The organism is Streptomyces phaeoluteigriseus (assembly GCF_001896135.2).
Classification (GTDB): domain Bacteria; phylum Actinomycetota; class Actinomycetes; order Streptomycetales; family Streptomycetaceae; genus Streptomyces; species Streptomyces phaeoluteigriseus.
The window spans coordinates 1,045,584-1,101,001 of record NZ_MPOH02000011.1 but is presented as its reverse complement, the minus strand read 5'-3'; the positions used below and the strand labels follow the sequence as shown (position 1 = coordinate 1,101,001).

Here is a 55,418-nt window from a genome sequence, read left to right as displayed (position 1 = left end):
GCCGACCGCCTCTGGATCCCGGTCCACCGCTCCTGGCGTCTGAACGAGCGTCACTACGGCGCCCTCCAGGGCAAGGACAAGGCCCAGACGCTCGCCGAGTTCGGCGAGGAGCAGTTCATGCTCTGGCGCCGCTCGTACGACACCCCGCCGCCGCCGCTCGCCCGCGACGCGGAGTACTCGCAGTTCGACGACGCGCGTTACGCGACCCTGCCGCCCGAGCTGCGCCCCCGGACGGAGTGCCTCAAGGACGTCGTCGTCCGCATGCTGCCGTACTGGTTCGACGCCATCGTCCCCGACCTCCTCACCGGCCGCACGGTCCTGGTCGCCGCCCACGGCAACTCGCTCCGCGCCCTGGTCAAGCACCTCGACGGCATCTCCGACGCCGACATCGCGGGCCTGAACATCCCGACGGGCATCCCCCTCTCCTACGAACTGGACACCGACTTCAAGCCGCTCACCCCGGGCGGCACCTACCTCGACCCGGCCGCGGCAGCGGCGGCGATCGAGGCGGTCAAGAACCAGGGCAAGAAGAAGTAACCATCGTGATCATGCCCCCGGCCTGCGCAGACCGCGCGGGGCGGGGGCATTCGCGTCTCGTCGCTCATACCGACAGCGGTACCGGGTGGACCTCGTCCGCCTTGTGGCCCGCGCGTTCGTGGATGCGCTGGACCGCGTCCGCGGAGGGGGCCTCGGAGAGGCAGTAGACGGTGCCGGACTCCGGGTCCGCCCAGGCGCGTTCGAAGTGCACGCCTTCTTCCGACTCGATCGCGAGGTCGGCCTGGTGGGCCTGGTGGAGCTGGTCGGCGGTGATGCCCTTCATGCCGTGGTGGACGTCCATGAACATGGTCATGACCGCATCCCCTTTCTCATGCAGGCACGCCATGCGGGAGCCTGCCTGCGGTTGCGGTTGCGGTTGCGGTTGCGGTTGCGGTTGCGGTTGCGGTTGCGGTTGCTGTCTCCATGCTGCGCCCCTGTGCAGGGGTCCGCGCGGCAGGAGGACGCGCCATGAGAAGAGGGGCCCGACGCGTCTCCGCGTCGGGCCCCTCTCGGCGTAGCGTCTCAGCCGCACTGGCAGGGGTTGCCCGACTGGCAGCCGCAGCCGCAGCCCGAGCCGCAGCCGCACGCCGCGACCATGGGCAGGCTTCTGATCTCGGCGGGCTGCTCGGTCGGGCGTTCCTGGGTGGGGTCGGGCTTGCTGGGGGCTTCGGCCATGGGTTCCTCCTGGAGGCCTGGAGGCAGGAGCGCCTGTGCCCATTTCATGCCCGTTCGGGCGGGCGCATCAACGGCGCACGGAGGCTCCGACGCGCCCCCGGCCCGCCCCGGCGGGGACGGACCACGCCGGACCACGCCCCCGCCCGCCACCGGCGCCGGACTACGCCCCCTCAGCCCCCGTGACCGGCGGGATCTCCGACGGCAGGTCCTGCTGGAGGTTGTCCGCGTGTTCGCCCGTCACCAGGAACACGACGCGCTTGGCGACCGCCACCGCGTGGTCGGCGAAACGCTCGTAGTAGCGGCCGAGCAGGGTCACGTCCACGGCCGTCTCGATGCCGTGCTTCCAGCGGTCGTCGATCAGGTGCTGGAAGAGCGTGCGGTGCAGCAGGTCCATCTCGTCGTCGTCGGTCTCCAGCTGGAGCGCGAGGTCGACGTCCTTGGTGATGATCACCTCGGCCGCCTTGGCCATCAGGCGCTGCGCGAGCTGCCCCATCTCCAGGATGGTGGCGTGCAGGTCGTGCGGCACCGCCCGCTCGGGGAAGCGCAGCCGGGCCAGCTTCGCCACGTGCTGGGCGAGGTCGCCGGAGCGCTCCAGGTCGGCCGACATGCGCAGCGACGTGACGACGATGCGCAGGTCGGTCGCCACCGGCTGCTGGCGCGCGAGCAGCGCTATGGCCCGCGCCTCGAGGTCGTGCTGCAGTTCGTCGACCTTCTTGTCGGCCTCGATCACGCTTTCGGCCAGCTTCAGGTCGGCATCGAGCATGGCGGTCGTGGCGCGCCCGATCGCCGACCCCACCAGCCGGGCCATCTCCACCAGACCGTCGCCGATGGAGTCCAGTTCCTCGTGGTACGCGTCCCGCATCAGGGTTCCCTCTCCTACGTGGTTCTTCCGGGGTTCCGGGGGCCGGGCCCGGCCATGGAACCGGCGCTGCGAACCCCACGGTGCCACGGTCCGCCCCGTACGCGTCGGATTCCGTCCCCTCAAATGAACCACCCCTGGCTCCAAGGTGAACTCTGGGCGACGAGTGTTCGAGGTCCCACCTCGATGGCTGTGGCCAGGACGTATCGCATGCCTAACCTGGAGGCATGGACGTGAACGCGGCGGTCGCCGCAGCGGCAGCGATCGCCGGGGTGCTCACCGGCGTCATCGCCATGCTGGCGTTCCGTTGGAGCGAACGCGACCAGAACCGACCCACCAGGACCTCCTTGCACACCGATCCCGTGCTTCCGCCGGGCGTGGACACCGTTCTGTCCGTGCTCCGCTCCTCGGCCGTCGTCCTCGACGAGACCGACGCCGTAGTCAAGGCCAGCTCCGCCGCGTACGCCCTCGGGCTGGTCCGTGGCGGCAAGCTCGCCGTCGAACCGATGCTCCTGATGGCGCGGGACACCAGACGCGACGGAGAGATACGCCAGGTCGAGCTGGACCTGCCCCGGCGCGGCACCGGCCGGGGCGAAGCCCTGGCGGTGTCGGCCCGGGTGGCCCCGCTGGGCTCCCGGCTCGTCCTCCTGCTCGTCGAGGACCTCACCGAGGCCCGACGCATCGAGGCCGTCCGCCGCGACTTCGTCGCGAACGTCAGCCACGAGCTGAAGACCCCGGTCGGGGCCCTCTCCCTGCTGTCCGAAGCTGTCATGGACGCTTCCGAAGACCCCGAGGCGGTGGAGCGCTTCGCCGGCCGGATGCAGATCGAGGCGACCCGCCTGACCAACCTGGTCCAGGAACTCATCGACCTCTCCCGGGTGCAGAACGACGATCCGCTGGAGGACGCCGAACCGGTCCGCGTCGACGAACTCGTCGCCGAGGCCGTCGACCGCTGCCGGCACCAGGCCGGCGCCAAACAGATCACCATGGCCGCGAACGTGGGGGCACCCGAAGGGCTCGAGCAGACCGGAGGCGGGGGACGGCCGGACGGCACCGCCGACCTGCGGATCTGGGGCAATCGCGGTCAGCTGGCCGCGGCCCTCGGCAACCTGGTGGAGAACGCCGTCAACTACTCACCCGCCCGCACCCGCGTCGGCATCGCCGCCCGCAGGGTGACCGTGCACGGCGGGGAACTGATCGAGATCGCCGTGACCGACCAGGGCATCGGCATCTCGGACAAGGACAAGGAGCGTATCTTCGAGCGCTTCTACCGAGTCGACCCCGCCCGCTCCCGTGCCACCGGCGGCACGGGTCTCGGGCTGGCGATCGTCAAACACGTGGCCGCCTCGCACGGCGGGGAGGTCACGGTGTGGAGCGCAGAGGGACAGGGCTCCACGTTCACGCTGCGACTGCCGGAGGCGGGCGCCGCCCGTGACCGCGCCCAGCAGCACCCCGACCTCGACGACGACGTGGAGGGCGGTCCGCCGCCGGCACCCCCCATGCCTCACCCCCCGACTCAGCCGCGTACCAGACGCTTTCCGCCCCGGAGGTCCTTCCGTGACCCGAGTGCTCGTCGTCGAGGACGAGGAGTCCTTCTCCGACGCCCTGTCATACATGCTCCGCAAGGAGGGCTTCGAGGTCGCTGTCGCGACCACAGGTCCCGATGGACTCGACGAGTTCGAGCGCAACGGCGCCGACCTCGTGCTTCTCGACCTCATGCTGCCGGGCCTGCCCGGCACGGAGGTCTGCCGCCAGCTGCGCGGCCGCTCCAACGTCCCCGTGATCATGGTGACGGCCAAGGACAGCGAGATCGACAAGGTGGTCGGCCTCGAAATAGGAGCCGACGACTACGTCACCAAGCCGTTCTCCTCCCGCGAACTGGTGGCCCGCATCCGCGCGGTGCTCCGCCGCCGCGGCGAGCCCGAGGAGGTCGCCCCGGCGGCCCTGGAGGCCGGTCCGGTCCGCATGGACGTCGACCGTCACGTCGTCACCGTCTCCGGCTCCAAGGTCGACCTCCCCCTCAAGGAGTTCGACCTCCTGGAGATGCTGCTGCGCAACGCGGGCCGCGTCCTGACCCGCATGCAGCTCATCGACCGCGTCTGGGGCGCGACTACGTCGGCGACACCAAGACCCTCGACGTCCACGTCAAGCGCCTGCGCGCGAAGATCGAGCCCGACCCCGGTGCCCCCCGGTACCTGGTCACGGTGCGCGGTCTCGGCTACAAGTTCGAGCCGTAAGCCGACCCGGCGGGCCGGTGGGCGGGGCCCGGCGCGGCACTCCGCAGCCCGCGCGGCGGTGCGAGAGGTGCGTCGGGGACGGTGCTCGAGCCGGACGCCGGTGCTCCTCCGTCACCTGGTCACGGTGAGTGGTCCCGGTGACGAGTACGAGCCGTAAACCCTACGCCGCGAAGGGGCGGTGACGTACGAGGAAGGGGCGGCACCCCGCGCGGGGTGCGCCCCTTCCTCGTACGTGCGCACGTGCCTGCGTGGGAGGCAGTGGCGTACGGCGCTCAGTGGCCGGCCGTCTCCGACTGCGAGGCGCTCGCGGAGGCCGTGTCGCTCGGGGAAGCCTCCTCGGCACCCTCGCCCTCGGCACCCTCGCCCTCGCCATCCGGCGTCCCGGAGGCCGATTCGCCCGCGGACGGAGACTCGGAGCCGGACTCGGCCGGGGCGCTCGGGACGGCGCTGGGGCCCCACTCGGTGAAGTAGTGCTCGGCGGGCACGACGAAGGCGCGCAGGCTGACCTCGCCGGTCTCGCTGAAGGTGAAGGTGACCTTCTGCGCGTTGCCGTCCTGCACCGCCTCACCGCTGCTGGGGAGGGTGGCGGTGGCGTTGTTCTCACCGCCGATCACGACCGAGCCGCCGGGCGGGACGGTCAGCTTGCCGCCGCCCTTCGCGGGCTTGATCTCGGCGGTGCCGTCGACGCCGTCCACGGTGATGGAGTCCAGCGTCTGCGGCTCGCTGCCGTTGTTGAAGACGGTCGCGGCGATCGCGGCGGGGCCCGTGGACTCCGGGTCGGGCTGGGTGATGACGACGACGTTCTGGAGCTTGATGTCGCCGACGCTCGTAGCGGCGTTGTCGGGCTTGATCTCCAGCGACTGGGCATCGTTGCCGGCTCCGCACGCGGCGAGCGTGGCGATCGAAAACACGAGGGCGGACGCGGCGAGGGCGCCGCGTCGAAGGCTGCTGCTCACGGCGGCGGCAACTCCTTGGGAACGCAGGGGCAGCTCTCCTTGGATAAAGCCGCCCTAAGGGTCTGTCAGCGGCCTCAGGTTACCGAGCCGTTCCCGCGCCGCCGCACCCGACCCGCCTCTCGGGCGTTCCGGGCTCTCATCGGTCGCCGTGAGAGGTGACGCGGGACGTGTCTCGTCACACCGGTCACAACTGTCTCCGCAGTCCCTCGACGGCGTCCCGGCAGCCACAAGTGACCCGTGAGTCACATTGGCCCATGAGACACATTGGCTTCCGCCGGTCGCCGGGACACCGATCGCCGACACGTGGTCGTGCATTCACATAAGCGCCGCTCACCGGGCCCCGGGGATTTTCCGTGAAGGAATGCGCGGTCGCCGCGGGAATTGATCACCGCCTGTTCGGCCGGCCGTGTGATCAATTCCCGAAACGGCCAGGATCCGACTCCGGGCACCGAACGGAGTAGCGGAAGTCGCACACCTGGAAGCGGACATTTGGGGATGTTCGGGCACTTGGAGGGGCCTCCGAGCGTACGTGACGTGCGTGTTTCACCCCCCATGGAGAGCCGCTCCGACCTGCGAATACCTGGTTCCGTCGCCCGGTCGCAGCACGTTCCTGTTGCTGTTGTCAAGCCCCGAGATATGCCCTGACCTGCGAAAACGCCATTCAGAACCCGCAGTTTCCGTGTTACTCTGGATAGCCACGGAAGGGGTACCTGTCACATGACGTTCAAGGTTGGCGACACCGTGGTCTATCCCCATCACGGGGCCGCGCTGATCGAGGCTATCGAAACTCGCCAGATCAAAGGCGTGGACAAGACCTACTTGGTGCTGAAGGTCGCCCAGGGTGACCTGACGGTGCGTGTGCCAGCGGACAATGCGGAGTTCGTGGGCGTGCGTGATGTGGTCGGTCAGGACGGGCTGGACCGGGTCTTCGAGGTACTGCGCGCGCCGTATGCCGAGGAGCCCACGAACTGGTCGCGTCGTTACAAGGCAAATCTGGAGAAGCTCGCCTCCGGCGATGTCATCAAGGTCGCGGAAGTCGTGCGTGACCTGTGGCGTCGTGAGCGTGAGCGCGGACTCTCCGCCGGTGAGAAGCGCATGCTCGCCAAGGCCCGCCAGATTCTGGTGAGCGAACTCGCGCTCGCGGAGAACACGAACGAGGACAAGGCCGAGGCGCTCCTCGACGAGGTCCTCGCGTCCTGACGCCGAGACCCGCCGGCCTCAGCTCGCTCAGCGCAGTGAAAATGCCGCGGTGCCCGATGACGTATCCCCGTCGCCGGGCGCTGCGGCATGTTCATGCCCGGACGCCGACGCGTGTGCCCGCGCGCACCTGTACCGCGTATACCTATACGCAGGCCGGTGCGTGTTCACCTCGGGAGCAGCACCGAAGCGGAAACGGTCCCCGAAGCCCTCGCGTGCCGGGTCGTTGCTGCCTCCACCGGGTTCACGGAAGGGTCCGGTCAAGGCGTCGAGCCAGGCACGCTGTCTCCGTACCCACGTAGGCCGAGCACACAAACCTGACAGGAACCGATGTCTGACGATTCGCTTCCCGCCCCGCCCCCCGTCCGCGCGGCCGCGGTGATCCCGGCCGCCGGCCGGGGCGTACGCCTCGGTCCGGGCGCCCCCAAGGCGCTCCGCACGCTGGGCGGGACCCCCATGCTGATCCACGCGGTGCGCGCCCTCGCCGCCTCCCGCGCCGTCTCCCTCGTGGTCGTGGTGGCCCCGCCGGACGGCGCCGCCGAGGTCAAGTCGCTGCTCGACGCGCACGCGCTGCCCGACCGCACCGACTTCGTCGTCGTCCCCGGCGGTGAGACCCGCCAGGAGTCGGTGAAGCTCGGCCTGGACGCGCTGCCCCCCGGCCACGACATCGTCCTCGTGCACGACGCCGCCCGGCCGCTCGTGCCCGTCGACACCGTCGACGCCGTCATCGAGGCGGTCCGCGAGGGCGCCCCGGCGGTCGTACCGGCGCTGCCGCTCGCCGACACCGTCAAGGAGGTCGAACCGGCCGCGGTCCCCGGCGGGCCCGAACCGGTCGTGGCCACGCCCGAACGGGCGCGGCTGCGGGCCGTGCAGACGCCGCAGGGCTTCGACCGGGCCACGCTCGTGCGCGCGCACGAGACGGTCACCGACGAGGTCACCGACGACGCCGGCATGGTCGAGCGGCTCGGCCTGACCGTCGTGGTCGTCCCCGGTCACGAGGAGGCCTTCAAGGTCACCCGCCCGCTGGACCTGGTCCTCGCGGAGGCGGTCCTCGCCCGCAGGAGGCTCAACGATGGCTTCTGAGGCCACCGCGGTGCCCCCCGTGCTGCCCCAGGTCGGCATCGGCACCGACATCCACGCCTTCGAGGAGGGCCGCGAGCTGTGGTGCGCGGGCCTGAGGTGGGAGGGGGAGGGGCCGGGCCTGGCCGGTCACTCCGACGCGGACGTCGTCGCGCACGCCGCGTGCAACGCGCTGTTCTCCGCCGCCGGGCTCGGTGACCTCGGGCAGCACTTCGGCACCGGCCGCCCCGAGTGGTCCGGTGCCTCGGGCGTGACCCTGCTGACGGAGGCGGCCCGGATCGTCCGCGCGGCCGGCTTCGTCGTCGGCAACATCGCCGTCCAGGTCGTCGGCCCCCGCCCCAAGATCGGCAAGCGCCGCGACGAGGCGCAGAAGATCCTCTCCGAGGCGGCGGGAGCCCCGGTGTCGGTGTCGGGCGCCACGACGGACGGGCTGGGATTCCCCGGCCGGGACGAGGGCCTGATGGCCGTGGCGACGGCGCTGGTGGTGCGACAGGGCTGAGGGCGTGACCGCGGGGGAGCGAATTCCGGTCGCGGGGGCGTGAACCGCGGGTCCCCACCGGCACCCGGACCCCGTGCGGCCAAACCGGTGGAAGGTGCCGGGCACTCGCCCACGCCCACTACCCTGGAGTGGTGACTATTCGCCTGTACGACACCAGCGCCCGGCAGATTCGTGACTTCGCCCCGCTCACGCCGGGTTGTGTCTCGATCTACCTGTGTGGTGCCACCGTGCAGGCGGCCCCGCACATCGGGCACATCCGGTCCGGCCTGAACTTCGACATCATGCGCCGCTGGTTCGCCCACCGCGGCTACGACGTCACGTTCATCCGCAACGTCACCGACATCGACGACAAGATCATCGCCAAGTCGCGTGACCAGGGCCGCCCCTGGTGGTCCATCGGGTACGAGAACGAGCGCGCCTTCGAGGACGGCTACCGCGCCCTCGGCTGCCTCCCGCCGACGTACGAGCCGAGGGCCACCGGGCACGTCCCGGAGATGATCGAGATGATGCGCGGGCTCATCGAGCGCGGCCACGCCTACGAGGCCGACGGCAGCGTCTACTTCGACGTGCGTTCCTTCCCCGGCTATCTGGCGCTGTCCAACCAGGACATCGACGACCTGCGCCAGCCGACCGAGGAGGGCATCACCGGCAAGCGCGACCCGCGTGACTTCGCGATGTGGAAGGCCACCAAGCCGGGCGAGCCCGACTGGGAGACGCCGTGGGGCCGCGGCCGTCCCGGCTGGCACCTGGAGTGCTCGGCGATGGCCCACAAGTACCTGGGCCCCGCCTTCGACATCCACGGCGGCGGCCTGGACCTGATCTTCCCCCACCACGAGAACGAGATCGCCCAGGCGAAGGCCTACGGCGACGAGTTCGCGCGGTACTGGGTGCACAACGCCTGGGTCACGATGAGCGGCGAGAAGATGTCCAAGTCGCTCGGGAACAGCGTGCTGGTCTCCGAGATGGTCAAGCAGTGGCGCCCGATCGTGCTGCGCTACTACCTGGGCACCCCGCACTACCGCTCGATGATCGAGTACAGCGAGGAGGCCCTGCGCGAGGCCGAGTCGGCGTTCGCGCGGATCGAGGGCTTCGTGCAGCGCGTCGTCGAGAAGGCCGGCGGAGCCGTCGAGCCCGCCGCCGAGGTGCCGCCCGCCTTCGCCGAGGCGATGGACGACGACCTGGGCGTCCCCCAGGCGCTGGCCATCGTGCACACCACCGTCCGGCAGGGCAACTCCGCCCTCGCCGCCGACGACAAGGAAGCCGCGGTGGCCCGCCTCGCCGAGGTGCGCGCCATGCTCGGCGTCCTCGGCCTGGACCCCCTCGACCCGCACTGGGCCGGGGAGAACGACCGGGGCGAGGATCTGCACGGCGTCGTCGACACCCTCGTCCGCATGGTCCTCGACCAGCGGGAGGCGGCCCGCGGTCGCAAGGACTGGGCCACCGCGGACGCCATCCGCGACCAGCTCAACCAGTCGGGGCTGACCATCGAGGACGGCCCCCAGGGGCCGCGCTGGACGCTCGGCCCACGCTGAGCGCCCTCCTGATCGATTCTTGATGCATTCTTGATCGATTGTGCGCCCGGGTGTCCGGGCGGCACACTGCATTACGTACGCACACACGCTTCACGACAGACGGGTAGGTCATGGCAGCCAACAACCGCCGCATGTCCGGCAAGAAGGGCGCGCAGGTCGGCAGTGGCGGCCAGCGGCGCCGGGGCCTGGAGGGCAAGGGTCCGACCCCGCCCGCCGAGATGCGCAAGGGGCACAAGAAGAACCGCCTCGCCACCTCGAAGGCCAAGCAGACCGCGCGCCGTCCGGCGCCGCGCGGCCGGGCCGGCAGGTCGCCGTCCGAGCTGGTCGTCGGCCGTAACCCGGTCGTCGAGGCGCTGCGCGGCGGCGTGCCCGCCTCCACCCTGTACGTCCAGCAGTTCATCGACAACGACGAGCGGGTGCGCGAGGCGCTCCAGCTCGCGGCCGAGCGCGGCGGCATCAACCTCATGGAGGCCCCGCGCCCCGAGCTGGACCGCATGACCAACGGCCTCAACCACCAGGGCCTGGTCCTCCAGGTCCCGCCGTACGAGTACGCGCACCCCGAGGACCTGGCGAACGCCGCCTACGACGCCGGTGAGGACCCGCTGATCGTCGCCCTCGACGGCGTGACCGACCCGCGCAACCTCGGTGCCGTCGTCCGCTCGGTCTCCGCCTTCGGCGGCCACGGCGTCGTCGTCCCCGAGCGTCGCGCGGCCGGCATGACCGCCGGTGCCTGGAAGACGTCCGCCGGTGCGGCCGCCCGTACTCCGGTGGCCCGCGCCACGAACCTCACCCGCGCCCTGGAGGCGTACAAGAAGGCCGGTATGACGATCGTCGGTCTGGCCGCCGACGGCGAGGCCGAGGTCGGTGACCTGGCGGCCCTGAGCGGTCCGGTCGTCATCGTCGTGGGCAGCGAGGGCAAGGGCCTGTCCCGTCTGGTCGGCGAGACCTGTGACCACCGGGTACGGATCTCCATGCCGGGCGGCGCGGAGTCGCTCAACGCCGGTGTGGCGGCGGGGATCGTCCTGTACGAGGCGGCCCGCCACCGGGCCTGAGGCCGCGCGGAGCTGACGGACAGGCGGGTCGAACGCCCGTCCGTCAGCTCACCCGTACGGGGGATATCCGGCGCGTCGGACAACCTTGACGCTGTCCGGACAGATCCGGCGGGTCAAGGCAGTGTCCAAAACACACATCACTCGGTTAGATGAGTGTGGACACCAGAACACCCCGCACACCCACGGGGGACCTCTCGTCGGGCTTCGACGACGCTCCCGCGCTGAGCATGGTGAAGGTGCCGAGCGACCCGGCGCAGATCATCGTCAATCACGCGAGTTTCCGCGTGCAGTTGGGGGCGTCGGCACGGCGCAGTCAATCCCCGCGGGTCGCCCGGCACGCGAGCGCAGCCGAGGACACCGCGCGCATCCCCGTCGCCGGGACCGATGCCGCCCGTCGTCGGCCGGTCGTGTGGAGCGGCCGGTCCGCGCCGGACGACACCGGGGCCCACCGGCTGCTCCAGGCCGTACGGGCAGGCAGCGTCGGCCACGGCGAACCGCCCGCCGTCGACGCCGGAGCCACCCAGGTCATCCCCCGTGTCGGGATCGACGACGGCTACGGCGGCGACCTCACCGTGCAGACCCTGGAAACCCCGCTCGTCGGCGCCCAGCGCACTCACGGCGACGGCGCGCAGCGGATCCTGCCGCAGATGCGCACCGTCGGCAGCGCCTACGACGAGCCCGGTTACGACCAGCCCGGCTACGGCGAGCCCGGTCACGGCCGACCGGACTACGACGACGGCAGGCTCGAGGAGTTCGCGGAGGCCGCCGCCACGGCGGACGCCGGCTCGCGCGGCAGACGGCACGCCGGTGACCCGGCCCGGCACGCCTACTACCCCGGCCGCCGGATGAACCTCGGCGTCGTGCTGCTCCCGCTGCGGATCCTCCTCGGTTTCATCTCCATCTACGCCGGCATGGGCAAGCTGTGCGACCCCGTCTACTTCGACGGCGGCAAGCGCGGCTCCATGGTGAAGTGGCTCAACACCCTGCACCCGTGGGAAGTCGCCGAGCCGCTGCACCAGTTCGCCCTGCACCACCCCGTCGGCTCCGGCCTCGTCATCGCCTTCCTCCAGGTCGTCGTGGGCGTCCTCACGGTCCTGGGCTGCTGGCAGCGGATCGCCGCCGGCTTCGGCGCCATGCTCTCCGCCGCGCTCATCCTCACCGTCAGCTGGAAGACCGTCCCCGTCTACGAGACGCCCGACATCATCTACCTCGCCGCCTGGTCGCCGCTGATCATCGCCGGCGCCCCCGTCTACTCCGTCGACGGCCGCCTCGCGGCCGGTGCCTGGCGGCGGCTCGGCCCCCGGTCCGACCTGTGGGAGCTGCGCCGTTACGTGCTGCGCCGCGGCACCCTCGTCACCGCGATCGTCGTCGGGCTCACCCTGCTCACCGGCTCGCTCCTCGGCGGTGCCGTCCGCGACTCCGACCGCGTCGTCGTGCCGGGTCCGGGTGAGGCGCCGCGCAACGAACTGCCCGGCTCCCCGCTCCCCGAGGAGTCCGACGGGCGCCGGCCGAGCAGGACGCCGTCCGCGTCCACCTCGCCGACCCGGGGCAGCACGTCCGAGGCCCCGACCCGGGACGAGGAGTCGGCTCCGGGCGCCACCCGGGACACCGAGACCGCCACGAGCGGCCCCAGCCAGACCCAGGGCACCGGCGGCGAGGCCCCGCCGGAGCAGTCCAGCCCGGTCGAGGAGGCCCCCAGCACCAGCTCGGGACCCACCTCCGGCGGCACCGGCGGCTCCGGCGGCTCCGGCTCCACCGGCGGCTCGGACGGCGGCTCCCCGTCGGCCGACCGCCCGGGCCTGGTCGGCGGCCTGCTGGGCTGAACCACTCCGCCCGTACGACGACGGGGCCCCGCTCGCTTGTGGAAGCGAGCGGGGCCCGTCGTCGTGGAGGTCTGTGTGGTGTCGTCCTGGAGGCCTGTCGGTGCGTCAGCGGCCCAGTGCCGCCAGCTCCTTGGCCGCCTCCGTGAGGTCCTTCGCGGTGTCGATCGCGCGCCAGTACGCGCCCTGCGGGATCGGGAACCCCGCCAGCCGCCGCTCGCGGGCCAGATGAGGGAACGTGGTCCGCTCGTGGTCCCCGCGCTCGGGCAGCCGCCCGGCGAACTCCGGGGAGAACACGTAGACGCCGGCGTTGATCTCGTACGTCGTGGGCGGGGCCTCGATGAAGTCGGTGATGTGGCCGAAGCCGTCCGTCTGCACGGCGCCCCACGGGATGCGCGGCCTGGCCAGCGCGAGGGTGGCGACGGCGTCCCGCTCGGTGTGGAAGTCCGCCATGTCGCGCAGCGAGAAGCGGGTCCAGATGTCGCCGTTGGTGGCGTACCAGGCCGCTCCGGGTGGGGGAGGTGGGCGGCCGCGTACCGCAGGCCGCCACCGCGGCCGAGGGGTTCGGTCTCGACGACCGTGGTGACCTTCAGGGGGAGGTCGGCGGAGCTGAGCCAGTTCTGCAGGACGTCGGCGAGGTGGCCGCAGGAGACCACGACGTCGGTCACGCCCTCCTCGGCGAGCCAGCCCAGCTGGTGGCCGATGATCGGCGTCCCCGTCCCGGGGATCTCGACCATCGGCTTGGGCCGGTCGTCGGTGTAGGGACGCAGCCGGGACCCTTGGCCACCGGCCAGGATGACGGCTTGCGTGGGTCGGGACGCGGCGCGCGGATCGGTCATGCCCGAACTGTACGCGGCGGCCCGTTCCCGTCGAGAGGGTCCCCTGGGGGCCTTCAACGCCCTAAGGCCTGTCGTTTGGATCACGTCGCAGACGCGGGGTCCGGCACGCGCATCCGCCGCGTTGTCGTCGGTTGCCGACGCTCCGCGTCGACGCCCTCCTCCGCCTTGCGGCCGCACGCACCGGACCCCGCTCACCGGCACTGAACAGCGCCGTCGATTTCCTGCGACCTGATCCGAACGACAGGCCCTAGCTGTGCGCCGCCAGGACGCCCGAGGCGAAGGACGTGTCGCACACCGGGCGGGCGTACGACTGGGCGCGTGAGGGGCCGTAGATGCGGACGGCGGCGCGGCCCAGGGCGCGGGCGATGGAGGTGCAGTGCTCGGCCAGGGACGGCCTTCCGTTCACGGCGGCCTGGAGATGGGTCAGGGCGGTCCCCGGGTCCTTCTCCTGGAGTTCGGTCAGCAGCTGGTCGCGCAGGACGTCCTGCGGGGCCTTCGCGGTGCCGTCCGCGGTGCGGTGGGCGGTGGAGACGTCGGAGGCGGTGAGCACCGAATCCGATGGGTTCCCCGACCAGTTGACCCGGGTGACCGCGAGGGTTCCCGAGAGCACCATGACGACGGGCAGGACGAGGGCGAGCGAGCGGCCGATCCGTCGGGCGGGGCCCTGGCCGCGTCGCGACGGTGGAGTGGCGGAGTGCTTCACGGAGTGCTTCACGCGTGTGAGGGTAGCGCGGGGTAATGATTTGGCGACATTCAGTCACCCGGTCGGGGGATGAAGGAGTGCGTCTTTTTGGGTAGGGCGTTGACGTTCACGCTCGAAACGCCCGTTGTGCCGGGGTTTTCGGTCTCCCGGAGGAACAGACGCGAGAAGGGCCCCGCGGTGGCTGCCGCGGGGCCCTTCTTCGTCGGACGGGCCGGTCGGGGAGGCCGGTCGGCAGACGTCAGTCGGAGAGGCGCGCGCCCGTGGAGGTCGAGAACACGTGGGTCTCGCCGGCGCGCGGCACGACGTGCAGCGTGCTGCCCTTCTCCGGGACGTTGCGGCCGCCGACGCGGACGACGAGGTCCTTGCTCTCGGAGCCGACCGTGGCGGTGCCGTACACGAAGGCGTCGGAGCCCAGTTCCTCGACCACGTTCACGACGACCGCGAGGCCCTGCTCGGTGTCGGGGCCGGCCACGTCGAAGTGCTCGGGGCGGACGCCGACGGTGACCGTCTTGTCGGTGGCGGCGGAGAGCGCGTCACGCTGGACCGGCACGACCGACTTGCCGAACTTCACGCCGCCGTCGGTGATCGGGACCTCGACGAGGTTCATCGCGGGGGAGCCGATGAAGCCGGCCACGAAGAGGTTCGCCGGGCGGTCGTACATGTTGCGCGGGGTGTCGACCTGCTGGAGCAGACCGTCCTTGAGGACGGCCACCCGGTCGCCCATGGTCAGGGCCTCGACCTGGTCGTGGGTGACGTACACGGTGGTGATGCCGAGGCGGCGCTGGAGCGAGGCGATCTGCGTACGTGTCGACACACGGAGCTTGGCGTCCAGGTTGGACAGCGGCTCGTCCATGAGGAAGACCTGCGGCTCACGCACGATGGCGCGGCCCATCGCGACACGCTGGCGCTGACCGCCGGAGAGCGCCTTCGGCTTGCGGTCGAGGTACTCGCTGAGGTCGAGGATCTTCGCGGCCTCCTCGACCTTCTGCCGGATCTCCGCCTTGTTGACGCCGGCGATCTTGAGCGCGAAGCCCATGTTGTCGGCGACGGTCATGTGCGGGTAGAGCGCGTAGTTCTGGAACACCATGGCGATGTCCCGGTCCTTCGGCGGCAGGTGCGTGACGTCGCGGTCACCGATGCGGATGGCACCGCCGTTCACGTCCTCGAGCCCCGCGAGCATGCGGAGCGAGGTGGACTTGCCGCAGCCCGACGGGCCGACCAGGACGAGGAACTCGCCGTCCTCGATGTCGATCTCGAGTGCGTCGACGGCGGGCTTGGTGGAACCCGGGTAGATCCGGGTCGCCTTGTCGAACGTGACAGTGGCCATGGTGATGGGCCCCCTTCTACCGGCAGGAACGTGCCGGACGATCCGTTGTAGGAAGGTGGTGAGCCGTCCCGGACAGGGCCCGGGAAGGTGTAGTCCACATGAGTGAACCGGATCTGGACGGTACCTGGCGTTCGCCTGATCTGTCAGTACCCGGAGGCATGTGAACTTCGCGGAAACTCTCGACAGGGGCCCCCGGCGACCTGGGTACACTGCTCGGGCGCGTCCGCGGACGCGCACGCCTCCTTAGCTCAGTGGTAGAGCACCGCTCTTGTAAAGCGAAGGTCGTCGGTTCGAATCCGACAGGGGGCTCCACGCCCGGCCAGGGACAACGCCCCCACGATCTTGGATCGCGGGGGCGTCGACGGCAGTTCTCGACGGCAGTTCTCGACGGCAGTCGCCTCTCGGTGCCGGGGGCAGGGGTCACCCCGTCGGCTTGACGACGTGCCCCAGCGCGATGAATCCGACACTGAGTGCCAACAGCGACGGGGACTCCAGATTCGCGCTCAGCGGCACGAGCAGGGCCCCGGCCCCCCACAATCTGGGCTGTCGCACCAGTCGGGGCAGCCGTCGGCCGGGCATACGGCCGAGCAGCAGAGCGTGTATTCCCAGGACGGTCCAGGTGATGGCCGCGACTATCAGCGCCAGCCCCAGGACTCCGAACCCGACCAGCCCCGTCCCCATCTCGGTCCCCCTCGGGTGAGCGTGCCTTCGACCCGCCGTCAGTCTCTCAGGCACGTCGGCTGGCGTCGTTTGAGCAGGCGGTCCATGTGGGCCATGGCTTCCCGCCGGTCGTCTGGCTCACGTGCGTGTACACGTTCTCTCGTGCCTGTCCATGCCGGCCGCCGCGCGACGGTCCGCCTGCCGTGGACGCTGCCGACGGAGCGGGGACCATACACATCAGCCGAACGGGTCTCGTCCAGCGACCAGGGTGTGGTGCCCACGGCTCGATTCGGGGCGCCGGAACCGGCCGGACGGCGTTACGGCTGATCAGTTCGTCACGGCAGGCGGTCGTGCCGGCCGCAACCGCCGGAGCCGAGGAGGCTTCGTCGTTGTCGTGGGCTGCGCTGATCAGATCCACGCAGGCTGGTTCGTGCCGCCGAAACTATTCATCCAATTTGTCGGCGGTGAATCCTATTTATGCCGCGAGTGGATTCGAGAAGAAAAACTGCTCGCCACTCTTCTCGGATTTTCCGTCTGCGCGGGGTCACTCGTTTGCCGCGCATCTGGAGGGGGGACGGCTGCGTTAGCGGAATATGGCGAAAGCAAGGTCCCATGGTCTGCCTCAACGCAAGGCGAGGACGGATAATCTGCCTGCGGTCGGTGATCTGACGGTGGGCAAATACACTTTCATGCCTGGTGCGGCATACTCGTCGGCGCTCACGGCACAGGGTGCCACGGCCAGGGGTGATGCGCGGGTCGAACGCCAGGTCACCGAGCCGTTGCTTCGCGAGTTCCTCGCCCTGCTGGAGGAAATCCAGGAGGAACTCAATTCGCGATGGAACGGCCAGGAAAACTCCGGCCGTCGCGTGCAGCGCGTGACGGGGACGTATTTTCATGAATCATGACTTTGCGGATCCTTCCTTTGCGCAGCGTGAGTGGTACTCCGACGCGTACTCCTACGGGCCGGGTACCGGCTCGAACGGGGGGCATGCCGGCAGTGTGCACTCCGGCGTTCCCCTGACCGCACCCGACGCGGGCTGGGACCCGGTCGAGGAACTTGCCTACCTCCTGCAGGAGGCTGTTCCAGCGGACCAGACGTCCAGGATCCCGCCACCGCGCAGCGAGCCCGCATCCGGCGTCGGCTTCACCGAGCCGATGGAGGGCCTCGCGCAGATCACCGCTCAGTTGCCACCCACCCGACGCTCCTCTGCCGGACATCGGAAGATCCATGAGCGAAGAGCCCGGCTCAAGTGGCTGCAGACCGGCAGCTTCGTCATCGTCGCGCTCGTCGCCGTCATCGTGGCGATGGTCAGCGTCTTCGGCGGCATGGCGGCCTACAGGCCTCTGCAGAACATCCCGTCCGGACCGGGAGGCGCCATGGTCCCCTGGTGGCCTCTTCTCGTGTACGGCCCCTGGATGGTTGCCTCTCTCTCCATCCTTCGGACTGCCCTGCATCAGCGACGAGCCGTGCATTCGTGGTTCATCGTCCTGCTCTTCTCCTCCGTCGCGATGATGCTGTGTGTGGCTCAGGCCGACTGGACCTTCACCGGTATCGCCGGAGCCTGCCTGCCCGCCCTGGCCTCCCTCGCCTGCTTCCAGCAACTCGTCCGGCAGATCACGCTGACCCTGCCACCGCGACAGAGCACGCGGCGCCACCGCCAGTAGCGGCCCCGGGGCGTTCTCGCGCGCTGACGGCAGCCTGTGACAGCAACGTCGGCGGACGTCGCCGTATTCGACGATCAAACAGGGCCCGGCGGACGGTACCGGCGCGCGTCGCTGGTCAATGGCCCTGCGGGACGACGGAATCCGTAGGAGACAGGGGCCGCCCGGGCGGGTTAGCGTCCGGTCATGAGCAGCGGTGTCGTGAACGGCGGGATCTCCTACTGGTACGCGGACGACGGCCTCCCCGCGGTGCGGGAGCCACTCTCCGGTGACGCGTCCGCGGACGTCGCGATCGTCGGCGGCGGCTACACGGGCCTGTGGACGGCGTACTACCTGAAGAAGGCCGCGCCCTTCCTCCGGATCACCGTCCTGGAGCAGCGGTTCTGCGGTTACGGCGCCTCCGGGCGCAACGGCGGCTGGCTCTACAACGGCATCGCGGGCCGCGACCGGTACGCGAAACTCCACGGCCGGGACGCCGCCGTACGGCTCCAGCGGGCGATGAACGACACCGTCACCGAGGTGATCCGGGTGACCGGGGCCGAGTCGATCGATGCCGACGTGCATCGCGGCGGGGTCCTCGAAGTGGCCCGCACCCCGGCGCAGTTGGCGCGGCTGAAGGCGTTCCACGCGCAGGAACTGGCGTACGGCGAGCAGGACCGTGAGCTGTACGGCGCGCGGGAGACCGCCCAGCGGATCCGGGTGGCCGGCGCGGTCGGTTCGACGTGGACCCCGCACGGGGCGCGGGTGCATCCGGTGAAGCTGGTGAAGGGGCTGGCGGCGGCCGTGGAGGCGCTGGGCGTCGTGGTGCACGAGTCGACGCCGGTCACCGAGATCCGGGCGGGGCACGCGGTGACGCCGTACGGGACCGTGCGGGCGTCGTACGTGCTGCGGTGCACCGAGGGGTTCACGGCCTCGCTGAAGGGCCAGCGGCGGACCTGGCTGCCCATGAACTCCTCGATGATCGCCACCGAGCCGCTGACCGACGAGCAGTGGGCGGCCGTCGGCTGGGACGGCCGGGAGACGCTGGGCGACATGGCGCACGCCTACATGTACGCGCAGCGCACCGCCGACGGGCGGATCGCGCTGGGCGGGCGCGGGGTGCCGTACCGCTTCGGGTCCCGGACGGATCACGACGGGCGGACGCAGGAGGCGACCGTCGAGGCGCTGCGCGAGATCCTCGTCGGTTTCTTCCCCGCGCTGGCCGGCGTACGGGTCGCGCACGCCTGGTCGGGGGTGCTGGGCGTGCCGCGCGACTGGTGCGCGACGGTCACCCTGGACCGTACGACGGGGCTCGGCTGGGCGGGCGGCTACGTCGGCTCGGGCGTCGCCACCGCCAACCTCGCCGGGCGCACCCTGTGCGACCTGGTCCAGCAGGACTCCGGGCAGGCCGGGCGGACGCCCCTCACGGAATTGCCGTGGGTCGGCCACAGGGTCCGCCGGTGGGAGCCGGAGCCGCTGCGCTGGCTGGGCGTGCAGGGCATGTACGCGACCTACCGCGCCGCGGACCGCCGGGAGACGGAGAACCACAGCGCGGGGTCGTCACGGCTGGCGCGGGTGGCGGACCGGGTGGCCGGGCGGCACTGAGCCCGCGTTGAGCGGAACCGGGCCGCGTCAGGGCTACCGGGCCGCGTCAGGGCTCCAGGACGACCTTGCCGGTCGTGCGGCGGGTCTCCAGGGCGCGGTGGGCGGCGGCCGCCTCGCGCAGGGGGAAGCGGTGGACGGACGGGGTGAGGCGGCCGGTGGCGGCCTCGGTGAGGGCGCGCAGTTCCAGGGGGCGCAGACCGCCCGCCTTCTCCAGCATCACCGGGCCGAGGACCGACTGTGAGACGCCGTCCACGAAGTAGCCCTTGCCGTCCTTGATGCCCTCCGCCGACCAGCCGAAGACGAGGTGCGTGCCGCCGGGGCCGAGCAGCGCCACCGCCTCGCGGGCGACCTCGCCGCCGACGCCGTCGAAGACGACGGTGGCGGGACGGCCGCCCAGGAAGGCGCGGACCTTCCCCGGCCAGGACGGGTCCCCGTAGTCGACGGCGAGGTCGGCGCCGTTCTCCCGGACGAGGGCCGTCTTCTCGGGTCCGCCCGCGAGACCGACGACCGTGGCGCCCGCGTTCTTCGCGTACTGCACGAGCAGGGTGCCGATGCCGCCCGCCGCGGCCGGGACGACGGCCACCGCGTCGGGGCCCAGCTCGGCGAACTGGGCGATCCCCAGCGCCGTACGGCCCGTGCCGATCATCGCGACCGCCTGGGCGGCGTCCAGGTTCGCCGGGATCTCGTGGAGGCGGTCGACGTCGGTGACGGCGAGTTCGGCGTAGCCTCCGGGCGCGAAGCCGAGGTGGGCCACGACACGTCTGCCGAGCCATCCGCCGTCCACGCCCTCGCCGAGGGACTCGACGACCCCGGCGACCTCACGGCCGGGGACGGTCGGCAGTACCGTCGGCTGCTGCTGCGGGCCCTGATGGCCCTCGCGCAGGGCGGTGTCCAACAGGTGCACACCGGCCGCCCGGACGGCGATACGGACCTGGCCCGGCGCCGGGAGGGGGTCCTCGACCTCTTCGTGGGTGAGGTTCTCGGCCGGGCCGAAGGAGTGCAGGCGTATGGCGTGCATCGGGGTCCCCCATAGTCGCTGGTGCTGGTGCTGGTGCTGGTGCTGGTGCGCGTTCGCGTTCGCGTTCACGTTCACGTTCGCGTGAGTCTTGTCGTCGCGTCGCGTCGCGTCGCGTCGCGTCGCGTCGCGTCGCGTCGCGTCGCGTGGTGCTGTGCGCCCACTCTGTGACCTCAAGCCTGCTTGAGGTCAAGGGTGTTGCGGCCGAGGGCGAGGGAGACGGCCGTCAGGGCGCTGGTGAAGGAGACCTCCGACAGCACGCCCGGCGAGGCCACCTGGTCGCCCGCCAGATAGACGCCGTCGCCGCGTTCGACGGCCGGGCGGTCCCGCCAGCTGGTGCCCGGCAGGTCGACCGCGCCCGTACGGCCCGCCGCGACCGCTTCCCTACGCCAGGTCACCCGCTCGCGCCAGCCGGGGAAGCCCAGGTCGAGGAGGTGCTCGGCACGGGCGACGCCCACCGCCCGGGTCTCGCCGGGACCGATCGGGATCTGTCCCTGGATCAGCTGCTCACCGGCCGGGGCGAGTGTGCGGTCCTGCGCGGAGAACCGCTCGATCCAGCCGGGCGCGTCCAGGTCGGAGACGGCGAAGGCGTCGCCGCGCCTGCTGCGTACGGCGAGGTCGAGCAGGACGGTACGGCCGCTCGGCCAGGTCAGGGAGTCGTCCCGGAGCAGGTGACGGGCGGCGTCGAGGGAGGTCGCGACGATCACCGGGGTGTCGGTGGGAAGGGTGTCGACACGGGAGAGGGTCTCCATCCGCACCCCGAGGTTCCAGGCGCGGGCGGCCATCCGGTCGATGAGGGCGCCCCAGCCGCCGCGCGGGTAGTGCGCCTCGGGCGGCAGTTTGGTGGCGCGGCGCAGGCGTTCCTGCACGAACGCGGCGGACAGCGCGCCGGGGTCGTGGTGGAAGAGGGCGACGGCGGAGTAGTGGGCGGCGGCGCGGGCGCCCTCCTCACCGGCCAGCTCGGTCGCCCACGTCAGGAAGTCGACGTCGACGGGCGCGGGGCGGCGGACGCCGGCGCGCAGCAGCTTGAGCATGGCGAGCGGCGGGGTGCGGCGCAGGGCGCCCCGGTGGTGCAGGCGCAGCCGGGCGGCTTCCAGGGGCGGGAGCGGGGCGAGCGCTCCGATGAGGTCGCGCTGCCGGAGCCAGGTCCAGTGCGGGCCGCCGTTGTACAGGGCGTGCGGGCCCTCATTGGTCCGGTAGGGGCCGTCGGCGGTGCGGGCCCGTCCGCCGAGGGTGTGGTGGGCCTCGTGCAGGGTGACTTTCGCGCCCGCCTCGGTGGCGGCGATGGCGGCGGTGAGGCCGGCGAAGCCACCGCCGATCACGGTGATGTGACGCATGGACTCTCCTTCGGGTCGGGTCGGGTCCGGTTGAGTTGAGTTGGGTTGGGTTGGGTCGGCTCGTGTCGGGTCGGATGTCTGGCCGGCTGATGTCCGGCGCCTTCGCCGGATACGACCGCTGGTGGGCCGGGATGTGTGACATGGCGGGTGTTCGCGCAGGTCAGCGGGATTGTCAGTGGTGGGGTGCAGCATGGGGGAATGGCGAGGACGGGTGCGGGTGGCGGGGGCAGGGCGAGGGCGGCCGCGGGCAGTGGCAGCCGGGTGAAGGGCGCGCGGCGGCCGGAGGTGCGGCTGCCGCCGCTCGAGCCGTACGACGGCGGGGGCCTGGAGCCCGACGGGGACTACGACGGGGTGGAGTTCCGGGAGAGAGACCTGTCCGGGCAGGACGGCGGGGGCGCCCGCTTCATGGACTGCGCGCTGTCCGCCTGCGTGCTGGACGGGACGCGGCTGCACCACGCCCGCCTGCTCGACTCGGTGCTCACCGGCATCCGCGGGGTCGGCACGAACATGGCCGAGTCGACCCTGCGCGATGTCGAGCTGGTCGATGCCCGCCTGGGCGGGACGCAGATGCACGGGGCGGTCCTGGAGCGGGTCCTGATCCGTGGCGGCAAGATCGACTACCTGAATCTGCGTCAGGCCCGGCTGCGGGACGTCGTCTTCCAGGGCTGTGTGCTGGTCGAGCCGGACTTCGGGGGTGCCCGCCTGGAGCGCGTGGAGTTCGTGGACTGTGCTCTGAAGTCGGCCGACTTCACGGCGGCGACACTGACGGACGCGGACCTGCGCGGCGCGACGGAACTGGGCATCGCGGGCGGCCTGGACCGGCTGTCCGGCGCGGTGATCAGCACGGCCCAACTACTGGATCTGGCACCGGTCCTGGCCGCTGAGCTGGGAATCAGGGTGGAGGACTGAGACGGAGGGGGACGTTCTACGGAAACGTGCTGGTGGCACGCCCGTGCGCCGAAGCGGTGCCGCTGCCGGCGGAGGAGGGCATCACCGGGTACGCACTGCCGGTGGGGCCGGGGCACACCGTCGTCCTCCCGGACCCGGACACCTCGGCGCTCGACCTCGCGGCAGGGCTGGGCAGACTGCTCGCGGCACCGGCGGTGGGGACGTACGTCTTCGACTCGGACGTCCTCGTGATGCTCGTCCACGAGGACGGTGTGCTCCGCCTTGACCACGACTCCTGCTTGACCACGACTCCTGCTTGACCACGACTCCTGCTTGACCACGACTCCTGCCCCGGCTACTTCGACGGCCTGCACGCGCCGCGCCTGACGACGGGGTTCCACTACCGGCCGGGGGAGACCTGCCGTACGGGACGGCGGCGGAGGATCTCGTGGTGCTCGGTGGGGCGGTGCGGCCGACGCGGGTCGGCTGAGGCGGGTCGCTGGCGGGTCGGCCGAGGCGGAGGCCGATCGGGCTCGCCGGACGGGGGCCTCAGCGCAGCCGGGGGAAGCGGGCCTGGAGGGTCCAGATCGCCGGGTTCTCGCCCAGGTCGTCGTGCAGGTCGACCAGGTCGGCGATCAGGTCGTGCAGGAAGTCGCGGGCCTCGCGGCGCAGCTCGGCGTAGGAGAAGTTCAGCGGGGGTTCCTCGGCCGGCATCCAGTCGGCCTCGATGTCGACCCAGCCGAAGCGGCGCTCGAAGAGCATGCGGTCGCTGGACTCGGTGAAGTCCAGTTCCGCGTGCTGAGGGCGGGAGGCGCGGGAGCCCTTCGGGTCCTGGTCGAGCTGCTCCACGATGTCGCACAGCGCCCACGCGAAGTCGAGCACCGGAACCCATCCCCAGGCTGTGGACAGCTCCCGGTCCGCCTTGGTGTCGGCGAGGTAGACGTCCCCGCAGAACAGGTCGTGCCGCAGCGCGCGGACGTCCGCGCGGCGGTAGTCGGTCTGCGGGGGGTCGGGGAAGCGGTTGGAGAGGGCGTAGCCGATGTCGAGCACGTAGGTGATGGTGTCACGGCTCCGCGGGGGCGGGCGCTCTCCGAGATCCCTGACCTGTCCCGGCCTGCACGGCTCCTGGAGCCCTGGTGTGTTGGGGTTCGGGCGGTGCTCGGGGCTCTGGTGTGTTGGAGCTGGAGCTGGAGCTGGAGCTGGAGCTGGGGCTGGGGCGGGTGCTCGGGGCTCTGGTGTGTTCGGGCTCGTGCGGTGCTCGGGGCCTTGGTCCGTGCAGGCTCGTTCAGTGCCCGGGGCTCTGGCCTCTTCCGACCCGCGCAGCGCTCGATCCGTGACATGTCCTGGTCCGCTCGTGCCTGAGAACGCTGGCATGTCCTGGTCCGCTCGTGCCTAAGATCGCTGGCATGTCCCGATCCGCGCGCCTTGTCAGGGCCGTCGCCGTGGCCGTCGTCTGGAGCCTCGCCCTGCCGCTCACCCTCGCCGGTTGCGACGGGGGCGGACAGGGCGACGCCGGCGCCCCGGGTGTCGGCGACCCGTACTTCCCGCAGGCGGGCAACGGCGGTTACGACGTCCGCCACTACGACCTGGCCCTCGCCTACGACCCCACGGTCCGCCGTCTGTCCGGCACCGCCCGTCTCACCGCCCGCGCCACCGATGCCCTCTCCGCCTTCGACCTCGACCTGTTGGGCATGACGGTCGAGAAGGTCACCGTCGAGGGCAGGGCGGCGTCCTTCGACCGCGTCGGGCAGGAGCTGACCGTGCGCCCCGAGGACCGCCTCGGCGAGGGCGAGACCTTCGAGGTCGCCGTGCGCTACTCCGGCCGCCCGGAGACGATCACCGACCCGGACGGCTCGAAGGAGGGCTGGCTCAGGACCGTCGACGGGGCGCTCGCCTTGGGCGAACCGACCGGTTCCATGGCCTGGTTCCCCGGCAACCACCACCCCGGCGACAAGGCGTCCTACGACATCGAGGTCACCGTGCCGCAGGGCCTGACGGCCGTGTCCAACGGGGAGTTGAGGAGCGAGCGGACCGCCGGCGGCCGTACGACGTTCGCCTGGCACACCGCCGAACCCATGGCGAGCCATGTCGCCACGCTCGCGATCGGCCGCTACACCGTCACCCGCTCCACCACCGGGGACGGGGTGCCGGTGTACGTCGCCGTCGACCCCACCCAGGCCGCCGCGAGCCGCACCGCGCTGGCCCGGCTGCCCGAGGTCATGGAGTGGGCGGCGTACAACTTCGGCCCGTACCCCTTCTCCTCCACCGGCGCGATCGTCGACCGCCCGCGCGACTCCGAGTACGCGCTGGAGACCCAGAACCGTCCGGTCTTCCCCGGCGCCCCCGGGATCGAACTCCTCGTCCACGAACTCGCCCACCAGTGGTTCGGCAACTCCGTCACCCCCCGCACCTGGCGGGACATGTGGCTCAACGAGGGGTTCGCGACCTACGCCGAGTGGCTGTGGACGGAGGACGAGGGCGGCCCCACCGCCGAGGAGACCTTCACCGAGCTGTACGAGCACGGCGAGGACACCTACGAGGACCTCTGGGACTTCCCGCCCGCGAGGCCCACCGGCGCCGCGGACGTCTCCGCCGACCCGGTGTACCAGCGCGGCGCGATGGTCGTCCACAAGCTCCGGCAGGCCGTCGGCGACGACGCCTTCCACGATCTCGTCCAGGGCTGGACCGCCGCCCACCGCCATGGCAACGCCGACACCGCCGACTTCACGGCGTATGTGGAGGAGCGGGCCCCGGACAAGGACCTCGAGCCGATCTGGCGCGACTGGCTGTACGGGAAGGGCAGGCCGGAGCGCCCCTGACCCGCCGTCACCGAGGCCGGCGGGAGGCCTCCCACGCGTCGAGCAGCCCGGCGAGGCCCTCCGGCCACACCGGCTCCGCCTCCTCGGCCAGTTCCTCGCGGGTCCACCAGCGCCAGGTGAGGATGCCGTCGGTGGCATGGGCGGCGGCCAGGTCGGGCCCGGCGGGTTCCCGGCGCGGGCCCGGGGTGACGTAGATGTGCTCGTGCTGGTGGACGGGGATGCCCCCGTGGGTGAAGTCGTGCTCCCAGGTGTGCAGCAGCGCCTCCGGCTCCAGGTCCGTCCACCCCGTCTCCTCGGCCAGCTCCCGCAGGGCGCCTTCGCGCGGGGACTCGCCCTCGTCGAGTCCGCCACCGGGCAGCGCCCAGTGCACGCCCACCTCGACGTTGTCGTACCGGAAGAGGAGGACCGCGCCGGCCGGGTCCACCACGGCGACGCGGGCCGCGCGGCGCGGGGTGCGCAGGCTCTTGCGCAGTACGGCGCAGGGGCGGCCGAGCCGGAGGTCGGGCCGGTGCCCGGTCACCTCGTAGCCGAGGGCCGTCCAGAAGGCGAGTCCCCTGGGGTTGGTGTCCAGGACGGCGAGCCGTACGCCACCGCGTCCCGCCGCACGGAACCGTGCCTCCACGGCCTCGGCGATCCGACGCCCGTACCCCTGCCCCCGCACGGCCGCGTCGACCAGCAGCAGCCCGATCCACGGGTCCGGATCGTCCGGGTCGGGGTGCCGCGCCAGCGTCACGACCACCCCGACGAGCCGCCCGCCGCCGCGCGCCAGCAGCACCTCCGCCCCCGGATCGGCCAGCTCGTCCGCCAACGCCCTGGCCACCTGCTCGGGCCGGATGTCGTCGGGGTCCGGAAAGTCACCGCTGAGCGCCTGGAACTCCCGGTCCGAGGCGTAGAGCGCGGTGAGTTCGGCGAGCAGGGGAGCGGGAATGTCGTGGTCGGGAGTGAGGCGGAGCGGGTCGAGGCGCATGGGGGCAGGCTAGTGGCGTGACCGCATGGCTTCGCAGGGTTGGTGGTCGTGGGCGGCCCCCTGCCCGGCGGATGTGAGGACACTCCGGACCCACCTCCGCGCCCTACAAAGGACTCATTGCAAAGAAGGCGTTGCAACGATTCCTTTGGATCGCTACTCTCTACGCATGAACGAGCCCCAGGACCCCCAGGTCCGCAGCCTCGACGCCCGCTCCCTGCGTGGGCTCGCGCATCCCCTGCGCATGCAGCTGCTGGACGCCCTGCGCTTCGGCGGTCCGGCCACCGCGTCCCAACTCGCCGCCAGGCTGGGCGAGTCCAGCGGGGCCACCAGCTACCACCTGCGACAGCTCGCCGCCCACGGCTTCATCGAGGACGCCCCCGAGCGGGGCAAGGGCCGGGAGCGGTGGTGGAAGGCGGCCCACCAGGGCCTGAGCTTCGACGACGCCCTGCTCATGGACCCCAACCCGGACGTACGCGGGGCCGCCGACACGTATCTCCACGAGGTCGCGACCGCCCAGGGGCGGGACCTGTCGACATGGCTCGGCAACCGCCACGCATGGCCGGAGGAGTGGAACCGCACCTGGGACATGAGCAGCGCGACGCTACGGCTGACGCCCGAACTCACCCGGGAACTCGTCGAGAAGATGCACGCGCTCGTCGACACCTACCGCGACCGGGTCACCGAAGAGGGCGACGCCGACACCGCTCAGGTACGCATCCATACCCGCGCATTCCCCCTCACCACGGAATGAGAGGCCACAGCCGATGCACTCCGAGACACACCTCGCCCCGCACCACGTCCGCGCCGCCGACCTCCGCGCCGAAGCCGACGCGTACCGTCTCGCGGCCGTGGCCCGGCGCCCTCGGGACCCTCGGGACCTCCGGACCCGCCTCGGTTGGACCCTCGTGGAGGTCGGCCTGCGGCTGGCCGCCGCGCCGAGGGCGGCGGTCGCTGTTCCCTAGTCGTTCCGTCCGGGGAGAGAAGAGCGACGGACTCGCCATCAGGGCTCAGGCTGGCTGAGCGGCACGGCCGAGCCGCGTACCGATCACCGAGTACCGATCACCGAGTACCGATCACATCGTCCCGACCGCCTCGTCCCGACCGCCTCGTCCCGTGCCGGTGGCGCGACTCCGGGACTTCTGGGCCGCATCAGGGTGGGTCCTCGCCGCCGTACGACAGCGGAGCCCCCGGCCGAGTGGGCGGGGGCTCCGGTGAGGGGTGAGCGGGACTCAGACGTTGACGCCGAAGTCCTGGGCGATGCCCACGAGGCCCGAGGCGTAACCCTGGCCCACGGCGCGGAACTTCCACTCGGCGCCGTTGCGGTACAGCTCGCCGAAGACCATGGCCGTCTCGGTGGCCGCGTCCTCCGACAGGTCGTAGCGCGCGATCTCGGCGCCACCGGCCTGGTTGAGGATGCGGATGTACGCGTTGCGGACCTGGCCGAAGTTCTGCGAGCGGTTCTCCGCGTCGTAGATCGAGACCGGGAAGACGATCTTGTCGACATCGGCCGGGAGGCCGGCGAGGTTGACGTTGATCGCCTCGTCGTCGCCCGCGCCCTCGCCCGTGCGGTTGTCACCGGTGTGGACGATGGTCTGGTCCGGCGTCTGCTTGTTGTTGAAGAAGACGAAGTGGGCGTCGGAGTAGACCTTGCCCTCCGGGTTGACCGCGATCGCCGAGGCGTCGAGGTCGAAGTCCGTGCCGGTGGTGGTGCGGACGTCCCAGCCCAGGCCCACGGTGACGGCGGTCAGGCCCGGAGCCTCCTTGGTGAGCGAGACGTTGCCACCCTTGGACAGGCTTACAGCCATTGTGGGGAGTCCTTCCCTAGTTCTGTGACGGGCACGAAGCTACAGCTACCCCTATGAACGCCGCGAGGGGCGCTCAAGGTTCCCCGTGTCTTTACTTTCTTTGCCAAACCCTAATTCGCGTGACGTGGACGGGTCAGGCGAGGGAACATGTACGGCATGTCCGGTCCCCATGTCATCAGAGGCTCCGTCTCCCTTCCCGAGGCCGAGCTGGTGTGGCGTTTCTCGCGGTCCTCGGGGCCCGGCGGGCAGCACGTCAACACCAGCGACTCGCAGGTGGAGCTGCGCTTCGACCTGGCGCGCACCGAGGCACTGCCCGAGGTGTGGAAGGAGCGCGCGCTGGAGCGGCTCGCCGGGCGCCTGGTCGACGGCGTCGTCTCCGTCCGTGCCTCCGAGCACCGCTCCCAGTGGCGCAACCGCGAGACCGCCGCCGTACGCCTGGCCGCCCTGCTCGCCGAGGCCACGGCTCCGCCGCCCAAACCGCGCCGCCCCACCCGTGTCCCGCGCGGGATCAACGAACGCCGGCTGCGGCAGAAGAAGCAGCGGTCGGACACGAAGCGGGGGAGGACGGGGCGGGACTGGGGATGAGGGTGAGGGTGAGGGACACGGGCCGTCCTGGAAGCTGACTGAGCCGACGACGCGCCCTCCCAGAAGCTGACAACGGGCCGTTCCGAGCTGACGACCGGCCGCCCCGGAATCCGGCAGCCCTCTGCCGCCTTCACGCTCGTACACGCTCCAGTGCCAGCACCCCCACCGTCTCGCCCTCGCTCCGCTCCCCCGTGTCACGGAAGCCCAGGCCGCGGTAGAAGCCCTCGGGGCCGTGGTCCCCGGGGTGCCAGGTGACGTACAGCTCCTTCCCGCCGCGGCGGCGGATCCGGTCGGCGACGGACTCGACGGCGAAACGGCCGTAGCCGCGGCCCTGCTCGCCGGCGGCGATGTTCAGCCGCCACAGGCCGGAGCGGATCAGGCTGCCGTCGCCGCGCCAGTCGATGTCGAGGAAGGCCATCAGGAAGCCGACGGGGCGCTCGCCGTCGACGATCAGGCGCGGCCAGGCGACCCCGGGATGCACATAGGCCTCGGCGAGCGACTTCACCACGGGCGAGACCGCGAATTCCTGCTCGGGCAGGACCCGAATGCCGAGAGCGGCTTCCAGATTTGCGGGGGTTATTTCTTCGAGACGGACGGTGGAAGTCGCCGAGGGGGTCGTCATGCGGGCAGCCTAGGAAGAGGGTTCAGCGCGTGGCCACTGAATTGCCGTTCAGTTCAGGTGGCGGTAACGGCCCTTGAAATAGAGCAGGGGTCCGCCCTCCGTGCTCGGCACGTGCGCGGTCAGCACCCGGCCGATCACCAGGGTGTGGTCCCCGGCCTCCACCCGCTGCTCGGTACGGCACTCCAGGGTGGCCAGCGCGCCGCCGACCAGGGGGGCGCCGGTGGTCTCGCCGCGGGTGTACGGGATGTCCTCGAAGAGGAGCCGGTCGCTGAGCCGGCCCTTCATCGCGAAGCGTCCGGCGATGTGCCGCTGGCTCTCCGACAGCACCGACACCCCCCACAGGGGCTGCTCGTCGATCAGGTCGTCCATCCGGGAGCCCGTGCGCAGGCTGACCAGCACCAGGGGCGGTTCCAGGGAGACGGACAGGAACGCCGTGGCCGTCATCCCGGCGTTCTCGCCCTCCGGCGATCCCGGGTCGTCCGGGTCCAGCGGGGCCTCCTGCGCGGTCACCAGGACCACGCCGCCGGCCAGCCGGGACATGGCGGCACGGAACTCGTCGTTGCTCACCCCCACAGCATGCCCGGAGGGGCGGGCCTGGGCGGGCACGGTGGGTGAGGTCTTCACTGGGTCGGGAGGCACGCTCCGCACGCTAGTCCCCGGGCCGCCGCCCCGCATCGGACCTTCGCCCGAGGGCGGTCGTAGGTCCCCGGACCGACCGATTCCCGTACGCTCTCCGGCAGGGGAGTCATACGCTCAGTAAACGAACCGGGAAAATGCAGAAACCCCGCGCAATTGCTCATGTTCCTATGTGACTTGAGTCACAAGCGGGGGGAATTGTTGACCCTGTGTACCGAGTGGGCAGCGCGCTGTGATTCAGTGGCGGAGGTGTCACAGGTACAGACCCAACGACATGCGCAACGACAGAAACGACGTTACGCCGAAGACAACCCTTGATTCGCTGCGAAGTCTCGGGGGGAGGGCGAGCATGGAGGCCGAGTCGGAGCCTTACGTCCGTCTTGCGTCCCTGCGACAACTGCACCAGGTCATGGCCGACATGAACACGGCCCGCAGCCTGGCCGACACGCTGCAGACGGTCGCCAACGGCGTCGTGACCGCCCTGGGATACGAACTGGCGTGCGTCAACCTCGTCCGACCCGACGGCGACCTCGTCGTCGCCGCCTTCGCCGGGAACCCCGCCGCCGAGGCCCTCATCACCGGCCGGGTCGGCTCCCGCGAGTCCTGGGAGCGGCGGCTGAGCATGGGCGAGACCTGGGGCGACTTGATCTTCATACCCCACACCGAGGGCTGGATCCTCGACGACGACGACGTCCCCCAGTGGTACACGGACGGGCCCGCGCCCCGCTTCGAGGACGAGTGGCACCCCTCCGACCGGCTGTTCGCCCCCATGTACACGCCCGCCGCCCCCGGCGGCAACGGCGCCTGCGGCGAACTCATCGGCGTCCTCTCCGTGGACCGCCCGCGCAACGGCCGACGGCCCGGTGCCTGGGGCCGCGAGGCCCTCCAGATGTACACCTTCCAGGCCGCCATCGCGATCAGCAACGCGCGTCTGCGGGCCAACATGCAGCGCGCCCTGGTCCGCCTGGAACGCGAACAGCAGGCCCTGCGCGCCAGCGAGGAAAGCTTCCGCCAGGCCTTCGAGTACGCCCCCTCCGGCATGGCCATCGCCGAGATGGGCGGCGACCAGCACGGCCGGATCCTGCGCACCAACGACGCCCTGTGCCGCCTGCTGGGCCGCCCCGCCTCCGCGATGCGCCGGTACTCCTTCTCCGACCTCGTCCACCCCGAGGACATAGGCACCCTGCTGCGGACCTCCGCCGAGGGCGGACGGGCCGAACTGCGCCTCGGCCGCCGCGACGGGACGTACCTCTGGGTGTCGCTGCGCAACTCCGTGGTCGCCGACGCCGCCGACGGACCCCGCTTCCTCCTCACCCACGTCGAGGACATAGAGGACCGCAAGCGCCGCGAGCTCCAGCTCGCGCACCGCGCCTCCCACGACTCCCTCACGGGCCTGCCGAACTCCGCCGAGCTGCGCTCGCGCCTCGCCTCCCGGCTCTGCCGGCGCCCGCAGTCCACGCACCCCGCCGCCGTCGACGCGATGGACGCCCAGGGCCACCCCGCCTTCGACACCAACGGGCACGGCTTCGACTTCCGGACCGACGGCGCGGAGAGCGCGGAGAGTTTCGAGGCCTACGACCACCACGTGCACACCGTCGCCCCCGAGGAGGGCGCCCGCGACGACGGCACCAAGGGGCTCGCCGTCCTCTTCTGCGACCTCGACGGCTTCAAGTCGATCAACGACCGGTTCGGGCACAACGCCGGTGACGCGGTTCTCATCGAGGTCGCCCGCAGGCTGTCCGGCGGCGTCCGCGACGGCGACACCGTCGCCCGGCTCGGTGGCGACGAGTTCGTGATCCTCGCCGACGGCCTCGGCAGCGCCGACGCCCAGGACCTCGCCGTACGCCTGCGCAACGAGATCATCCAGCCGATCCGCGCCGAGGGCCGGGCCGTCCGGGTGGGCGCCAGCTTCGGCATCGGCTGGGCACACTGCGGGATGACCGCGGACGAGGTGTTGAAGTCCGCCGACGAGCGGATGTACGTAGAGAAACGATCTCGTCCCAAACAGCACCGACGCGCTGGATGATCACCAGGTCAGCGGCCTGTACCCCCAAACGATGCGATCCGAGTCACCCGTTCGGCGGGTCCGGAGCGGGTAGGCTCGCACTTCTCCGCACGTATGGACGCGTAGGGATACGCGGACCGCATCCGCCCCGCACCTGTTGAGGAGTACGAAGGGATGACGCCCGGCAACAACGGCGCGAGTACGCCCGAGGACGACGACCCGTTCGGCTACCTCTACGCCGACGGCCAGGCCAACGGAGCGCAGCCTCCGTCCGGCGGTGGCTACGGATACCCGTCGGTCAACCGGGTCCGCCCGGTGGGCGAGCGCCAGTACGGCCAGCAGCAGACCGCGCAGTACGGGCAGCAGGCGGTGCCGCCCCAGCAGGGTGCGTACGGCCGGCCGAACGGCAACCACGCCGGTCCCGAGAGCTTCTCCGGCGGCGGTGGCACGCTCACCGGCAACCGGCAGCAGGGGACCGGCGGCGGCCGGGGGCGCGGTCCCAACACCAAGGGGCTGCTGATCGGCGCGGTCGCGGTGGTCGCCGCCGTCGTCATCGGCATCGCCGTGGCGATGGCGGGCGGCGACTCCGGCGACGACAACAAGGCCGGCGACGACGTCTCCTCCTCGCCCACCGTCTCCCAGAGCGCCTCGCCCAGCGCCTCCAGCAGCGGCGACGCCGAGGACGAGGTCGAGCTGCCCGAGGTCGACGCCAAGGCCCTGCGCCTCGGCGGCGCCGCCGCCCTGGCCTCCGACGTCCAGGGCGCCCAGGCGGACGGCGGCATCTACGTCGCCCTGAACCAGGTCGGCAACTCCGTCACCTGGAGCGTCGACGGCATCCCCGAGGACGGCGCGTACACGCTGTTCGCGCACTACAGCACCGCGGGCGACGACCAGTCGATGACCCTCACGGTCAACGGCAAGAAGTTCGGCCAGCCGCTCAGCATGAAGAACTACGCGAAGGCCGCCGACGGCGACTTTGCGAAGGGCTGGACCACCACCTTCGCCTGGCCCACCCTCACCAAGGGCACCAACACCGTCAGCCTGTCCTGTGAGGCCGGCGACAAGTGCAATGTCCTCCTGGACCAGTTCTGGCTGAAGAAGGGCCAGGTCGAGGAGTGACCTCGGTCAGGCGGCGGTGACCTCCCCGGTCACCGCCACCCTGCCCACCAGTTCCTCGTAGGCGGCCCGGTCGAAATCACCGGCCGTAGGGGACAGGACCGTCGCCGCGGACAGGGCGACCGCTCGGGCCAGGGTGCGGGGCCAGGGGAGATGTTCGACCAGGCCCGACAGGAGGCCGGCGGACACCGCGTCCCCGGCGCCCGTCGGGTTGCCGCGCAGCCGGGCCGGCGGGGTGGCCCGCCAGCGGCCCTCCGGGGTCGCCGCGACCAGGCCCTGCGGGCCCAGGGACGCCACCACCGAGCGGGCGCCGCGCCGACGGGCGTCCTGCGTCGCGCGCAACGGCTCGTGCGAACCGGTCAGCTCGGCCAGCTCATCGGCGTTCGGCTTGATCAGATCGGGGCGCGCCGCGACCGCGCGGCGCAGCGCCTCACCGCTGGTGTCCAGCAGCACCGGCACACCCGCGGCCCGCGCGGTGCGCACCAGACCCGCGTACGCGCCCACCGGCACCCCCGGCGGCAGGCTGCCGCACAGGGCCACCGCGTCGGCGCCGGCCACCAGACCCTCGTACGTCTCCTGGAACGCGGACCACTCGGCCGGGGTGATGACCGGGCCGGGTTCGTTGAACTGCGTGGCGTCGCCGCTGCGTTCGTCGACGACGGCGAGGGTACGGCGGGTCGGGGCGGCGCAGGGGACGAGCGCGTCGGTCACACCGGTGAGCCGCTCGCGCACGACTCGGCCGGTGGGGCCGCCCGCGAAACCGGTGACCGTCACCTCGTGCCCGAGGGCGGCCAGGACGCGTGCCACGTTCAGTCCCTTGCCGCCGGGGCGTTCCGCCACCTCGGTCACCCGGTGCGTGGCGTGCGGGAGCAGGGCCGGGACGCGGTAGGTGACGTCGAGAGCGGTGTTCACCGTGACCGTGAGAATCACCTGGCCCGACCTTCCCCGATCGCCGGCGTGCGCCTGCTGTTCGCGTGAATCCGTCCTTCCGGACGTCCTGATCATGCCAAAGAGACGGCGGCCGGCCCAGTCCCGGGGTCGGCCACCGTCTCCGCACGCGCTCTCCAGGGGTGGCCGTTTCAGGCCAGTTGGGGTTCCACCACCCAAATCCCCTGCCGCATCACGCCCTTGAGGTCGAAGTTCTCGTCCAGCAGCACCAGATCGGCGTCCTTGCCCGGCTCCAGGGAGCCCACCCGGTCGTCCATGCCCAGCAGCCGGGCCGGGTTCGCGGACAGGGCCGCGACCACGTCCTCCACCGGCAGCCGGTCCACCGTCACCGCCCGCTTGAACGCCCGGTCCAGCGTCAGCGTGGAGCCGGCGATCGAACCGCCCTCCACCAGCCGGGCCACGCCCTCACTGACCTCGACCTCCAGCGGGCCGAGCATGTAGCGGCCGTCACCGATGCCCGCCGCGTCCATCGCGTCCGTGATGAACGCGACACGGCCCGCCCCCGCCCGATGGAACGCCAGCTCCAGCGCGGCCGGGTGCAGATGGACGCCGTCGTTGATCAGCTCGACCGTCACCCGCTCGTCCTCCAGCAGCGCGGCGATCGGGCCCGGCGCACGGTGCCCGAGCGGCGGCATCGCGTTGAAGAGGTGGGTGGCGACGGTCGCCCCCGCCTCGATCGCCTCCACCGTCTGCTCGTACGTGGCATCCGTGTGGCCGACGGCCGCGATCACCCCGTGCTCGGCCAGCAGCCGTACGGAGTCGATGCCGCCCGGCAGCTCGGTCGCCAGCGTGACCATCCTCGCCCTGCCGCGCGCCGCGTCGATCAGCTTGCGCACCTCCGCCGGATCCGGGTCGCGCAGCAGCCCCTCCGAGTGGGCGCCCTTGCGGCACGGGGAGATGAACGGGCCCTCGAAGTGGATGCCGGCCAGGTCGCCCTGCTCGGCCAGCTCGCTCAGCAGGCCGGCCTGGCGGACCAGGACGTCCATCTCCTCGGTGACGGTGGACGCGACGAGGGTGGTGGTGCCGTGGTGGCGGTGGGCGCGGATGGCCTTCTGCACGTCTTCGGCGGTGCCGGAGAAGGAGGCTCCGCCGCCGCCGTGGTTGTGCAGGTCGACGAAACCGGGCACCAGCCAGTGGCCCGTCACGTCGATGACGTTCCCGTAGGCGGTGTCGGTGTCCGCGGCGATCTTCGTGCCGTCGACGGTGACGCGGCCGTCGGGCACCGTGCCGGTGGGGAGTACCACCCTGGCGCCGGCGAGGACGAGAGGCGCCTCGCCGGTTGCGGGCTGCGGGCCGTGTGTGGCTGGTCGCGCCCCCGCGGCGGAGCCGCATGATGTCGCGTCCCGCGCCCCTGAGGGGGTTGCCGTCACGTGGGTTCCTCCGGCGTCGTAGATGTGGTGTCGAGCAGGTCCCAGGCCAGTAGTCCTGCGCCCCGGCATCCGGCTGTGTCGCCCAGCGCCGCTGGGACGATCTCCGGGAGTCTCTGGAAGGTGACCCGCCGGCGGACGGCGTTCCGCAGCGGTGTGAACAAGGTTTCCCCCGCCTCGGCCAGGCCGCCACCGATGATGAGAGTGCGCGGGTCCAGCAGGGTGAGGGCGGTGACCAGGCCGTCGGCGAGTGCGTCGACGGCCTGCTGCCAGATCCGGACGGCGTTCGGGTCCCCGGACGTGACGGCCTTGGCGCAGTCCGCGGCGTCCGCCTCCGGGTCCCCGCAGGCCGCCGCCCACGCCTCGCCGACCGCCGCCGCCGACGCGAACCGCTCCAAACAGCCGTGCTGTCCGCAGGGGCAGTGCGTCCCACCGGGGCGTACGACGATGTGGCCGATCTCGCCCGCGAAGCCGTGCGCGCCCGCCTCCACCCGGCCGTCCACACCGATGGCGCCCGCGATGCCCGTGCCGAGGGCCACGAAGAGGAAGCGGTCGGCGCCCTGACCCGCGCCGATACGCCCCTCCGCGAGTCCTCCGGTGCGGACGTCGTGCCCGAGGGCCACCGGGATGCCGCCGAGCCGGCCGGTGAGCAGCCGCCGCAGGTCGACGTCGCGCCAGCCGAGGTTGGCGGCGTAGACGGCGATGCCGTTCGCCTCGTCGACGATGCCCGGGACCGCGACCCCCGCCGCGGCGGCGCTCTCGCCGAGGCGCCCGACGCCGTACGCGCGCAGCTCGGCGGCGAAGTCGAGGATGCCGGCGACGACCTCGTCGGGGCCGCGTTCGCGGCCGGTGGCCCGGCGGGCCCGGTGCAGCAGCGCGCCGTCCGCCCCGACGAGGGCGGCCTTCATCCCGGTGCCGCCCACATCCAGGGCGATGACGTGTCTCACGGAGACAGTGTGGCCCGAGGACCCGCAAGAGGTCTAGTCCACTTGCGTGGTGTAGACCTTGATCCGGATAGCGGTTTCAATGGTCGGAGCATTTATGTGTGGATCGTGTGAGCACACGGCACGGCCGTCAGGGGAGCAGGAGAGCACAGTGCAGCGGCGGGCAGCGAAGTCGGGACCGATCGCGGTGGCATCCGCACTGGGCATGACGGCGGTCCTCGCCGGATGCGGGCTCAGCGGCGACTCCGGCGACGTCACCCTGAGGCTCGTCGCCGCCGACTACGGCGACAGCGGCGCCAACAGTTCCAAGAAGTACTGGGCCGACCTCGTCGAGGCCTACGAGAAGGACCACCCGGGCGTCACCGTCGAGGTGACCGTCCACTCCTGGAACGACGTCGACCGCGAGGTCAAGGAGCTCGTCGACGCGGGCAAGGCCCCCGACATGGCGCAGATCGGCGCCTACTCCGACTACGCCGCCGAGGATCTCCTGTACAAGGCGGGCGACGTCCTCTCCATCCCCGTCCAGGCCGACTTCGTGCCCCAGCTCGCCGACGCCGGTGAGGTGCGCGGCGTGCAGTACGGCATGCCGTTCGCCTCCTCCACGCGGCTGCTGTTCTACAACAAGACCCTCTTCGCCAAGGCCGGCCTCACCGCGCCGACCACCTGGTCCGAGCTGGCCGAGGACGCGGCCGAGCTGAAGGCGGACGGCGTGAAGTACCCGTACGCCCTGCCCCTCGGCCCGGAGGAGGCCCAGGCCGAGACCATGCAGTGGCTGCTCAGCGGCGGAGGCGGCTACACCGAGACCGCCACCGGCTACAGCCTCGACTCCACCGAGAACGTCCACACCTTCACCTGGCTGAAGAACGAGCTGGTCGGCAAGGACCTCACCGGGCCGGTCGCGCCCGGCAGGCTCAACCGGGCCGACGCCTTCGCCGCGTTCGCCGCCGGGCAGGTCGGCATGCTCAACGGGCACCCCTCGCTGATGAAGGCGGCAGCCGAGAAGGGCGTCGAGTTCGGCATGGTCCCGATGCCCGGCGTCGACGGGCCGACCAAGGTCTCCATGGGCGTCGCCGACTGGATGACCGCGTTCAAGCAGAACGGGCACGCCGAGCAGATCAAGGACTTCCTGAACTTCGTCTACAGCGAGAAGAACGTCCTCGCCTTCTCCCGTGAGTACGACCTGCTGCCCGTCACCAACTCCGCCTCCGAGACCATGACCGCCGCCTCCCAGGACGCCGACCTCAAGCCCTTCCTCGACCAGCTGCCGGTCTCCGAGCTGTACCCGGTGGGGCGCACCTCCTGGGCGGCGGTCAGCGCGGACGTGAAGAAGCGGATCGGGCAGGCCGTGCAGCCCGGCGGCAGCCCGGCGGGGGTGCTGGGCCAGCTCCAGACGACGGCCACGACCGCGGAGAGCGGCTCCGCCGGCTGAGGAGGCGGTACCGGTTCCGCCGGCTCGAGCCGGGTCGCGTGCCGTTGCGTTAGCGTGCGGGGCATGGAACGGGCAGCGGATGAAGACGGGCTCGGGGCGAGGGAGCGGGACATCCTCGCCCTCGAGCGGCGCGGGTTCTCGGGGCCCGGTGCGAAGGAACGGGCGATCCGGGAGGAGCTGGATCTGTCGCCCGTGCGGTACTACCAGCTGCTGAACGCGCTGCTGGATGACGCGAGGGCGTTGGCGCATGATCCGGTGACGGTCAATCGGCTGCGACGCGTGCGGGAGGCCCGCCGGGCGGAGCGGTGAGTCTGCGGGGTCGTTGTGCGGGTCGTTGTGCGGGTCGGTAGGGGTGCCGTCCCGGGGGCTGCGCCCCCAGAGCCCCGCTGTCGGCCCTTAAGGGGCCTCGTCCTCGAACTCCCCCGGAGGGGGTGCCCCCCCCGGATGGGCCGGGTGCGGCCGGCCGGGCCGACAGGTACCGGCGTTGGCTATGGTCAGCGGTATGGGCACCTACGAGACGCACCCCACGGACCCTCACCTCCCCCACCCCCACCACCCCCCCACGGCCGCGAGGCGCTCGCCGCGATCCTGGCCAAGCCGGGCGGCACCCTCGTCGGGCTCGACTTCGACGGGACGCTCGCGCCGATCGTGGAGAATCCGGAGGACGCCCGGGCGCATCCGGATGCTCTGCCCGTGCTTGCGCGGCTGGCGCCGAAGGTGGCCTCCGTCGCCGTGGTGACCGGCCGGCCCGCCGCGGTGGCCGTGCGGAACGGGGGCTTCGCCGGGGTGGCGGGGCTGGAGCGGCTCGCAGTGCTCGGGCATTACGGGGCCGAGCGGTGGGACGCCCGCACCGGGACCGTTTCCGCGCCCGCCCCGCACCCGGGTGTCGCGGCCGTACGGGCGGAACTGCCCGCCGTGCTGGAGGCTGCCGGGGCGGGGCCGGGGACCTGGGTCGAGGAGAAGGGGCGGGCCGTCGCCGTGCACACGCGCCGGGCGGCGGACCCGCAGGCCGCGTTCGAGGCGCTGCGCCGGCCGCTCGCCGACCTCGCATCCCGGCACGGGCTGATCGTCGAGCCGGGCCGGATGGTGCTGGAGCTGCGGCCGCCCGGCGTGGACAAGGGCGTGGCCCTGACGGAGTACGTCCGTGAGATCGGCGCCGAGGCGGTGCTCTACGCCGGTGACGACCTCGGTGACCTGCCCGCCTTCGCCGCCGTGGAGAAGCTCCGCTCCGACGGCGTACCCGGTCTGCTGGTGGCCAGCGGCAGCTCCGAGGTGACCGAGCTGTCGGCCCGCGCGGACCTGGTCGTCGACGGTCCCGCGGGGGTCGTAGGGCTGTTGCGGGCGCTGTCGGGTCGGCTGGGGTGACGGGTATGCGGTGGGATGGCTGGCGTTGACGGTCCGGCGGGGATGCCGGTCTTGCCCTTGGCGTGCGCGGGCTCGTCGTGATGCGCCGGGTTCTTGCTGAGCCGCGGGTCGGCCGGTCCCGTCGGGGGTGGTGGGGTTTGTGGGCGCTCGCTGGCCAGTTGGGCCGGTGGTGTGGGCAGGTGGTGTCGGACCGCCGGGTTCGTTGGGTTGGGGGCCTGGGGTCTCGGCTGGGGGTGGCAGGGGTCCCGGCGGGATTGGGTGACCTGTGGGCGCCCGTCGGTCAGTTGGGCCGGGGCCCTGAGGGTCGGCTGGTGGTGGCGGTGGGGAGAAGCCGACGCGTCCTCCGTGGAGAACGGCCGGCGGGTTTGCATGGCCTGTGGGCGCTCCTCGGTCAGTCGCGCCGGGGATCTGGGGTGCCCGCACGTGGGGTGGTGGGGGCTGCGGGGGCTCGTCGGTCAGTTTCACCGGAGGGCCTGGAGGGCCTGTAGCTGCTCCAGGAACCACCGGGCCGGGGGCAGCGCGGTCGCGGCCTCCGTGAGCCTCTTGGCGCGCGCCGCCCGCTCCTCCGGTGCCATGGTGAGCGCCTCGTGGAGGGCGCGGGCGGTCTCCAGGACGTCGTAGGGGTTGACCACGATGGCGTCCTCGCCCAGCTCCCAGTACGCCCCGGCCTCCCGAGACAGCACCAGCGCGCAGCCCTGGTCGGAGACGACCGGGACCTCCTTGGCGACCAGGTTCATGCCGTCCCGGACGGGGTTGACCAGGGCCACGTCGGCGAGGCGGTACGCGGCCAGGGAGCGGGCGAAGTCGTCCTTGACGTGCAGGACGACCGGGGTCCAGCCGGGTGTGCCGTACCGCTCGTTGATCTCCCCCGCGACGCGCTGCACCTCGGCCGTGTAGTCGCGGTAGACGGCGAGGTCCTGGCGGGAGGGGTAGGCGAACGCCACGTGGACGACGCGTTCGCGCCACTCGGGGCGGTCGTCGAGGAGCTGCCGGTAGGCGAGCAGACCGCGCACGATATTCTTCGACAGCTCGGTCCGGTCGACGCGCACGATGGTTCTGCGGCCCTCGCCGATCTCCTCGCGGAGGGCGGCGATGCGCTCCTCGACGTCGGACTCGTGGGAGCGGGCGCGCAGGAAGTCGGCGTCGGCGCCGAGGCCGTGGACGCCGATCTCGGTGCTGCCCAGGCCGCCCACGAACTCCGTGCAGCAGGCGGTGAACGCGTCCGCCCAGCGCCTGGTCAGGAAGCCGAGCCGATCCGCGCCGAGCATGCCGCGCAGCAGTTGCGCGCGGATGTCCGTGGGGAGCAGCGCGAAGTAGTCCACCGGCGCCCACGGCGTGTGCGAGAAGTGGCCGATGCGCAGGTCGGGGCGCAGCTCGCGGAGCATGCCGGGGACCAGACACAGGTGGTAGTCCTGCACGAGGACCGCCGCGCCCTCCGCCGCCTCCTCGGCCAGCGCCTCCGCGAACGCGTGGTTGTAGGTCTCGTACGACGCCCACTGGCGCCGGAACTCCGCGTCGAAGACCGGCTCCAGCGGGGTCTGGTACAGCAGGTGGTGGATGAACCAGAGCACGGAGTTGGCGACGCCGTTGTACGCGTCGGCGTGCACGTCGGCCGGGATGTCGAGCATCCGGACGCCGTCCTCGCCGACCCCGCGCCGCACCGCCTCGCGGTCGCCGTCGGTCAGCGCCGAGCACACCCACAGGGCGTCCGCGTCCGGACCGATCGCCGACAGGCCCGAGACCAGTCCGCCGCCGCCCCGCTTGGCGTGCAGCGAACCGTCCTCGCGCACCTCGTAGGAGACCGGGCCGCGGTTGGACGCGACCAGCACCTGAGCACCCTGAGCAGCAGCATCACGCGTGGAAGACATACGCCACAACCTAGCCCGGTCCGGAAACGCTCAAACGTACGGATGCGGTCCGTGGCCGGGTCATATCCGGCCGTATACGGCGCCCGGACCGTGTTGCGCGCCGCCCCACGCGGTGTGCCGGCACGCGGCGCCGCGCACGGCCCGCCCGCTACGCGACCTTGCGTTCCGCGTACTCCGCGATCTCCGCCATCGGCGGACGTTCCTCGGTGTCCACGGAGTAGGTGCGCGGCTCGAAGCCGTCCGTGCTCCGCTCGAACTGGGTGAGGACGGGGCGGATCATGTGCCCGCGGGCCAGCCGGAGCTGCGCGGTGCGGTAGATCGCCGCCGCCATCCGGCCGAGCGCCTGCCCGTCCTGGTGGCGGTGCTTGCGCACCCCGACGTCGACCTGGGCGAGGGCGTCCAGGCCCACCAGGTGCAGGGCGTCGACCAGCATGCCCAGCTCCACGCCGTAGCCGACGGGGAACGGGAGCTGTTCCAGCAGGCTGCGCCGGGCCGCGTACTCGCCGCCGAGCGGCTGCACGAAGCCGGCCAGCTGCGGCCAGTGCATGTTGAGCAGCGGGCGGGCCATGAGTTCGGTGACCCGGCCGCCCTGGCCCGCGGTCCTGCCGGAGGCGAACGAGTTCGCCTCGGCGCCCAGCGGGCGGTCGTACATGGCCTTGACCAGATCCACCCCGGGGTCGGTGAGCAGCGGGCCCACGATGCCGGAGACGAAGTCGGAGGAGAACTCCTTGAGGTCGGCGTCGATGAAACAGACGATGTCCCCGGTCGTGACGAGCAACGACCGCCACAGCACCTCGCCCTTGCCGGGCACGGCCGGTATCCGGGGGAGGATGTCGTCGCGGTGCACGACCCGTGCCCCGGCCGCCGCGGCGACCTCGGACGTACGGTCCGTGGAGCCCGAGTCGACGACGACGATCTCGTCGACCAGCGGGACCTGCTGCATCAGGTCGTGGCGGATGACCGCGACGATGTCACCGACCGTCTCCTGTTCGTTCAGGGCGGGCAGCACCACGGAGACCGTCTGACCCGAGGCACGTTTCGCGGCCAGGATGCGGTGCAACGGGCGGTCGGTCACGGACCAGGAGCGGGTGGCCAGCCAGGCTTCAGCTTCTTTCAGCACGGTCTGCGGCTCCTCACTGTCGTGATCACACCAGGTGCACGGGGGGTGACGGTGTGATCCATCTCGCGGTTCGGACGTCTATCTCAACTGTCCTGGCCTTCGGTTACAGTCTTGAACAACGCGGATGACCATCGCATGTCCGAGGTCGCCGCTGTTCCACCACTGACAACTTCATACCGCTCATCCAGAGGGGCAGAGGGATACGGCCCGATGAAGCCCCGGCAACCCTCCAGCCGGTCTTGTCACGTCGTTGTGGCGAGGCTCCCGGCTAGGGAAGGTGCCAAATCCGTCTCACGGCGAGATGCGTCGTGAGGAAGATGAGGAAGGGCCTCGCCTCACATGGCTGCGCAGACAGTTGCAAGCACCACAGACTCCGTCGACCTCGGTCCCGCCGCGGCGCTCTCCTGCCGCGAGTGCGGACACCGCGTGCCGCTCGGCCCGGTCTTCGCCTGCGAAGAGTGTTTCGGCCCGCTCGAGATCGCCTACGACTTCTCGGCCTACGACACCGAGGAGCTGCGCAAGCGCATCGAGGCGGGCCCCGCGAACATCTGGCGCTATGCGCCGCTGCTGCCCGTCCCGGCCGACGTGGCGGAGAAGCCGAACATCAACCCCGGCTGGACCAAGCTCGTCCAGGCCGACAACCTGGCCCGTGAGCTGGGCGTCGACCCCGGCAAGCTGTTCGTCAAGGACGACTCCGGCAACCCGACGCACTCCTTCAAGGACCGCGTCGTCGCCCAGGCCATCGAGGCCGCGCGCGCCTTCGGCTTCACGACCCTCTCCTGCTCGTCCACGGGCAACCTGGCCGGTGCCGTCGGCGCCGCGGCCGCCCGCGCCGGCTTCCGCTCCTGCGTGTTCATCCCGCACGACCTGGAGCAGGGCAAGATCGTCATGGCCGCGATCTACGGCGGCGAACTCGTCGGCATCGAGGGCAACTACGACGACGTGAACCGCTTCTGCTCCGAGCTGATCGGCGACCCGGCCGGCGAGGGCTGGGGCTTCGTCAACGTCAACCTGCGGCCGTACTACGCAGAGGGCTCAAAGACGCTGGCGTACGAGATCTGCGAGCAGCTCGGCTGGCGGCTGCCCGACCAGCTCGTCGTGCCGATCGCCTCCGGCTCGCAGCTCACGAAGATCGACAAGGGGCTCCAGGAGCTGATCAAGCTCGGTCTCGTCGAGGACAGGCCGTACAAGATCTTCGGTGCGCAGGCCGAGGGCTGCTCGCCGGTGTCCGTCGCCTACAAGGCCGGCCACGAGGTCGTCCGGCCGCAGAAGCCGAACACCATCGCCAAGTCCCTCGCCATCGGCAACCCTGCGGACGGGCCGTACGTCCTGGACATCGCGCGCCGTACCGGTGGGGCGGTGGAGGACGTGAACGACGAGCAGGTGGTCGACGCGATCAAGCTGCTGGCGCGGACCGAGGGCATCTTCGCGGAGACCGCCGGTGGCGTGACGGTGGGTGTGACGAGGAAGCTGATCGAGAACGGTCTCCTCGACCCGACGAAGACCACGGTCGTGCTCAACACCGGGGACGGCCTCAAGACCCTCGACGCGGTGGCCGGTACCGGCCTCACCGCCACCATCCGTCCGAACCTGGACTCCTTCCGAGAGGCTGGCCTCGCATGAGCGTGACCGTCCGCATCCCGACCATCCTGCGCACCTACACCGGTGGCAAGGCCGAGGTCCCGGCCGAGGGCACGACCCTCGGCGAGATCATCGCCGACCTGGAGAAGAACCACACGGGCATCGCCGCGCGCGTTCTCGACGACCAGGGCAAGCTGCGCCGGTTCGTCAACGTGTACGTCAACGACGACGACGTCCGCTTCGAGAAGGGGCTGGAGACGGCGACCCCCGACGGCGCCGGCGTCTCCATCATCCCGGCCGTGGCCGGAGGCTGACCGGTGTTCAGTACCCGCCGGTAGTAACCGTCGGTAACGGTAATTACCGAGAGTTCATCCCCGCGGCGGAGCCGCTAATGGATAATTGCCCCCTCCGTGAGAGAAGCGGAGGGGGCAATTCAGTGTGGTTGAGCGCGGTACAGTTGGGGAACGCGTCGCCCATTGCATGCCGGCCGCATATGAGTTCCGCCGTTGCGGGCGATGAGAAGTAGCCAAAGTGTGCATGTGTTTTGCGCCTTTCATTCCCTTTGTGGGGCCCGACTTGCCCTGAACTCGGGTGAATCCTCACTCTTCTCCGGACCGTTCGCGTCCAGAATTCTCGTCCGATTGACCTGTTGCAGACGGCAGTTGGACAGATACATTCGGCCGCGGTCGACGCGTTCCGGCGCACGCCCCCAACGAACTTGGGGGGTGAGGTCTGACCCGGATCCGCGAAGTGCGGGTCTGTGCAAGGGCCAGTAATAGGGGAGTTAGGCATGGCTCAGGGCACCGTCAAGTGGTTCAACGCGGAGAAGGGGTACGGCTTCATCGCGGTCGACGGTGGTGCGGATGTTTTCGTCCACTACAGCGCGATCCAGATGGACGGATACCGCACCCTGGAAGAGGGCCAGCGGGTCGATTTCGAGATCTCGCAGGGTCAGAAGGGGCCGCAGGCGGACATGGTCCGGCTCGCGACCGGCTGAAGCACGCGCCGACTTGCAGCGACGTTCTTCTGTTCTGTCCGCGAAGGGCTCGCACCTCCTGGGTGCGGGCCCTTCGCCATGTCCGCAGTCGTCCGCAGTCGTCCGCAGTCGTTCGGAGTCGTCCTCCGTCGTCTTCCGTCGTCCTCCGTCGTCCTCCGTCGTCCGCAGTCGTTCGGAGTCGTCCGCCGTCTTCCTCCGTCACCCGTGGTGCCTCGCGCGGCCCGCTCGGCCCGCGTGGCCCTGCGTTCACCTGCGGATCCTGCGGATCGGCCCGCGCCCGCCCGTCGCCCGACCACCACGCCTCGACGAGCCCGCTGCGCGGGCGCACCTTGCACTCGGACGGGTCGAGTGCTAATCATTGGCGTTAGCACTCTGATGGTGAGAGTGACAACGAAGGACCGGGTCGGTGAGGCCCGCAGGCCAGGTGGGGCAAGGAACCACAGGGCAGGCGAGCCGTCCGTCGCGGGCGCGGGCGCGGTCCGAAGGAATCACCCCCAGTCCTGGAGGGACCACTTCACATGGCCAAGATCATCGCGTTCGACGAGGAGGCGCGGCGCGGCCTCGAGCGCGGCATGAACCAGCTCGCGGACGCCGTGAAGGTGACGCTCGGCCCCAAGGGCCGCAACGTCGTCCTCGAGAAGAAGTGGGGCGCCCCCACGATCACCAACGATGGTGTCTCCATCGCCAAGGAGATCGAGCTCGAGGACCCGTACGAGAAGATCGGCGCCGAGCTGGTCAAGGAAGTCGCCAAGAAGACGGACGACGTCGCCGGTGACGGTACGACCACCGCGACCGTCCTCGCCCAGGCGCTGGTCCGCGAGGGCCTGCGCAACGTGGCGGCCGGCGCCAACCCGATGGCTCTGAAGCGCGGCATCGAGAAGGCCGTCGAGGCCGTCTCCGGCGCCCTCCTCGAGCAGGCGAAGGATGTCGAGACCAAGGAGCAGATCGCTTCGACGGCCTCCATCTCCGCCGCCGACACCCAGATCGGCGAGCTCATCGCCGAGGCCATGGACAAGGTCGGCAAGGAAGGCGTCATCACCGTCGAGGAGTCGCAGACCTTCGGTCTCGAACTCGAGCTGACCGAGGGTATGCGCTTCGACAAGGGCTACATCTCGGCGTACTTCGCGACCGACATGGAGCGTATGGAGGCCGTCCTCGACGACCCGTACATCCTGATCGCGAACTCCAAGATCGCCAACGTCAAGGACCTGCTCCCGCTCCTGGAGAAGGTCATGCAGTCGGGCAAGCCGCTGCTGATCATCGCCGAGGACGTCGAGGGCGAGGCCCTGTCGACCCTGGTCGTCAACAAGATCCGCGGCACCTTCAAGTCCGTCGCGGTCAAGGCCCCGGGCTTCGGCGACCGCCGCAAGGCGATGCTGAACGACATCGCCATCCTCACCGGTGGCGAGGTCATCTCCGAGGAGGTCGGTCTCAAGCTCGAGAACACCTCCCTGGACCTGCTCGGCAAGGCCCGCAAGGTCGTCATCACCAAGGACGAGACCACCATCGTCGACGGGTCCGGCTCCTCGGAGCAGGTCGCGGGCCGGGTCAACCAGATCCGCGCCGAGATCGAGAACAGCGACTCGGACTACGACCGCGAGAAGCTCCAGGAGCGTCTGGCGAAGCTGGCCGGCGGCGTGGCCGTCATCAAGGCCGGCGCCGCCACCGAGGTGGAGCTCAAGGAGCGCAAGCACCGCATCGAGGACGCCGTTCGCAACGCGAAGGCGGCCGTCGAGGAGGGCATCGTCGCCGGTGGTGGCGTGGCCCTGCTCCAGGCCACCTCGGTCTTCGAGAAGCTCGACCTCGAGGGTGACGAGGCGACCGGCGCCAACGCCGTGAAGCTCGCCCTGGAGGCCCCGCTCAAGCAGATCGCCGTCAACGGTGGTCTCGAGGGTGGCGTCATCGTCGAGAAGGTGCGCAACCTGCCCGTCGGCCACGGCCTGAACGCCGCGACCGGTGAGTACGTCGACATGATCGCCGAGGGCATCATCGACCCGGCGAAGGTGACGCGCTCCGCGCTGCAGAACGCCGCGTCGATCGCCGCGCTGTTCCTCACCACCGAGGCCGTCATCGCTGACAAGCCGGAGAAGGCGGGCGCTGCCCCGGCCGGCGGCGGCATGCCGGGCGGTGACATGGACTTCTGAGCCTGATCGCTGATCAAGCTCGGTTTTCCACCGAGGGCGGCACTCCCTGCTGAGGCGGGGGGTGCCGCCCTCGGTCGTTCTCCCGGCCCCGGTGCCTGCGGTGCGCGTAGTGGCCGCCGGGCCGGGGTGGCCCGGATCACAGCGGTTGTGGGGGAGGCGCGGAATGGCCGGGGCGGGGTGTGCGGTTGACGGGAGAGGGCGGTTCTTGCATGTGCACATACCGTCCGGAATGTCCCATCGCTCGATGCCCACCGCGTCCCCGAGGAGCCCCTGTCGTGACTGCCACCCCCGCCGCCTCCCGCGCCGCCGAGATCCTCGCGCGTCCCGTCTCCCTCAACGGCCTGACCGTCCCCAACCGCATCGCCATGGCGCCCATGACCCGCATGTTCTCGCCCGGCGGCATCCCCGGTGAGAACGTGGCGTCGTACTACGGCCGGCGCGCCGCCGCCGGTGTCGGTCTCATCGTCACGGAGGGCACGTACGTCGGCCACGACTCGGCCGGGCAGAGCGACCGGGTGCCGCGGTTCCACGGCGAGGAGCAGCTGGCCGGGTGGGCGAAGGTCGCCGAGGCCGTGCACGCGGGCGGCGGGACGATCGTGCCGCAGCTGTGGCACATCGGCATGGTGCGCAACCAGGGTGAGCCGCCCGTCGCGGACGCCCCCGCCGTCGGCCCCTCCGGCGTGCGCCCGGACGGCACCGAGGGCACCGGCAAGGTGATGACCCAGCGCGACCTGGACGACGTCATCGGCGCGTTCGCCGAGGCCGCCGCGGCCGCGGAGCGCATCGGCTTCGACGGCGTGGAGATCCACGGCGCCCACGGCTACCTCGTCGACCAGTTCCTGTGGGCGGGCACCAACCGCCGCACCGACGCCTACGGCGGTGACGCGGTCGCCCGTACCAGGTTCGCGGCGGAGATCGTCGCCGCCGTGCGGCAGACGGTGTCCGCGGAGTTCCCGGTCATCTTCCGCTACTCGCAGTGGAAGCAGGAGGCCTACGACGCGCGCCTCGCCGAGACCCCCGAGGAGCTGGAGGCCATCCTCGCCCCGCTCGCCGCGGCCGGTGTCGACGCCTTCCACGCCTCCACCCGTCGCTACTGGGTCCCGGAGTTCGACGGCTCCGACCTCAATCTCGCGGGCTGGACGAAGAAGCTGACCGGGCGGCCCACCATCACCGTCGGCTCGGTCGGCCTCGACGGCGACTTCATCAAGGCCTTCCAGGGCCAGGGTTCCGCGGTCAGGAACCTCGACGACCTCCTCGACCGGCTGGAGCGCGACGAGTTCGACATGGTGGCCGTCGGCCGCGCGCTGCTCCAGGACCCGGAGTGGGCCGCCAAGATCCTGGCCGGCCGCTTCGACGAGCTGAAGCCGTACGACACGGCGGCGCTGAAGACCCTCAGCTGAGACCGGCTGGGACCGGCGGCCGGGCGGCTGGGGCCGGCTGGGCCGGGATGAGCTGAGCCGTCGGTCTGGCGGACGGCTCCTGTGTGTCGGGGCAGGGGGGAAGGAGGGAAGTTTTCTTTTCCCCTGCGCGTCGTCCCTGATGGGCGCCCCCTCTGGACCTCCGCCGCCCTCGGCGTCGTCGCCTCACCGCCGGCCTGGTGCTCGCCCCGCAGGGTCTGGTCGTGATGGTCGTGTCCGCGGTCTCCGCCGGCATCACCTAGGCCAAGGGCCCCGAGGTCACCCTGATGATCGGCTCGCTGATCGTCGCCGCCGGCTACGGCCTCGACATCGTGCTCATGAGCGAGGTCTGGCACCTCGTCCTGGTGTCCCGCGTGATCGCCGCCGGCATCGGCTTCACCCACGGCGCCCTGCCCGCCCCGATCACGGGCGCGGTGGACCCCTCCCGGACCGGCTCGGCCAACAGCCTCAACACCCAGATGCGGTCCCTGGGCACCAGCTTCGCCAGTGCCGTCGCCGCCCGGCAGGGCCTGGCCTAGACGTTGCCCATGGGCTCGATGTCGACCTTCACCGGGGTGCCCCAGACGCGCAGCACCTCGTAGTCGGTGAACTCGTGCACCAGGCGGTAGGCCATGGCGGGGCGGGAGCCCCGGCGCAGGGCGGCGAGGTATCTCTCCGCCTCGTGGCGGTCGCGCCTCGGGGTGCCGCACAGCTGCCATTCCTGGCCGGTCCACAGTTCCGGCAGCCAGCGCTGCTGGGGCTGCGGGCGGTCGCCCCGGGTGCCGTAGCGGGAGGGGGCGGTGGGGTGCGGTGCCTGTGGGGCGGGGCCGTCGAACTCGGCCCGCCGGGCCGCCCGCCGCCGGGTCTCGCACAGCAGGCACAGGTCGGGGGCCGCCTCGTCCACGGGACCGTTGGGGTGCTCGGCGCACCGTGTGGTGGGGGCGGCCGAGGCGCCCTCCTCCAGCAGCTCCAGGGCGCGCCGCAGGTCCGACCTGACCTCGTGGAGTCTGGCGTCCGGGGTGTCGGCGGTCAGGGCGTCCCCGTGCTCACCGAGCAGCCGCAGGGCACGCCCCAGGTGGGTGAGCTGGGCATGGTTCATGACGAGCGTCTCCGTTCCCGCGGCGGGCTTTCCTCCGGCCTGAGTGTTCGACGGTGCGGACACCGCCGACTCAACCGTCGCACACACCACCGACAACCCCCCGTACGAGCCGTGACGAGCCATCCCGCGAGCGGATTCCCGGACGGCGGCCAGGTGCCGATCAGGACCCGGCGCGCTCGTCATCCGGATCGCGAAGGCGTCGGGCCACCGGACGGGTCATGGGCCGGGCCACCGGACGGGTCAGGCGTCGGGCCACCGGACGGGTCAGGGGCCGGGCGGCCGGAGCCGGCGGCGGCGATGACGCGGTCGGTGACGCCGAAGACGTAGGTCGCGGCGAAGCCGACCGCGTACCCGGTCAGCAGCCCGCCCGCGTAGATCGCGAGCAGGGTGCCCCAGCCCCGGTCGCCGGCCAGCAGGGGGAACAGGGCCCAGCCGGACGGCCCGATCGCCGTCGCGCCGACCTGGTCGCCGAGCATCGCGAAGAAGCCGACGAAGGCCCCGCCGGCCGCCCCGCCCACGCAGGCGGTGAGGAAGGGGCGGCCCAGCGGGAGGGAGACGCCGTAGATGAGGGGTTCGCCGACGCCCAGCAGGCCCGCCGGCAGCGCCGACCTGATCGTCGTGCGCAGCGAGGTGTCGTGGCGCAGCCGGACGTAGACCGCGAGGGCCGCGCCGACCTGGCCCGCGCCCGCCATCGCCAGGATCGGCAGCAGCACGGTGTGGCCCTGCTGTTCGATGAGCGTGGTGTGGATGGGGATGAGGGCCTGGTGCAGGCCCAGCATCACCAGCGGCAGGAACAGCCCGCCGAGGACCAGCCCGGCGAACGCGCCCGTCGTGGTCAGCAGCCAGTCCGCCGCGGTGCCGATCGCCGTCGACACCGCACCGGCCGCCCACATCAGGCCGTACAGCGTGGCCAGGCCCGCGACGAGGACCGTCAGGGTCGGGGTCAGCAGCACGTCGAGGGCCGCCGGGACCCGGCCCCGGCACCACTTCTCCACGTACGTCGCCAGCAGGGCCGCCGCCAGTGCGCCGAGGACCCCGCCCTGGCCGGGGGCGAGGGTCACCCCGAACGGGGTGACCTTCGCGACGCCCGGATATACCACGATCGCCGCCACCGCCCCGCCCAGCACGGGCGTGCCGCCGAACTCCTTCGCCGTGTTGACGCCGACGAACACCGCGATCAGCGCCATGAACCCGGACGCCACGGCGGCCAGCGCGGGCGTCAGCCACGGCAGCAGGCCGGCGTTCAGCAGCAGCCCGTTGACGCCCGCGAGGATCCCGCAGCCGATCAGGGCGGGGATGAGGGGGACGAAGACGGCGGCGAGGCGGCGCAGGGCGGTCTTGACGGGCGTGGCATTGCGCCGCTGTCGCTCGCCCTTCAACTCCGCGCCCAGCGCGGCCAGTTCACCCGCCACCGTCGACCGGCCGACCAGCTCCTCGAAGGCCGCCGTCACCGTCCCCACGACCCCCGGCCCGAGCACCACCTGGTACGACCCGCCGTCCACGACGAGGCCCAGCACCCCGGGGACGGCGCGCAGCGCCTCCTCGTCCGCCCGTGACGGATCGGCGAGGCCCAGCCTCAGCCGGGTCATGCAGTGGGCGACGGAGAGGACGTTCGCGGGGCCGCCGACCAGGGGCAGCAGCGCGGCGGCGGTGGCACGGGAATCGGTAGGCACCTGCTGAGCGTGCGGCTCAGGGGCGCGTGGCGGCGAGCGCGGCACGCAGATGACCGCCGGACTCCTCCAGAAGGCGGGCTGCCGACGGCCCGTCCACCCCGGCGAGCAGCACGAGGATCGCGTCCTTCACCTCACCGCCGGTGGCCGCGAGGGCCCGCTCGATCTCCTCGTCGTCCGCGCCGGTCGCGAGGGAGACGATCCGCCGCGAGCGGGCCCGCAGCTTCTCGTTCGTGGCCCGCACGTCGACCATCAGGTTCCCGTACGTCTTGCCCAGCCGGATCATCGTGATCGTCGACAGCATGTTCAACACCAGCTTCTGTGCCGTGCCCGCCTTCAGCCGGGTCGACCCGGTGAGCAGCTCGGGCCCGACGACGACCTCGATGCCGTGCTCGGCGGCCCCGGCCAGCGCACTGCCCGGGTTGCAGGCCAGCCCGACGGTCAGCGCACCCAGCGAACGCGCGTACTCCACCGCGCCGATCGCGTACGGCGTGCGCCCCGAGGCGGAGATCCCGACGACCGTGTCCTCGGCGGTCAGCGCGAGATCGGCCAGGTCCGCCCGCGCCAGTTCCCGCGAGTCCTCGGCACCCTCGACGGAGGTCACCATCGCCCGCGGCCCGCCCGCGATGAGCCCGACGACCTGGCCCGGGGCCGTGTTGAAGGTCGGCGGACACTCGGACGCGTCCAGCACCCCGAGCCGGCCGGCCGTCCCCGCCCCGGCGTACACCAGCCGTCCGCCCCGCCCCATCCGCGCGGCGATCGCGTCGACGGCACCGGCGATCTCGGGCAACCGCGCGGCCACGGCCCCGGCCACGCCGGCGTCCTCCCCGTTCATGAGCCGGGCGATGTCGAGGGTGGGCAGCCGGTCGATCTCGGCGAGTTCCGGCCGGAAGGCCTCGGTGGTGAGGCTCTCGAGCTGGGAGCGCAGGTCGTGCGGAGTGGAAGCGGAGGTCATGAGACGCGGCCCTTTCGACGCGGGTTCAGTGCATACCGCGGGTTCAGCGCATACCGCGGGTTCCGTGCACACCTCAGGGGCGCGGGACTGTATTCGTACGCGGCTGCGCCGAGTGGGGCGTGGCCGGCCACCGCGGCGCGCCGCACGTGTCCGCGAACAATCAGCCCCACGGCCTAGCGGTGCCGATGAGCCAGCGCCTCGTAACTCGCGGCCAGCGCCGGCGCCGCCGTGTCGTACGTCCGCTGCGCCACCCCCACGAACAGGCAGTCCACCACGAGCAACTGGCTGGTCCGGGACGACATCGCGCCGGCCGCAACTCGCTCTCCCGTGCCGTGGACGTCGTCAGCACCTGGTCGGCGTACTGCGCGACCGCGCCGCCCGGCCGTCCGGTGATGGCCACGGTCGTGGCGCCCCGCTCGAAGGCGACCCGCAGGGGTTCGATGACGTCCCGCGTCGACCCGGAGTGCGTGATCGCGACGGCCACGTCACCCGCCCGCAACTGCACCGCGTTCGTCACCGCGAGGTGCGGGTCGCTGTGGGCGTGGGCCATGAGACCTATCCGCAGCAGTTTCTGCACGAGGTCCTGGGCGACGAGCCCGGACGCCCCGACGCCGTAGACGTCGGTCCTGCGGGCGGTGGCCAGCGCGCCACCGCCGCGCCGAGCTGCACCGTGTCGAGTCCGGCGGCGGTGTCGGCGAGGGTCTGCCGCTCGTCGTGGGCGAGCTTGGCGACGACGTCCGCGATCGGGTCGTCGACGGCGATGTCGGTGGTGATGGCGGGCGCGCGGCCGGACTGCTGCTGGGCCGCGAGTCCGGCGAGGGCGAGCCGCAGGTCGCGGTAGCCGGGGTAGCCGAGGAGGCGGGCGGTGCGGACGACGGTGGCCTCGCTGGTGCCGGTGCGTTCCGCGAGGCGCGTGACGGTGAGCGCCGCGCAGCCGGCGGGGTCCCCCGCGACGGTCTCGGCGACGCGCTGCATCGAGCGCGTCATGGAGGGGGCGAGCGCGCGGACCTTGGCGGCGAGAGCGCCGCCGAAAACTTCCTTCACGTCCTGGGGCACCCATGAAAGGTATTTTCGGCTCGTGTCACGGTCAAGAGTGCGCACAATGGGTGCATGGATCCCTCCCACAACCCCTCCCACAACGCTTCCCGCACCCCCTCCCCCACTCCCGTCAGTGCTCTGGAACAGGCGTTGCACGCCGCGCGTGCCCGCGTCATCGCCGACCTGGCCGCGGGCGAGGTGGCCGCGGCGGACGTCGTGTCCATGGTCGAGGAGTCCGTGACGCAGCGGCGCTGGTGGGTCGAGCAGTGGCCGGACGGCGTGAGCTTCGTGGCCGGACTGGTGGCGCAGGACGTGCAGGACGCCCTGCTGGAGCGGCACGGCCGCTGGCCCATCTGCCCGGTGTGCGGCTCGGGCGACCCGCACGCCCTGGAGGTCGAGCCCGAACTGGGGCCCGACCCGCACTGGGTGTGCCACAAGGCGGGTGTGAAGGTCGCGGCGGTCGGCTCACTGGGGACGGCGTCCGGCGGGGCGGGCTCGCGGTGAGGCGCGCGTGACGGTCTACATCGACCCACCCGACTGGCCGGGCCACGGCCGGATGTGGTCCCACCTCGTCAGCGACGTCTCCTTCGACGAACTGCACGTCTTCGCCGACGGGTTGGGCGTGCCCCGGCGCGCGTTCGAACGCGACCACTACGACATTCCCTCCCACCGGTACCCGGACGTGGTCGCGGCCGGCGCGGTGGAGGTCAGCAGCCGTGAGGTGGTGCGGCTGCTGACGGCGTCGGGACTGCGACGGCCGAAGGGGCGGCGACGGGCGTAGCGGGCGGGTGTCACCCCCGGCGCGTGTAGAGCCGTAGCGTCTCGTCCTCCAGGAGGGTCTCCCGCGTCACGTCGGCCCGTGTGAACCCGGCGCGCGTCAGGACGCCTTGCGACGGGGAGTTCGCCTCCTCCACCGCCGCGTACAGCAGGTGTACGTCGTCCCGCGCGAGCGCCCAGTCCGCGAGGGCGGTCAGCGCCTCGGTCGCGTAGCCGTGGCCTCGGGCGGGTTCCACGAGGTCGTAGCCGATCTCGGTGCGGCCCTCCTCGTCGGGCATCCCGTGGAGGACCAGGCTGCCGACGGCCCGGCCGTCCTCCCGCCGGACGAGCACGAGCGCCCCGAACTCGGGCCGGTGCACCCCGTCGTCGTACGCCTTGAGCAGGGCGGCGGCGACGTCCCGGGTGCCCTCGAAGGGGGCGTCGCCGAGCCAGACGAAGCCGCCGTCGCCGCCCGCGACCAGGTCGGCGGCGGCGGCCGGGGTGATGCCTTCGAGGGTGAGGCGCTCGGTCGGCAGGACCAGGTTGTTGTTCCAGCGCCATTCGGTGACCGGGGCGCGGCCGGGCAGATCGCCGCGGCCGGTCGCCCACAGCAGCGTCGGCCAGGGCTCGGGGCCGGGCCGGACGTGCGGGAAGATCCGGGTGAGGACGGATGCGCACAGCTCGGCCGGCGGTTCGTAGGCCAGGCCCAGGCCCTCGGCGATGTCATGGGTGTGCAGGAGGACCTCGGCGATGCCCATCGCCGCGAAGCCCTCGCGGTTCGCGCTGCGGAAGGGGTACGGGTGGAAGGCGCGGACCCGCGGCGGGGTGGTGCGGACGGTGGCGGTGAGCAGGGCGCCGGTGGTCTCGATGACGTCCAGGACTCCCGCCTGGTCGGTGCCCTCGTCGAAGCCGAGTTCGAAGGGGGCGTACGCCGTCTGCGCGCGGCCCGCCAACTGCCCGGCGTAGGCGAGGAGATCGCCCGCCATGTGCTCCGCCGTCTGCCGGCAGGTCCAGTCCAGTCGGCCGGCCTTCACGCCGGTCCAGTCCTTGTCCGTCACCGTCCGCAGCAGCTCCACGCTGCTCGCGACGGCCTCCGCCACCTGATCCCCGCCCCATGCGCGCATGACGTGAGCCTAGGCGGGCGCGGGGGTCAGATCGACAGCAGTTCCAGTTCCGCGCGCATGTTGTAGCGGGCGGTCGCCTCCCACTCCCTCGCCCCGTGCGGGGTGCGGAACAGGCGGGACAGGCCGAGGAGATGGCGCAGTACGGCGGCCCGGCCCTCGCGGAAGGCGTCGTTCGGGACGAAGTGGTACTCCTCGCGGATCTCCGCCGCGTAGGCGGCGTACGCCGACGGCGGCGCGGCGAGGATCGCGAGGTCGGCGTCGCACAGCACCTGGCCGTCGTGGTCGTCGGCGGCCGGGTCGTGGGAGACGGTGAGCCGGACCAGGCGGGCCACCTCGGCGGTCTTCGCCTCCGGCAGGCCTGCCTCGGGCAGCGCGCGCTCGGCGAGGCGGGCGGAGCGGTCCTCGTTCTCGGAGCGGTCGGGCAGGTACACCGCGTCGTGGAACCAGGCGGCCAGCCGGACGACGTCCGGGTCGTCGGCGTGCTCCCGAAGCGTGTCGATCCGGTCGAGGACCGCGGTGAGGTGGGTGACCGTGTGGTAGCGGCGCTGCGGCTCCTGCCAGCGGCGCAGGAGGTCGTCGGCGTAGGGGAGGGGGTCCGGGGC

The 55,418-nt window shown here is 71.6% G+C and carries 52 protein-coding genes, 1 tRNA gene, 5 pseudogenes and 1 riboswitch (1 of these 59 only partly in view); of the genes and pseudogenes, 32 read left to right on the top strand and 26 right to left on the bottom strand.

Annotation, left to right across the window (positions count from 1 at the left end; genetic code table 11):
• Window positions 1-537 carry the 3' portion of a phosphoglyceromutase gene (locus BM536_RS16085; RefSeq protein WP_073492104.1) on the top strand. Its footprint begins 225 nt before the window's first position, so the window shows 537 of its 762 coding nt (coding positions 226-762); the start codon falls outside the window, past its left edge; the stop codon is at window positions 535-537.
• A gap of 64 nt (window positions 538-601) precedes the next feature.
• Here BM536_RS16085 and BM536_RS16080 read toward each other — a convergent pair whose 3' ends face one another.
• The 3 genes from BM536_RS16080 to phoU form a co-directional block, all read right to left on the bottom strand.
• Complete coding sequence (locus tag BM536_RS16080) at window positions 602-850, bottom strand: SCO4226 family nickel-binding protein (protein WP_073492105.1); 249 nt, start codon at window positions 848-850, stop codon at window positions 602-604.
• Window positions 851-1,059: 209 nt separating this feature from the next.
• Window positions 1,060-1,212 carry a hypothetical protein gene (locus BM536_RS41230; protein ID WP_170109914.1) on the bottom strand — a complete coding sequence of 51 codons (153 nt, stop codon included), beginning with the start codon at window positions 1,210-1,212 and terminating at the stop codon, window positions 1,060-1,062.
• A gap of 160 nt (window positions 1,213-1,372) precedes the next feature.
• Window positions 1,373-2,074, bottom strand: a complete 702-nt coding sequence (gene phoU / locus BM536_RS16075; RefSeq protein ID WP_073492106.1) for a phosphate signaling complex protein PhoU — start codon at window positions 2,072-2,074, stop codon at window positions 1,373-1,375.
• A 224-nt stretch (window positions 2,075-2,298) separates the two neighbouring features.
• Here phoU and phoR point away from each other — a divergent pair.
• Together phoR and phoP are read left to right on the top strand one after the other, a co-directional pair.
• Window positions 2,299-3,528 (top strand): annotated as a pseudogene (gene phoR, locus BM536_RS16070) (two-component system sensor histidine kinase PhoR); the annotation flags it as partial.
• Between the two features lie 109 nt (window positions 3,529-3,637).
• Window positions 3,638-4,308 (top strand): annotated as a pseudogene (gene phoP, locus BM536_RS16065) (two-component system response regulator PhoP).
• Between the two features lie 272 nt (window positions 4,309-4,580).
• On the opposite strand, the gene BM536_RS16060 reads toward phoP, so the two are convergent.
• Complete coding sequence (locus BM536_RS16060) at window positions 4,581-5,264, bottom strand: copper chaperone PCu(A)C domain-containing protein (protein WP_073492107.1); 684 nt, start codon at window positions 5,262-5,264, stop codon at window positions 4,581-4,583.
• 717 nt (window positions 5,265-5,981) lie between these two features.
• Between BM536_RS16060 and BM536_RS16050 the strand changes: the two genes are divergently transcribed.
• The 6 genes from BM536_RS16050 (at window position 5,982) to BM536_RS16025 (ending at window position 12,447) form a co-directional block, all read left to right on the top strand.
• The gene (locus BM536_RS16050; RefSeq protein WP_003953493.1) at window positions 5,982-6,464 is read left to right on the top strand and encodes a CarD family transcriptional regulator; all 483 of its coding nucleotides are present in this window, start codon (window positions 5,982-5,984) and stop codon (window positions 6,462-6,464) included.
• Between the two features lie 327 nt (window positions 6,465-6,791).
• Window positions 6,792-7,544: a 2-C-methyl-D-erythritol 4-phosphate cytidylyltransferase gene (gene ispD / locus BM536_RS16045; RefSeq protein ID WP_073492109.1), complete on the top strand. Its 753-nt coding sequence runs from the start codon at window positions 6,792-6,794 to the stop codon at window positions 7,542-7,544.
• On the top strand, window positions 7,534-8,040 hold the full coding sequence (ispF, locus tag BM536_RS16040) for a 2-C-methyl-D-erythritol 2,4-cyclodiphosphate synthase (protein WP_073492110.1): 507 nt from the start codon (window positions 7,534-7,536) through the stop codon (window positions 8,038-8,040). Before ispD ends, ispF begins: the two co-directional genes overlap by 11 nt.
• A gap of 131 nt (window positions 8,041-8,171) precedes the next feature.
• Window positions 8,172-9,572, top strand: coding sequence for a cysteine--tRNA ligase (gene cysS / locus BM536_RS16035; protein WP_073492136.1), 1,401 nt, complete (start codon window positions 8,172-8,174; stop codon window positions 9,570-9,572).
• 110 nt (window positions 9,573-9,682) lie between these two features.
• Complete coding sequence (rlmB, locus tag BM536_RS16030) at window positions 9,683-10,624, top strand: 23S rRNA (guanosine(2251)-2'-O)-methyltransferase RlmB (protein WP_073492111.1); 942 nt, start codon at window positions 9,683-9,685, stop codon at window positions 10,622-10,624.
• 149 nt (window positions 10,625-10,773) lie between these two features.
• On the top strand, window positions 10,774-12,447 hold the full coding sequence (locus BM536_RS16025) for a DoxX family membrane protein (protein ID WP_170109913.1): 1,674 nt from the start codon (window positions 10,774-10,776) through the stop codon (window positions 12,445-12,447).
• A 105-nt stretch (window positions 12,448-12,552) separates the two neighbouring features.
• Here BM536_RS16025 and BM536_RS16020 read toward each other — a convergent pair.
• The 3 genes and pseudogenes from BM536_RS16020 to BM536_RS16010 all read right to left on the bottom strand — a co-directional run bounded on the left by BM536_RS16020 (window position 12,553) and on the right by BM536_RS16010 (window position 15,313).
• A pseudogene (locus BM536_RS16020) lies at window positions 12,553-13,283 on the bottom strand (nucleotidyltransferase family protein).
• Between the two features lie 247 nt (window positions 13,284-13,530).
• On the bottom strand, window positions 13,531-13,986 hold the full coding sequence (locus BM536_RS16015) for a hypothetical protein (protein WP_073492137.1): 456 nt from the start codon (window positions 13,984-13,986) through the stop codon (window positions 13,531-13,533).
• Between the two features lie 238 nt (window positions 13,987-14,224).
• A complete protein-coding gene (locus BM536_RS16010; protein WP_073492112.1) occupies window positions 14,225-15,313 on the bottom strand; it encodes an ABC transporter ATP-binding protein in 1,089 nt (362 codons plus the stop codon).
• Window positions 15,314-15,550: 237 nt separating this feature from the next.
• Between BM536_RS16010 and BM536_RS16005 the strand changes: the two genes are divergently transcribed.
• Window positions 15,551-15,625 (top strand) — tRNA-Thr (locus BM536_RS16005).
• Between the two features lie 108 nt (window positions 15,626-15,733).
• On the opposite strand, the gene BM536_RS16000 is transcribed toward BM536_RS16005, so the two are convergent.
• Entirely contained in the window at window positions 15,734-15,994 is a 261-nt protein-coding gene (locus BM536_RS16000) for a hypothetical protein (RefSeq protein WP_073492113.1), read from the bottom strand.
• Window positions 15,995-16,644: 650 nt separating this feature from the next.
• On the opposite strand from BM536_RS16000, the gene BM536_RS40330 reads away from it, so the two are divergent.
• The 3 genes from BM536_RS40330 (at window position 16,645) to BM536_RS15990 (ending at window position 19,219) form a co-directional block, all read left to right on the top strand.
• A complete protein-coding gene (locus BM536_RS40330; RefSeq protein ID WP_073492114.1) occupies window positions 16,645-16,878 on the top strand; it encodes a hypothetical protein in 234 nt (77 codons plus the stop codon).
• Complete coding sequence (locus tag BM536_RS15995; RefSeq protein ID WP_107439593.1) at window positions 16,868-17,638, top strand: DUF2637 domain-containing protein; 771 nt, start codon at window positions 16,868-16,870, stop codon at window positions 17,636-17,638. Before BM536_RS40330 ends, BM536_RS15995 begins: the two co-directional genes overlap by 11 nt.
• A 183-nt stretch (window positions 17,639-17,821) precedes the next feature.
• Window positions 17,822-19,219, top strand: coding sequence for an NAD(P)/FAD-dependent oxidoreductase (locus tag BM536_RS15990; RefSeq protein WP_211362882.1), 1,398 nt, complete (start codon window positions 17,822-17,824; stop codon window positions 19,217-19,219).
• A 46-nt stretch (window positions 19,220-19,265) separates the two neighbouring features.
• Here the strand turns inward: BM536_RS15990 and BM536_RS15985 are convergent, their stop codons facing one another.
• Together BM536_RS15985 and BM536_RS15980 are read right to left on the bottom strand one after the other, a co-directional pair.
• Window positions 19,266-20,237 carry a zinc-binding dehydrogenase gene (locus tag BM536_RS15985; protein ID WP_094103135.1) on the bottom strand — a complete coding sequence of 324 codons (972 nt, stop codon included), beginning with the start codon at window positions 20,235-20,237 and terminating at the stop codon, window positions 19,266-19,268.
• Between the two features lie 170 nt (window positions 20,238-20,407).
• Window positions 20,408-21,571, bottom strand: coding sequence for an NAD(P)-binding protein (locus BM536_RS15980; protein WP_073492116.1), 1,164 nt, complete (start codon window positions 21,569-21,571; stop codon window positions 20,408-20,410).
• 198 nt (window positions 21,572-21,769) lie between these two features.
• On the opposite strand from BM536_RS15980, the gene BM536_RS15975 reads away from it, so the two are divergent.
• Together BM536_RS15975 and BM536_RS15970 are read left to right on the top strand one after the other, a co-directional pair.
• Window positions 21,770-22,480: a pentapeptide repeat-containing protein gene (locus BM536_RS15975; RefSeq protein WP_079274935.1), complete on the top strand. Its 711-nt coding sequence runs from the start codon at window positions 21,770-21,772 to the stop codon at window positions 22,478-22,480.
• A gap of 32 nt (window positions 22,481-22,512) precedes the next feature.
• Window positions 22,513-22,779: a hypothetical protein gene (locus BM536_RS15970; RefSeq protein WP_143650920.1), complete on the top strand. Its 267-nt coding sequence runs from the start codon at window positions 22,513-22,515 to the stop codon at window positions 22,777-22,779.
• 229 nt (window positions 22,780-23,008) lie between these two features.
• Here the strand turns inward: BM536_RS15970 and BM536_RS15965 are convergent, their stop codons facing one another.
• Window positions 23,009-23,509, bottom strand: coding sequence for a hypothetical protein (locus tag BM536_RS15965; protein WP_073492119.1), 501 nt, complete (start codon window positions 23,507-23,509; stop codon window positions 23,009-23,011).
• Window positions 23,510-23,865: 356 nt separating this feature from the next.
• Between BM536_RS15965 and BM536_RS15960 the strand changes: the two genes are divergently transcribed.
• Entirely contained in the window at window positions 23,866-25,278 is a 1,413-nt protein-coding gene (locus BM536_RS15960) for a M1 family metallopeptidase (protein ID WP_079274936.1), read from the top strand.
• 7 nt (window positions 25,279-25,285) lie between these two features.
• On the opposite strand, the gene BM536_RS15955 is transcribed toward BM536_RS15960, so the two are convergent.
• Window positions 25,286-26,245 carry a bifunctional GNAT family N-acetyltransferase/NUDIX hydrolase gene (locus tag BM536_RS15955; protein WP_094103059.1) on the bottom strand — a complete coding sequence of 320 codons (960 nt, stop codon included), beginning with the start codon at window positions 26,243-26,245 and terminating at the stop codon, window positions 25,286-25,288.
• A 166-nt stretch (window positions 26,246-26,411) separates the two neighbouring features.
• Here BM536_RS15955 and BM536_RS15950 point away from each other — a divergent pair, with 166 nt between their 5' ends.
• On the top strand, window positions 26,412-26,996 hold the full coding sequence (locus tag BM536_RS15950; protein WP_073492122.1) for an ArsR/SmtB family transcription factor: 585 nt from the start codon (window positions 26,412-26,414) through the stop codon (window positions 26,994-26,996).
• A 13-nt stretch (window positions 26,997-27,009) separates the two neighbouring features.
• Window positions 27,010-27,207: a hypothetical protein gene (locus BM536_RS15945; RefSeq protein ID WP_073492123.1), complete on the top strand. Its 198-nt coding sequence runs from the start codon at window positions 27,010-27,012 to the stop codon at window positions 27,205-27,207.
• Between the two features lie 267 nt (window positions 27,208-27,474).
• Here the strand turns inward: BM536_RS15945 and BM536_RS15940 are convergent, their stop codons facing one another.
• Window positions 27,475-28,050, bottom strand: a complete 576-nt coding sequence (locus BM536_RS15940; protein ID WP_073492124.1) for a TerD family protein — start codon at window positions 28,048-28,050, stop codon at window positions 27,475-27,477.
• Window positions 28,051-28,197: 147 nt separating this feature from the next.
• On the opposite strand from BM536_RS15940, the gene arfB reads away from it, so the two are divergent.
• Window positions 28,198-28,635: an alternative ribosome rescue aminoacyl-tRNA hydrolase ArfB gene (gene arfB, locus BM536_RS15935; RefSeq protein ID WP_073492125.1), complete on the top strand. Its 438-nt coding sequence runs from the start codon at window positions 28,198-28,200 to the stop codon at window positions 28,633-28,635.
• A gap of 130 nt (window positions 28,636-28,765) precedes the next feature.
• Here arfB and BM536_RS15930 read toward each other — a convergent pair whose 3' ends face one another.
• Together BM536_RS15930 and BM536_RS15925 are read right to left on the bottom strand one after the other, a co-directional pair.
• Window positions 28,766-29,257: a GNAT family N-acetyltransferase gene (locus tag BM536_RS15930; protein ID WP_073492126.1), complete on the bottom strand. Its 492-nt coding sequence runs from the start codon at window positions 29,255-29,257 to the stop codon at window positions 28,766-28,768.
• Between the two features lie 48 nt (window positions 29,258-29,305).
• Window positions 29,306-29,932 carry a flavin reductase family protein gene (locus BM536_RS15925; protein WP_079274937.1) on the bottom strand — a complete coding sequence of 209 codons (627 nt, stop codon included), beginning with the start codon at window positions 29,930-29,932 and terminating at the stop codon, window positions 29,306-29,308.
• A 310-nt stretch (window positions 29,933-30,242) separates the two neighbouring features.
• Between BM536_RS15925 and cdgB the strand changes: the two genes are divergently transcribed.
• Both cdgB and BM536_RS15915 read left to right on the top strand, forming a co-directional pair.
• A complete protein-coding gene (gene cdgB / locus BM536_RS15920; protein WP_073492128.1) occupies window positions 30,243-31,919 on the top strand; it encodes a diguanylate cyclase CdgB in 1,677 nt (558 codons plus the stop codon).
• A 153-nt stretch (window positions 31,920-32,072) separates the two neighbouring features.
• A complete protein-coding gene (locus BM536_RS15915) occupies window positions 32,073-33,017 on the top strand; it encodes a carbohydrate-binding protein (protein WP_073492129.1) in 945 nt (314 codons plus the stop codon).
• Between the two features lie 6 nt (window positions 33,018-33,023).
• Here the strand turns inward: BM536_RS15915 and BM536_RS15910 are convergent, their stop codons facing one another.
• The 3 genes from BM536_RS15910 to BM536_RS15900 all read right to left on the bottom strand — a co-directional run bounded on the left by BM536_RS15910 (window position 33,024) and on the right by BM536_RS15900 (window position 36,276).
• Window positions 33,024-33,944, bottom strand: a complete 921-nt coding sequence (locus BM536_RS15910; RefSeq protein ID WP_073492130.1) for a 1-phosphofructokinase family hexose kinase — start codon at window positions 33,942-33,944, stop codon at window positions 33,024-33,026.
• Window positions 33,945-34,093: 149 nt separating this feature from the next.
• Entirely contained in the window at window positions 34,094-35,206 is a 1,113-nt protein-coding gene (nagA, locus tag BM536_RS15905) for an N-acetylglucosamine-6-phosphate deacetylase (protein ID WP_073492131.1), read from the bottom strand.
• Between the two features lie 122 nt (window positions 35,207-35,328).
• Window positions 35,329-36,276, bottom strand: coding sequence for an ROK family protein (locus tag BM536_RS15900; protein ID WP_073492132.1), 948 nt, complete (start codon window positions 36,274-36,276; stop codon window positions 35,329-35,331).
• Window positions 36,277-36,478: 202 nt separating this feature from the next.
• Between BM536_RS15900 and BM536_RS15895 the strand changes: the two genes are divergently transcribed.
• The 3 genes from BM536_RS15895 to otsB all read left to right on the top strand — a co-directional run bounded on the left by BM536_RS15895 (window position 36,479) and on the right by otsB (window position 39,067).
• Window positions 36,479-37,702, top strand: coding sequence for an extracellular solute-binding protein (locus BM536_RS15895; RefSeq protein WP_094103134.1), 1,224 nt, complete (start codon window positions 36,479-36,481; stop codon window positions 37,700-37,702).
• Between the two features lie 63 nt (window positions 37,703-37,765).
• Window positions 37,766-38,011: a DUF3263 domain-containing protein gene (locus BM536_RS15890; RefSeq protein ID WP_073492134.1), complete on the top strand. Its 246-nt coding sequence runs from the start codon at window positions 37,766-37,768 to the stop codon at window positions 38,009-38,011.
• A gap of 135 nt (window positions 38,012-38,146) precedes the next feature.
• Window positions 38,147-39,067 carry a trehalose-phosphatase gene (otsB, locus tag BM536_RS15885; RefSeq protein WP_094103058.1) on the top strand — a complete coding sequence of 307 codons (921 nt, stop codon included), beginning with the start codon at window positions 38,147-38,149 and terminating at the stop codon, window positions 39,065-39,067.
• Between the two features lie 461 nt (window positions 39,068-39,528).
• Here the strand turns inward: otsB and BM536_RS15880 are convergent, their stop codons facing one another.
• Window positions 39,529-40,935: an alpha,alpha-trehalose-phosphate synthase (UDP-forming) gene (locus tag BM536_RS15880; RefSeq protein WP_094103057.1), complete on the bottom strand. Its 1,407-nt coding sequence runs from the start codon at window positions 40,933-40,935 to the stop codon at window positions 39,529-39,531.
• A gap of 148 nt (window positions 40,936-41,083) precedes the next feature.
• Entirely contained in the window at window positions 41,084-42,055 is a 972-nt protein-coding gene (locus BM536_RS15875) for a glucosyl-3-phosphoglycerate synthase (protein ID WP_073497729.1), read from the bottom strand.
• 177 nt (window positions 42,056-42,232) lie between these two features.
• Window positions 42,233-42,379, top strand: a riboswitch (SAM riboswitch).
• Between the two features lie 15 nt (window positions 42,380-42,394).
• Between BM536_RS15875 and thrC the strand changes: the two genes are divergently transcribed.
• The 6 genes and pseudogenes from thrC to BM536_RS15845 all read left to right on the top strand — a co-directional run.
• A complete protein-coding gene (thrC, locus tag BM536_RS15870) occupies window positions 42,395-43,678 on the top strand; it encodes a threonine synthase (protein WP_073497731.1) in 1,284 nt (427 codons plus the stop codon).
• Entirely contained in the window at window positions 43,675-43,950 is a 276-nt protein-coding gene (locus BM536_RS15865) for a MoaD/ThiS family protein (RefSeq protein WP_073497733.1), read from the top strand. The genes thrC and BM536_RS15865 overlap by 4 nt, the downstream gene beginning before the upstream one ends.
• 476 nt (window positions 43,951-44,426) lie before the next feature.
• A complete protein-coding gene (locus BM536_RS15860) occupies window positions 44,427-44,633 on the top strand; it encodes a cold-shock protein (protein ID WP_007493268.1) in 207 nt (68 codons plus the stop codon).
• A 518-nt stretch (window positions 44,634-45,151) separates the two neighbouring features.
• Window positions 45,152-46,777, top strand: coding sequence for a chaperonin GroEL (gene groL / locus BM536_RS15855; RefSeq protein WP_073497735.1), 1,626 nt, complete (start codon window positions 45,152-45,154; stop codon window positions 46,775-46,777).
• 275 nt (window positions 46,778-47,052) lie between these two features.
• Entirely contained in the window at window positions 47,053-48,177 is a 1,125-nt protein-coding gene (locus BM536_RS15850) for an NADH:flavin oxidoreductase (protein WP_211362880.1), read from the top strand.
• Window positions 48,178-48,359: 182 nt separating this feature from the next.
• Window positions 48,360-48,692: pseudogene (locus BM536_RS15845) on the top strand (MFS transporter); the annotation flags it as partial.
• Window positions 48,693-48,709: 17 nt separating this feature from the next.
• Here the strand turns inward: BM536_RS15845 and BM536_RS15840 are convergent.
• From BM536_RS15840 to BM536_RS15825, 4 genes and pseudogenes are all read right to left on the bottom strand, one after another.
• Window positions 48,710-49,273, bottom strand: coding sequence for a hypothetical protein (locus tag BM536_RS15840; RefSeq protein WP_094103056.1), 564 nt, complete (start codon window positions 49,271-49,273; stop codon window positions 48,710-48,712).
• A gap of 179 nt (window positions 49,274-49,452) precedes the next feature.
• Window positions 49,453-50,946: a PTS transporter subunit EIIC gene (locus tag BM536_RS15835; RefSeq protein ID WP_094103133.1), complete on the bottom strand. Its 1,494-nt coding sequence runs from the start codon at window positions 50,944-50,946 to the stop codon at window positions 49,453-49,455.
• 16 nt (window positions 50,947-50,962) lie between these two features.
• Window positions 50,963-51,898 (bottom strand): N-acetylmuramic acid 6-phosphate etherase, encoded by a 936-nt coding sequence (gene murQ, locus BM536_RS15830; RefSeq protein ID WP_094103055.1) that lies wholly within the window; start codon window positions 51,896-51,898, stop codon window positions 50,963-50,965.
• Between the two features lie 173 nt (window positions 51,899-52,071).
• Window positions 52,072-52,954, bottom strand: a pseudogene (locus BM536_RS15825) (MurR/RpiR family transcriptional regulator).
• Window positions 52,955-53,008: 54 nt separating this feature from the next.
• Between BM536_RS15825 and BM536_RS15820 the strand changes: the two are divergent.
• Together BM536_RS15820 and BM536_RS15815 are read left to right on the top strand one after the other, a co-directional pair.
• Window positions 53,009-53,440 (top strand): hypothetical protein, encoded by a 432-nt coding sequence (locus BM536_RS15820; protein WP_073497737.1) that lies wholly within the window; start codon window positions 53,009-53,011, stop codon window positions 53,438-53,440.
• A gap of 7 nt (window positions 53,441-53,447) precedes the next feature.
• Entirely contained in the window at window positions 53,448-53,717 is a 270-nt protein-coding gene (locus tag BM536_RS15815) for a DUF4031 domain-containing protein (RefSeq protein ID WP_073497739.1), read from the top strand.
• 10 nt (window positions 53,718-53,727) lie between these two features.
• Here BM536_RS15815 and BM536_RS15810 read toward each other — a convergent pair whose 3' ends face one another.
• Both BM536_RS15810 and BM536_RS15805 read right to left on the bottom strand, forming a co-directional pair.
• Complete coding sequence (locus BM536_RS15810; protein ID WP_073497741.1) at window positions 53,728-54,816, bottom strand: GNAT family N-acetyltransferase; 1,089 nt, start codon at window positions 54,814-54,816, stop codon at window positions 53,728-53,730.
• A 26-nt stretch (window positions 54,817-54,842) separates the two neighbouring features.
• Window positions 54,843-55,418 (bottom strand): HD domain-containing protein (locus BM536_RS15805; protein WP_094103054.1); only part of this gene is annotated, 576 nt, incomplete at its 5' end.

Excerpts from the sequence above, each read along its gene's own strand:
- BM536_RS16080 (WP_073492105.1), bottom strand. The coding sequence starts at position 850 with ATGACCATGTTCATGGACGTCCACCACGGCATGAAGGGCATCACCGCC.
- BM536_RS41230 (WP_170109914.1), bottom strand. The coding sequence starts at position 1,212 with ATGGCCGAAGCCCCCAGCAAGCCCGACCCCACCCAGGAACGCCCGACC.
- phoU (WP_073492106.1), bottom strand. The coding sequence starts at position 2,074 with ATGCGGGACGCGTACCACGAGGAACTGGACTCCATCGGCGACGGTCTG.
- BM536_RS16050 (WP_003953493.1), top strand. The coding sequence starts at position 5,982 with ATGACGTTCAAGGTTGGCGACACCGTGGTCTATCCCCATCACGGGGCC.
- ispD (WP_073492109.1), top strand. The coding sequence starts at position 6,792 with ATGTCTGACGATTCGCTTCCCGCCCCGCCCCCCGTCCGCGCGGCCGCG.
- ispF (WP_073492110.1), top strand. The coding sequence starts at position 7,534 with ATGGCTTCTGAGGCCACCGCGGTGCCCCCCGTGCTGCCCCAGGTCGGC.
- rlmB (WP_073492111.1), top strand. The coding sequence starts at position 9,683 with ATGGCAGCCAACAACCGCCGCATGTCCGGCAAGAAGGGCGCGCAGGTC.
- BM536_RS16025 (WP_170109913.1), top strand. The coding sequence starts at position 10,774 with ATGAGTGTGGACACCAGAACACCCCGCACACCCACGGGGGACCTCTCG.
- BM536_RS16010 (WP_073492112.1), bottom strand. The coding sequence starts at position 15,313 with ATGGCCACTGTCACGTTCGACAAGGCGACCCGGATCTACCCGGGTTCC.
- BM536_RS16000 (WP_073492113.1), bottom strand. The coding sequence starts at position 15,994 with ATGGGGACGGGGCTGGTCGGGTTCGGAGTCCTGGGGCTGGCGCTGATA.
- BM536_RS15995 (WP_107439593.1), top strand. The coding sequence starts at position 16,868 with ATGAATCATGACTTTGCGGATCCTTCCTTTGCGCAGCGTGAGTGGTAC.
- BM536_RS15990 (WP_211362882.1), top strand. The coding sequence starts at position 17,822 with ATGAGCAGCGGTGTCGTGAACGGCGGGATCTCCTACTGGTACGCGGAC.
- BM536_RS15985 (WP_094103135.1), bottom strand. The coding sequence starts at position 20,237 with ATGCACGCCATACGCCTGCACTCCTTCGGCCCGGCCGAGAACCTCACC.
- BM536_RS15980 (WP_073492116.1), bottom strand. The coding sequence starts at position 21,571 with ATGCGTCACATCACCGTGATCGGCGGTGGCTTCGCCGGCCTCACCGCC.
- BM536_RS15975 (WP_079274935.1), top strand. The coding sequence starts at position 21,770 with ATGGCGAGGACGGGTGCGGGTGGCGGGGGCAGGGCGAGGGCGGCCGCG.
- BM536_RS15960 (WP_079274936.1), top strand. The coding sequence starts at position 23,866 with ATGTCCCGATCCGCGCGCCTTGTCAGGGCCGTCGCCGTGGCCGTCGTC.
- BM536_RS15955 (WP_094103059.1), bottom strand. The coding sequence starts at position 26,245 with ATGCGCCTCGACCCGCTCCGCCTCACTCCCGACCACGACATTCCCGCT.
- BM536_RS15950 (WP_073492122.1), top strand. The coding sequence starts at position 26,412 with ATGAACGAGCCCCAGGACCCCCAGGTCCGCAGCCTCGACGCCCGCTCC.
- BM536_RS15945 (WP_073492123.1), top strand. The coding sequence starts at position 27,010 with ATGCACTCCGAGACACACCTCGCCCCGCACCACGTCCGCGCCGCCGAC.
- BM536_RS15940 (WP_073492124.1), bottom strand. The coding sequence starts at position 28,050 with ATGGCTGTAAGCCTGTCCAAGGGTGGCAACGTCTCGCTCACCAAGGAG.
- arfB (WP_073492125.1), top strand. The coding sequence starts at position 28,198 with ATGTACGGCATGTCCGGTCCCCATGTCATCAGAGGCTCCGTCTCCCTT.
- BM536_RS15930 (WP_073492126.1), bottom strand. The coding sequence starts at position 29,257 with ATGACGACCCCCTCGGCGACTTCCACCGTCCGTCTCGAAGAAATAACC.
- BM536_RS15925 (WP_079274937.1), bottom strand. The coding sequence starts at position 29,932 with ATGCGGGGCGGCGGCCCGGGGACTAGCGTGCGGAGCGTGCCTCCCGAC.
- cdgB (WP_073492128.1), top strand. The coding sequence starts at position 30,243 with ATGGAGGCCGAGTCGGAGCCTTACGTCCGTCTTGCGTCCCTGCGACAA.
- BM536_RS15915 (WP_073492129.1), top strand. The coding sequence starts at position 32,073 with ATGACGCCCGGCAACAACGGCGCGAGTACGCCCGAGGACGACGACCCG.
- BM536_RS15895 (WP_094103134.1), top strand. The coding sequence starts at position 36,479 with ATGACGGCGGTCCTCGCCGGATGCGGGCTCAGCGGCGACTCCGGCGAC.
- BM536_RS15890 (WP_073492134.1), top strand. The coding sequence starts at position 37,766 with ATGGAACGGGCAGCGGATGAAGACGGGCTCGGGGCGAGGGAGCGGGAC.
- otsB (WP_094103058.1), top strand. The coding sequence starts at position 38,147 with ATGGGCCGGGTGCGGCCGGCCGGGCCGACAGGTACCGGCGTTGGCTAT.
- BM536_RS15880 (WP_094103057.1), bottom strand. The coding sequence starts at position 40,935 with ATGTCTTCCACGCGTGATGCTGCTGCTCAGGGTGCTCAGGTGCTGGTC.
- thrC (WP_073497731.1), top strand. The coding sequence starts at position 42,395 with ATGGCTGCGCAGACAGTTGCAAGCACCACAGACTCCGTCGACCTCGGT.
- BM536_RS15865 (WP_073497733.1), top strand. The coding sequence starts at position 43,675 with ATGAGCGTGACCGTCCGCATCCCGACCATCCTGCGCACCTACACCGGT.
- BM536_RS15860 (WP_007493268.1), top strand. The coding sequence starts at position 44,427 with ATGGCTCAGGGCACCGTCAAGTGGTTCAACGCGGAGAAGGGGTACGGC.
- groL (WP_073497735.1), top strand. The coding sequence starts at position 45,152 with ATGGCCAAGATCATCGCGTTCGACGAGGAGGCGCGGCGCGGCCTCGAG.
- BM536_RS15840 (WP_094103056.1), bottom strand. The coding sequence starts at position 49,273 with ATGAACCATGCCCAGCTCACCCACCTGGGGCGTGCCCTGCGGCTGCTC.
- murQ (WP_094103055.1), bottom strand. The coding sequence starts at position 51,898 with ATGACCTCCGCTTCCACTCCGCACGACCTGCGCTCCCAGCTCGAGAGC.
- BM536_RS15820 (WP_073497737.1), top strand. The coding sequence starts at position 53,009 with ATGGATCCCTCCCACAACCCCTCCCACAACGCTTCCCGCACCCCCTCC.
- BM536_RS15810 (WP_073497741.1), bottom strand. The coding sequence starts at position 54,816 with ATGCGCGCATGGGGCGGGGATCAGGTGGCGGAGGCCGTCGCGAGCAGC.